48 protein-coding genes, 2 pseudogenes and 1 riboswitch are annotated in these 56,244 nt (G+C 70.4%); of the genes and pseudogenes, 20 read left to right on the top strand and 30 right to left on the bottom strand.

The window, feature by feature from the left end; all coding sequences use genetic code 11:
• Positions 1-254: 254 nt before the first annotated feature.
• A complete protein-coding gene (locus ABZV42_RS37700) occupies positions 255-917 on the top strand; it encodes a lysophospholipid acyltransferase family protein (RefSeq protein WP_355987271.1) in 663 nt (220 codons plus the stop codon).
• A 145-nt stretch (positions 918-1,062) separates the two neighbouring features.
• Here ABZV42_RS37700 and ABZV42_RS37705 read toward each other — a convergent pair whose 3' ends face one another.
• On the bottom strand, positions 1,063-1,374 hold the full coding sequence (locus ABZV42_RS37705; RefSeq protein WP_355987269.1) for a cold shock domain-containing protein: 312 nt from the start codon (positions 1,372-1,374) through the stop codon (positions 1,063-1,065).
• A 148-nt stretch (positions 1,375-1,522) separates the two neighbouring features.
• The gene (locus tag ABZV42_RS37710) at positions 1,523-2,167 is read right to left on the bottom strand and encodes a hypothetical protein (RefSeq protein ID WP_355987322.1); all 645 of its coding nucleotides are present in this window, start codon (positions 2,165-2,167) and stop codon (positions 1,523-1,525) included.
• 138 nt (positions 2,168-2,305) lie between these two features.
• Between ABZV42_RS37710 and ABZV42_RS37715 the strand changes: the two are divergent.
• The 3 genes and pseudogenes from ABZV42_RS37715 to ABZV42_RS37725 all read left to right on the top strand — a co-directional run.
• Positions 2,306-2,437: pseudogene (locus ABZV42_RS37715) on the top strand (transposase); the annotation flags it as partial.
• 73 nt (positions 2,438-2,510) lie between these two features.
• Positions 2,511-2,750: pseudogene (locus ABZV42_RS37720) on the top strand (dihydrofolate reductase); the annotation flags it as partial.
• 74 nt (positions 2,751-2,824) lie between these two features.
• Entirely contained in the window at positions 2,825-3,667 is an 843-nt protein-coding gene (locus tag ABZV42_RS37725) for an alpha/beta hydrolase (RefSeq protein WP_355987267.1), read from the top strand.
• Positions 3,668-4,091: 424 nt separating this feature from the next.
• Here the strand turns inward: ABZV42_RS37725 and ABZV42_RS37730 are convergent, their stop codons facing one another.
• On the bottom strand, positions 4,092-4,925 hold the full coding sequence (locus tag ABZV42_RS37730) for an alpha/beta fold hydrolase (protein WP_355987265.1): 834 nt from the start codon (positions 4,923-4,925) through the stop codon (positions 4,092-4,094).
• 264 nt (positions 4,926-5,189) lie between these two features.
• On the opposite strand from ABZV42_RS37730, the gene ABZV42_RS37735 reads away from it, so the two are divergent.
• Positions 5,190-5,591, top strand: coding sequence for a MarR family winged helix-turn-helix transcriptional regulator (locus ABZV42_RS37735; RefSeq protein WP_355987317.1), 402 nt, complete (start codon positions 5,190-5,192; stop codon positions 5,589-5,591).
• Positions 5,592-5,602: 11 nt separating this feature from the next.
• On the top strand, positions 5,603-5,881 hold the full coding sequence (locus ABZV42_RS37740) for a ribosomal protein L7/L12 (RefSeq protein ID WP_355987262.1): 279 nt from the start codon (positions 5,603-5,605) through the stop codon (positions 5,879-5,881).
• Positions 5,882-5,991: 110 nt separating this feature from the next.
• On the opposite strand, the gene ABZV42_RS37745 is transcribed toward ABZV42_RS37740, so the two are convergent.
• Both ABZV42_RS37745 and ABZV42_RS37750 read right to left on the bottom strand, forming a co-directional pair.
• Positions 5,992-6,729 (bottom strand): DUF2071 domain-containing protein, encoded by a 738-nt coding sequence (locus ABZV42_RS37745; protein ID WP_355987259.1) that lies wholly within the window; start codon positions 6,727-6,729, stop codon positions 5,992-5,994.
• Positions 6,730-6,913: 184 nt separating this feature from the next.
• Positions 6,914-7,816, bottom strand: a complete 903-nt coding sequence (locus ABZV42_RS37750; RefSeq protein WP_355987257.1) for a hypothetical protein — start codon at positions 7,814-7,816, stop codon at positions 6,914-6,916.
• Between the two features lie 510 nt (positions 7,817-8,326).
• On the opposite strand from ABZV42_RS37750, the gene ABZV42_RS37755 reads away from it, so the two are divergent.
• Entirely contained in the window at positions 8,327-8,773 is a 447-nt protein-coding gene (locus tag ABZV42_RS37755) for a MarR family transcriptional regulator (RefSeq protein ID WP_355987255.1), read from the top strand.
• A 95-nt stretch (positions 8,774-8,868) separates the two neighbouring features.
• On the top strand, positions 8,869-10,338 hold the full coding sequence (locus tag ABZV42_RS37760) for an MATE family efflux transporter (protein WP_355987253.1): 1,470 nt from the start codon (positions 8,869-8,871) through the stop codon (positions 10,336-10,338).
• Positions 10,339-10,795: 457 nt separating this feature from the next.
• On the opposite strand, the gene ABZV42_RS37765 is transcribed toward ABZV42_RS37760, so the two are convergent.
• A complete protein-coding gene (locus tag ABZV42_RS37765; protein ID WP_355987251.1) occupies positions 10,796-11,542 on the bottom strand; it encodes a phosphotransferase in 747 nt (248 codons plus the stop codon).
• Between the two features lie 288 nt (positions 11,543-11,830).
• Here ABZV42_RS37765 and ABZV42_RS37770 point away from each other — a divergent pair, with 288 nt between their 5' ends.
• Positions 11,831-12,898 (top strand): DUF6215 domain-containing protein, encoded by a 1,068-nt coding sequence (locus tag ABZV42_RS37770; RefSeq protein WP_356056035.1) that lies wholly within the window; start codon positions 11,831-11,833, stop codon positions 12,896-12,898.
• Positions 12,899-13,008: 110 nt separating this feature from the next.
• Here the strand turns inward: ABZV42_RS37770 and ABZV42_RS37775 are convergent, their stop codons facing one another.
• The 7 genes from ABZV42_RS37775 to ABZV42_RS37805 all read right to left on the bottom strand — a co-directional run bounded on the left by ABZV42_RS37775 (position 13,009) and on the right by ABZV42_RS37805 (position 22,710).
• Positions 13,009-13,173: a hypothetical protein gene (locus ABZV42_RS37775; protein ID WP_355987245.1), complete on the bottom strand. Its 165-nt coding sequence runs from the start codon at positions 13,171-13,173 to the stop codon at positions 13,009-13,011.
• A gap of 29 nt (positions 13,174-13,202) precedes the next feature.
• A complete protein-coding gene (locus tag ABZV42_RS37780; protein WP_355987242.1) occupies positions 13,203-15,809 on the bottom strand; it encodes a glycoside hydrolase family 78 protein in 2,607 nt (868 codons plus the stop codon).
• A complete protein-coding gene (locus ABZV42_RS37785; protein ID WP_355987240.1) occupies positions 15,802-17,037 on the bottom strand; it encodes a family 1 glycosylhydrolase in 1,236 nt (411 codons plus the stop codon). Before ABZV42_RS37785 ends, ABZV42_RS37780 begins: the two co-directional genes overlap by 8 nt.
• Before the next feature lie 122 nt (positions 17,038-17,159).
• The gene (locus ABZV42_RS37790; RefSeq protein WP_355987237.1) at positions 17,160-18,143 is read right to left on the bottom strand and encodes an ABC transporter ATP-binding protein; all 984 of its coding nucleotides are present in this window, start codon (positions 18,141-18,143) and stop codon (positions 17,160-17,162) included.
• Positions 18,140-20,125 (bottom strand): dipeptide/oligopeptide/nickel ABC transporter permease/ATP-binding protein, encoded by a 1,986-nt coding sequence (locus ABZV42_RS37795; protein ID WP_355987233.1) that lies wholly within the window; start codon positions 20,123-20,125, stop codon positions 18,140-18,142. The genes ABZV42_RS37790 and ABZV42_RS37795 overlap by 4 nt, the downstream gene beginning before the upstream one ends.
• Complete coding sequence (locus tag ABZV42_RS37800) at positions 20,122-21,063, bottom strand: ABC transporter permease (protein WP_355987231.1); 942 nt, start codon at positions 21,061-21,063, stop codon at positions 20,122-20,124. The genes ABZV42_RS37795 and ABZV42_RS37800 overlap by 4 nt, the downstream gene beginning before the upstream one ends.
• Positions 21,064-21,168: 105 nt before the next feature.
• The gene (locus ABZV42_RS37805) at positions 21,169-22,710 is read right to left on the bottom strand and encodes an ABC transporter substrate-binding protein (protein WP_355987230.1); all 1,542 of its coding nucleotides are present in this window, start codon (positions 22,708-22,710) and stop codon (positions 21,169-21,171) included.
• Between the two features lie 123 nt (positions 22,711-22,833).
• Here ABZV42_RS37805 and ABZV42_RS37810 point away from each other — a divergent pair, with 123 nt between their 5' ends.
• A complete protein-coding gene (locus ABZV42_RS37810; RefSeq protein WP_356056038.1) occupies positions 22,834-23,658 on the top strand; it encodes an IclR family transcriptional regulator in 825 nt (274 codons plus the stop codon).
• A 9-nt stretch (positions 23,659-23,667) separates the two neighbouring features.
• Here the strand turns inward: ABZV42_RS37810 and ABZV42_RS37815 are convergent, their stop codons facing one another.
• The 7 genes from ABZV42_RS37815 to ABZV42_RS37845 are packed head-to-tail and all read right to left on the bottom strand — an operon-like array spanning position 23,668 to position 32,377.
• Complete coding sequence (locus ABZV42_RS37815) at positions 23,668-26,283, bottom strand: family 78 glycoside hydrolase catalytic domain (RefSeq protein WP_356056040.1); 2,616 nt, start codon at positions 26,281-26,283, stop codon at positions 23,668-23,670.
• Entirely contained in the window at positions 26,280-27,242 is a 963-nt protein-coding gene (locus tag ABZV42_RS37820) for an alpha/beta hydrolase (RefSeq protein ID WP_355987224.1), read from the bottom strand. Before ABZV42_RS37820 ends, ABZV42_RS37815 begins: the two co-directional genes overlap by 4 nt.
• A gap of 60 nt (positions 27,243-27,302) precedes the next feature.
• A complete protein-coding gene (locus ABZV42_RS37825; protein ID WP_356056042.1) occupies positions 27,303-28,769 on the bottom strand; it encodes a family 43 glycosylhydrolase in 1,467 nt (488 codons plus the stop codon).
• The gene (locus tag ABZV42_RS37830; protein ID WP_355987219.1) at positions 28,766-29,542 is read right to left on the bottom strand and encodes an alpha/beta hydrolase; all 777 of its coding nucleotides are present in this window, start codon (positions 29,540-29,542) and stop codon (positions 28,766-28,768) included. The genes ABZV42_RS37825 and ABZV42_RS37830 overlap by 4 nt, the downstream gene beginning before the upstream one ends.
• Complete coding sequence (locus ABZV42_RS37835; protein ID WP_355987216.1) at positions 29,539-30,822, bottom strand: amidohydrolase family protein; 1,284 nt, start codon at positions 30,820-30,822, stop codon at positions 29,539-29,541. The genes ABZV42_RS37830 and ABZV42_RS37835 overlap by 4 nt, the downstream gene beginning before the upstream one ends.
• Position 30,823: 1 nt before the next feature.
• The gene (locus ABZV42_RS37840; protein ID WP_355987214.1) at positions 30,824-31,603 is read right to left on the bottom strand and encodes an SDR family oxidoreductase; all 780 of its coding nucleotides are present in this window, start codon (positions 31,601-31,603) and stop codon (positions 30,824-30,826) included.
• A gap of 15 nt (positions 31,604-31,618) precedes the next feature.
• The gene (locus ABZV42_RS37845) at positions 31,619-32,377 is read right to left on the bottom strand and encodes an SDR family oxidoreductase (protein ID WP_355987211.1); all 759 of its coding nucleotides are present in this window, start codon (positions 32,375-32,377) and stop codon (positions 31,619-31,621) included.
• Positions 32,378-32,506: 129 nt separating this feature from the next.
• Here ABZV42_RS37845 and ABZV42_RS37850 point away from each other — a divergent pair, with 129 nt between their 5' ends.
• From ABZV42_RS37850 to ABZV42_RS37875, 6 genes are all read left to right on the top strand, one after another.
• Positions 32,507-33,082, top strand: coding sequence for a carboxymuconolactone decarboxylase family protein (locus tag ABZV42_RS37850; RefSeq protein WP_356056044.1), 576 nt, complete (start codon positions 32,507-32,509; stop codon positions 33,080-33,082).
• Positions 33,079-33,960, top strand: a complete 882-nt coding sequence (locus tag ABZV42_RS37855; protein ID WP_355987205.1) for a fumarylacetoacetate hydrolase family protein — start codon at positions 33,079-33,081, stop codon at positions 33,958-33,960. The genes ABZV42_RS37850 and ABZV42_RS37855 overlap by 4 nt, the downstream gene beginning before the upstream one ends.
• A gap of 10 nt (positions 33,961-33,970) precedes the next feature.
• Positions 33,971-34,819 (top strand): fumarylacetoacetate hydrolase family protein, encoded by an 849-nt coding sequence (locus tag ABZV42_RS37860; RefSeq protein ID WP_355987203.1) that lies wholly within the window; start codon positions 33,971-33,973, stop codon positions 34,817-34,819.
• 517 nt (positions 34,820-35,336) lie between these two features.
• Positions 35,337-35,930, top strand: coding sequence for an MFS transporter (locus ABZV42_RS37865; protein ID WP_356056046.1), 594 nt, complete (start codon positions 35,337-35,339; stop codon positions 35,928-35,930).
• Positions 35,931-35,978: 48 nt separating this feature from the next.
• Positions 35,979-37,163 carry a TetR/AcrR family transcriptional regulator gene (locus tag ABZV42_RS37870; protein ID WP_355987198.1) on the top strand — a complete coding sequence of 395 codons (1,185 nt, stop codon included), beginning with the start codon at positions 35,979-35,981 and terminating at the stop codon, positions 37,161-37,163.
• A gap of 845 nt (positions 37,164-38,008) precedes the next feature.
• Positions 38,009-39,697, top strand: coding sequence for a class I adenylate-forming enzyme family protein (locus tag ABZV42_RS37875; protein WP_355987195.1), 1,689 nt, complete (start codon positions 38,009-38,011; stop codon positions 39,695-39,697).
• Between the two features lie 317 nt (positions 39,698-40,014).
• Here the strand turns inward: ABZV42_RS37875 and ABZV42_RS37880 are convergent, their stop codons facing one another.
• From ABZV42_RS37880 to ABZV42_RS37905, 6 genes are all read right to left on the bottom strand, one after another.
• Complete coding sequence (locus ABZV42_RS37880) at positions 40,015-41,148, bottom strand: CaiB/BaiF CoA-transferase family protein (protein ID WP_356056048.1); 1,134 nt, start codon at positions 41,146-41,148, stop codon at positions 40,015-40,017.
• Positions 41,145-42,302 carry an acyl-CoA dehydrogenase family protein gene (locus ABZV42_RS37885; RefSeq protein WP_356056050.1) on the bottom strand — a complete coding sequence of 386 codons (1,158 nt, stop codon included), beginning with the start codon at positions 42,300-42,302 and terminating at the stop codon, positions 41,145-41,147. Before ABZV42_RS37885 ends, ABZV42_RS37880 begins: the two co-directional genes overlap by 4 nt.
• A gap of 94 nt (positions 42,303-42,396) precedes the next feature.
• Positions 42,397-43,200 (bottom strand): SDR family oxidoreductase, encoded by an 804-nt coding sequence (locus ABZV42_RS37890; RefSeq protein ID WP_356056052.1) that lies wholly within the window; start codon positions 43,198-43,200, stop codon positions 42,397-42,399.
• A 58-nt stretch (positions 43,201-43,258) separates the two neighbouring features.
• Positions 43,259-43,657: a MaoC/PaaZ C-terminal domain-containing protein gene (locus tag ABZV42_RS37895; RefSeq protein ID WP_355987185.1), complete on the bottom strand. Its 399-nt coding sequence runs from the start codon at positions 43,655-43,657 to the stop codon at positions 43,259-43,261.
• Complete coding sequence (locus tag ABZV42_RS37900; RefSeq protein ID WP_356056054.1) at positions 43,654-44,139, bottom strand: MaoC family dehydratase N-terminal domain-containing protein; 486 nt, start codon at positions 44,137-44,139, stop codon at positions 43,654-43,656. Before ABZV42_RS37900 ends, ABZV42_RS37895 begins: the two co-directional genes overlap by 4 nt.
• A gap of 5 nt (positions 44,140-44,144) precedes the next feature.
• Positions 44,145-45,332 (bottom strand): lipid-transfer protein, encoded by a 1,188-nt coding sequence (locus ABZV42_RS37905; protein WP_356056056.1) that lies wholly within the window; start codon positions 45,330-45,332, stop codon positions 44,145-44,147.
• A 406-nt stretch (positions 45,333-45,738) separates the two neighbouring features.
• Between ABZV42_RS37905 and ABZV42_RS37910 the strand changes: the two genes are divergently transcribed.
• The 4 genes from ABZV42_RS37910 to ABZV42_RS37925 all read left to right on the top strand — a co-directional run bounded on the left by ABZV42_RS37910 (position 45,739) and on the right by ABZV42_RS37925 (position 50,253).
• Positions 45,739-46,905: a 4-hydroxybenzoate 3-monooxygenase gene (locus tag ABZV42_RS37910; protein ID WP_356056071.1), complete on the top strand. Its 1,167-nt coding sequence runs from the start codon at positions 45,739-45,741 to the stop codon at positions 46,903-46,905.
• 104 nt (positions 46,906-47,009) lie between these two features.
• Positions 47,010-48,716: a methyltransferase gene (locus tag ABZV42_RS37915; RefSeq protein ID WP_356056058.1), complete on the top strand. Its 1,707-nt coding sequence runs from the start codon at positions 47,010-47,012 to the stop codon at positions 48,714-48,716.
• A gap of 160 nt (positions 48,717-48,876) precedes the next feature.
• Positions 48,877-48,963: riboswitch (ZMP/ZTP riboswitch) on the top strand.
• A gap of 21 nt (positions 48,964-48,984) precedes the next feature.
• The gene (locus ABZV42_RS37920) at positions 48,985-49,851 is read left to right on the top strand and encodes a bifunctional 5,10-methylenetetrahydrofolate dehydrogenase/5,10-methenyltetrahydrofolate cyclohydrolase (protein ID WP_356056060.1); all 867 of its coding nucleotides are present in this window, start codon (positions 48,985-48,987) and stop codon (positions 49,849-49,851) included.
• A 222-nt stretch (positions 49,852-50,073) separates the two neighbouring features.
• Positions 50,074-50,253: a hypothetical protein gene (locus tag ABZV42_RS37925; RefSeq protein WP_355987175.1), complete on the top strand. Its 180-nt coding sequence runs from the start codon at positions 50,074-50,076 to the stop codon at positions 50,251-50,253.
• Positions 50,254-50,427: 174 nt separating this feature from the next.
• Here the strand turns inward: ABZV42_RS37925 and ABZV42_RS37930 are convergent, their stop codons facing one another.
• From ABZV42_RS37930 to ABZV42_RS37945, 4 genes are all read right to left on the bottom strand, one after another.
• Positions 50,428-51,624: an FAD-dependent oxidoreductase gene (locus tag ABZV42_RS37930; protein ID WP_356056062.1), complete on the bottom strand. Its 1,197-nt coding sequence runs from the start codon at positions 51,622-51,624 to the stop codon at positions 50,428-50,430.
• 122 nt (positions 51,625-51,746) lie between these two features.
• Positions 51,747-52,691 (bottom strand): RNA polymerase sigma factor SigJ, encoded by a 945-nt coding sequence (gene sigJ, locus ABZV42_RS37935; RefSeq protein WP_356056063.1) that lies wholly within the window; start codon positions 52,689-52,691, stop codon positions 51,747-51,749.
• 201 nt (positions 52,692-52,892) lie between these two features.
• Positions 52,893-54,683 carry an ABC transporter ATP-binding protein gene (locus ABZV42_RS37940; protein WP_356056073.1) on the bottom strand — a complete coding sequence of 597 codons (1,791 nt, stop codon included), beginning with the start codon at positions 54,681-54,683 and terminating at the stop codon, positions 52,893-52,895.
• A 158-nt stretch (positions 54,684-54,841) separates the two neighbouring features.
• The gene (locus tag ABZV42_RS37945; protein WP_356056065.1) at positions 54,842-55,804 is read right to left on the bottom strand and encodes a phosphotransferase; all 963 of its coding nucleotides are present in this window, start codon (positions 55,802-55,804) and stop codon (positions 54,842-54,844) included.
• Between the last annotated feature and the right edge of the window lie 440 nt (positions 55,805-56,244).

The following is a 56,244-nucleotide window of genomic DNA, read 5'->3' on the forward strand; positions in this document are numbered from 1 at the left end:
TCCAGTCACTCTGGCGGCGAGCCCACCAAGCACGCGCACAACGCTGCCACTACGCCACCCGCGACAAGCGAGATCGCGAGCCACGGCTGTAGTACTGGCGAGGAACTTACTAGAACATAAAGGGCAATTGATCTAGATCAAACGCCCTCTCAGAGATGAGTCCGAAAGCCTTGAAGATGAGTACGAGGACTCACGCGGCGGCGACGACGAGGAGCGACGATTTAGATCAACGCCGTCCAGCCGGGAGACCTTTCATGCTCAGCCGCACCGCCGATTTGCTGATGCCCGCCTTCGGGAGGCTGTCGGTGACCACGGACGCATCCGCCGAAGTCGAGCCCGGCAGCATCATCGCCGCCAATCACACCTCGCTCGCGGACCCCGCCATCGTGGCCGCCGCTCTGCACCGCCTCGGCATCGAACCGGTCATCATGGCGGCAGCAGGACTGTGGCGTATCCCCGTGCTCGGCCGGATCCTCGTCCGCGAAGGACACATCCCTGTGCACCGGGGCGGCCCGCGCGCCGCGGCCGCCCTGGATCTGGCGGCGCAAGCCCTCCAGCAGGGCCGCCATCTCCTCATCTACGCCGAAGGGGGCCTGCCCCGCCGCAAGGATTCCACGGAGGGCGCGCCCGGCGAGTTCCGCAGCGGCCTGGCCCGGCTCGCCGAGCTCACCGGCGCTCGTGTCGTACCGGTTGGCCAGGCCGGCGCCCGGCGGATGGTCTCGGGCGGTGTGGTCAAGCAGCTCGCCGGTCTTGCGACGGCACCGGTGCGCCGTCCTCATCTGCATGTCCATGTGGGCGCGCCGCTGGCGCTGTCCGGCGACCAAGCCGCGCGCACGGCAGGTGCCCGAGCAGCGGTGACGGCAGCCTGGCGGACGGCCACCGCACACCTCGGCGAGCCGGCCGGGCTTGCCGCATAGCTCTCGGCGGCTCGCTGAGCATCCTTCCAAGGCGTGGAGGTGGAGACGCGCTCGACGCGAGACTCCCGTTCGGAACGCGCGGCAGAAAGACCATGAATCTGTTGCGCGTGCCGCCAGCCAGAGTCGGTCGCTTACTGATGCTGCGTCACGAGTCGAACGTGATGTTCAGACTGGACGAAAAGCCCAGCCCCTGCTGCCTGTTCGGCGAGCGCGGGGCTTCGCCTTCAGGCCAGATGGACACCGCACGCCAGTCGTACGCATCCTGCTCGCCCCGCTCCACCGAGAAAGCAACAGCCTGACCAGCGGTCAGTTCACGGAAACCTTCGGCCTTGACGGCCGAGAAGTGTGCCCACACCGGGTCCGGGAGATCATCTGAAGCGAGAACTCCCCACCCCTCCTCGCTGTGCCACTCAAGGACACGGCCGACGAAAACCCCTGCGGACGTGTTGTCAGACATGCCTGCTCCCCTTGCAGTATCAGCAATTCGCCGCTTCGGTGCGCACTGTGGTCTGCCGGCACCAGTCGAAGCCCAATACTCCGGCCGTAGATCATGATCTTGTCGGAGGGTGAGCGGCGAGTACCGCAGTCGGCGTGAGCGGGCGTCGTCACAGGCGAGGATGCCGTCCGGCCTTCCGACGTCGGAGCCGGAAGGCGATCATGGAGGCGAGAGTGACGGCCAGGCTCGCGCCGGCGACCGCGTTGTCCGCCTTCGGCGCCAGGCCCGTGCAGTGCCAGATCAAGGCTCCGATGAGCGTGACGCCTCCCGTGAAGAAGCCGCAGGCCGTGCCCAGCAGCAGGCGCGTGTCCCGGTCCACGGGGGTCTTGGCCATGACGATCGGTTCCGGCGTCTGCCGCAAGGTGATGTAGGCGCCGCTGCCGGCGCTGACTGCGTTGAGCGCCTCGGATGCGTCGCCGCCCGGAGAGCAGGCGAAGTAGACCGTCCTGCCCTCTTCGGACAGGACAGTGAGGGGCCGGCTGGTACACCAGTCGATCTTCAGCTGGAGTTGATGTGTTCCGGGCGGCAACTCGAAGCGGAGCGTCTGACCTCGGCGGATGCTGCCCACTTGGGCGTCGTCGATGAGCACGGCATAGCCGCGGAGCGCGTCGCGGTAGCTCCCGCGCACACGTGACAGCACGATTGTTCCGTGACCGGGCGAGTCCGCGGACGGTCCGCTCTCGGCGTCGGGCTCGGCGCCCTCGGCCGACGCACCGGATTCCCGGACGGGTACGGCTGGCGCCTCGTCGTCCATCGCTGCCCCCTCGACACGAACACCGTGTCTCCCGCGAGCGTACTCACACGTCAGGCACAGCGAAACACATGGCCGCTCGTCGCTGGGCTGATACGGGGATGGCTGCGGCCACCAGTGGTCATCGGTCCCGACGGGTCGCAGCATCTACTCGGCCGGGCGAGATGGGACGCCGACGCGGTACGGCATCACCTGCCCGCTTTGTTGGTCGAGCACCTGGCCGACGACCACGCAGTACATGTGGTGGACGAGACCGGCGACCTGAAGAAGGGCCGGCGGACCGCACACCGCCACACGCTTCATGCGTGAGCGATGAGTTTGGGCGGCGGATCGGGTCTGCCCTGGCATGACTCGAATCATCGCTGACATCGCGGTCTCTTTCGACGGCTTCGTCACCGGGCCCACCCCCAGCCCGGACACCGGTCTGGGCATCGCGGGCGAGGCCCTGCGTGCGTGGGCGCCTTCCGACGGTCCCGACGACCGCCGGATCCTGCGAGACCTGCGCGAGGGGGCCACCCGGTCGGGTGCCGCCGTCCTCGGCCGTCACCTGTTCGAGGTGGTCGGCGGGCCGAAGGGCTGGGACGACACGTCCGGCTCCGGCAGCGTGATCTCGGCAACGACCGCGACGCACCTGACCTACGACGTCTTTCAGGAGATCCGATGACCACTGTCAACGCCAATGGGATCACCTTGGGCATCGAGTCGTTCGGTGACGACGGCGCGCCGCTCGTCCTGCTCGCGGGCGGGACGACGATGCTCTCCTGGCCGGACGCGCTGTGCGAGCGTCTCGCCGCGGGCGGGCGCCGTGTGGTGCGCTACGACCTGCGCGACAGCGGGGAGTCGACGATGGCGGACCCGGAAGCGCCCGCCTACACCCTGCGCGGCCTCGCAGCCGACGCGGCGGCCCTCGCCGACGCGCTCGGCGGGGCGCCTGCGCACCTCGCGGGGATCGGCGTCGGCGGGATGGTCGCCCAGGTGGCCGCGCTCGACCATCCGGGCGCGTTCTCGGCGCTCACCCTCGTCGGCACCCGTGCGGTTGCCCCCGGCCCGCCCGACGGTGACCTCCCCGACCATGACCGGTCGACGATGAGCCGGCTGTTCGCGCGTCAGATGCCCGATTGGACCGACCGCGAGGCGGTTGCGGAGTTCGCCGCCGCAGGCGCGGGGATCCTTGGCGACGACCCCGTCGCCGCGCGCGCGACCGCTGCGCGCGTCTGGGACCGCACCCCCGGCACCGAACCTCCGGTCCAGCTGGCCAACCAGTTGGGCATGGTGTTCTCCAGGCTCGACTGCGAACCCCGCTGGCGCGAACGCCTGCCCGAGATCGAGGTTCCCACGCTCGTCGTCCACGGCCTCCGTAACCGGTTCTTCCCCGTCGGCAACGGCGAGGCGATCGCGCGCGAGATCCCCGGGGCACGGCTGCTCGTCCTCAAGGAGGCCGCCACGGCGATCCCCGACGCGTCGGTCGGCGAGGTCACCGAGGCGATGCTCATGCTCGGATAGAGGACGGCGGGTGCCGCGCGGGTCTGGCCTCGCGGCGGGTGCCGCGCCGGTTTGACCTCCACGGGGCAGTGGATGCCGGAGGTTCGTTCCCGTCGCACGCCCGAGAACGACCGGCCACCATGCGGGTCACCTGACCCCATCGGACAGGCCCTGGACGGGACAGCCGCACCTCGTCCAGTTCCGGCGCGGGAGTGAGGGAAGGCAATAGCGCCGCCCGAGTCGGCCGGTACGGGGTGAGGAGCGGTGGTGGTCCGCGAGGTGACTGGAGAGCGGCTGCCCGGCGATGGCCCCGTCGAGGTGGTCGTTGAGGAAACGCACCCGGGGCACGGCGGCGGACGGGCCAGAGCCCTGTCACGGGCACGAGCCCGGTCACCGGTACGAGCCCCGTCACCAGCAGGGGCCCGACCTCGGGAACGCCGGGCGGTTAGCTCCGCCCGGCGAGAGCACTCCCCGTACCGGCGTGGGCGTCGATGTGCGCGTCCAGCGCGGCGAATGTCGCTTCGGGGCGCTCGATGTGCGGCAGATGACCGGCCCCGGCGATCGGCTCGAACCGCCCTCGCGCGAAAGCTCCCGCGTAGGCCCGCCCGTACGCGGGTGTGACGATGCGGTCGCTCTCCCCCCACAGCACGAGGGCCGGGATCCGCACCCGGCCGAGCCGGTTCAGGAGTTTCGGGTCGTGCATGTACGGGTCACCCGCCAGGACGCGCAGGGCGGCCATGTTGGCCTGCTGGACCGCGATCCGCTCCTTGGTGAGGGTGGCCGGGTCCACGGCGAAACGGGCCGGATCGTGGAACGAGTACGCGGCGATCTCGTCCGGCCGGAGCCCGAAGATCTCGCGGACCGGCTCTCCCGGGACGGCCACGCCCGCCGCGTTCACCAGCACCAGTGAGCTGATGACCGCGCCGTCGTCGCGAAAGGCCATCTCGGCCGCGGTCCAGCCGCCGAGCGAGGAGCCGACGACGAGGACGTCACGGTGGCCCTCGTCCCGGAGCCAGTGCAGATAGGCGATCGCCAGGTCGTCGACTCCGGTGAACCAGCCGGGGCGTTCGGTCCCGTTCCAGCCCGGGTGCGTGGGAACCACGGCACGCATACCGTGCCGGTCGGCCAGGTGGGCGGCGATGTTCTGGACGGTGGCGGGCCCGCCACCGCCGTGCAGGACGAGCGCGACTCGGCCGTCGGCGGGTCCGGTCTCGGTGAGAGTGAGGGGAAGGTCGGGGCGCGGGTGGACGGTACGGGTACGCATCTCGGTGTCGGTCATGCACGCCACGCTATCTACGTATACGTATATACGCAAGCTTAGATTCTGGATTAGGATGCGGCCATGATCGCGAACCATGAGGAACCCGGAGCCCGGACCGCAGCCGGCAAGGCCAGGACCAGGGCCGGGACAACTGCCGGCACTGGGATCGGGCCCGCCGGCAGCACCGCGCCCGGCCCCGCCCCCGCGACCGCCGTGAACCCGGGCTCGCCTCCCGTTCCCGTCGCTCCCTCCGCCCTCCCGGCTTCCGTCGACCTCGAAGAGCTGGGGCGCGCCGTGAAGGAAGCGCAGTACCGGCACCACCGCGCACTCGACACCCGTCTCGCGGCGGTCGGCACGACACTGGCGCAGTGGGACGCGCTGCGGGCGATCGCCCGTACGCCCGGAGCGTCCGCGCACGAACTGGCGGTCGCGACCTTCCAGGGCGATCAGTCCTTCGGCACCCTGGCCTCCCGGCTCGCGGCCCAGCACCTCATCGAGCGCCGGCCCGGTCGCGGCCGGCGTATCGAGCACCACCTGACGGAGGCCGGCGAGCACGTTCTGACGGCCGGGCGCGCCGTCGCCCGCGATGTCCTCGCCACGTCCTTCGGCCCGCTCGACGAAATTGAACGAGGCGCGCTGCTCGGCCTGTTGCGCCGCATCGGCGCTCCGGGTGAAGGGCCCTAGTATCAGCACCCATGGAAACGACAGGACTCATAGCCCTCGCCGGTCTCATCATCGCGAGCTTCGCCGCCCTGGAAGGCAAGCTCGCCCGCACCGACCGCAGGATCGCCCACGTCGAGCAGCAGCTCGGTCTGATACTCGACCGGCTCAGCATCCGCGAGGAGCCCCCGCACCTGCCCGAGGTCATCGCCCTCGTACGCGACGGCAAGAAGATCCAGGCGATCAAGGCCTACCGGGATGCCACGGGGGCGGGCCTGAAGGAAGCGAAGGACGCGGTGGACGGCATGGCCTGAGGCGGCCTGCCGCTCCTGGCAATTGCCCTCGATCATGCGACTGTCGGCTTGTCCGCCCGGGGGTCCGGCCAGGGTCAGGGCTCCTTCGGCTCCGTCGGCGGGACATGGTTCTACGCAGTCGGGCCGGTGGGTCTGCCGAGGCGTACCGGGACTCCGGGCGAGTACAGGACGCTGACCGGTGGCCCGTCCAGGGCCGGGAGTCCGGCCGCCGCGAGGAGGTTCTCCTCGCAGGTGATCAGCTCCGCGCGGTGGAGCGGCCAGCGCGGATGATCGTTGGCGAGGTAGCCGGTTCCGCCGGAGAAGGCGTTGTGCATGCCCCAGCGGGCCGTGAGGAAATGCTCCAGCTCCGTCGGCTCCGGGATGGGCCGGCCGACCCTGACGACGATTCGGCTCTGCGCCGGGGTGGTTTTGGGCCGGCGCCGAGAACTCCTGTACGAGACGGTGTCGCCGTCCGCTCGTACGTCCATGCGCGACCACACGTACGGCAGCCGGAAGCCGAGGCGTCCCAGGAGCACCGGCACGAGCCGCGACGCGTCCATGGACCGGAAGACGACCCCGCGGCGGCCATGCGCGTCGACCGAGTAGAGGCGCACGTTGGTCTCCGGGAAGGAGCCGAAATACGGCACCCCCGGGAGCCGTAGCCAGCCCACCTTCTCCATCCGGAACGCGACGAGGCCTACGTAGGTGGCCCCGTCGTACGTGTCCGCGGTGAGCCCGTGCGGCAGCAGCGGGGCGACGACCGCGGGATCGGCGGCCCAGTGGATGAAGGTGAGGTCGAGCCACCGCTGGGTCAGGAGCGGACTGCGCACTGCGGCCGGCGCCTCGGGCGTGATGGGCGTGGGGTGCACCCCACCAGAGTGCCAGACGGCCTACGGGAGGCGGGTGGGTCGGCCGGAGCAGTGGTGGCGGTGGCGGTGGCCATGGCCGGAGCGGTGGCGGTGGGTGGCATCCGCCGGGTGGGCGTGGTGGCCACCAGCCTGGTGGCCGCCATCAGCCTCGTACGCGCCTTCCGGTGCACCACGCGAACGGGCTTCAGCCGTGCAGCGGGACCTTTGGGCGGCGGGCCGGTGACGGCGGCCACCGCAGATGTACGCCCGTCATGCGGGCGATGAGCCGCAGATGGGCGCCCGTGTTGCCGACGTACCACAGCGAGCGCTCCTCCTTGGTCCAGACGTACGCCGGCACGCCCGCGTCCAGGAGGTTCATCAGCCGGGGTTCTTCGAGCGTGGCGGCCGCGACCGCGTACAGCGCCGGCAGTCTGGGGGCGATGACGCCGTAGTCGAGCATCCGGGCGAGGGCGTGTTCGTCGAGAATGGTGTCCTCGGTGGGGAGCGTGACGGGGTACACCGCCGGGAAGGACCGCCCGAGGTCGAGGAACCACTTCACGGTCCGGTAGCGGGGGTCCACCAGCCGGGGCCCGAGCGGGGCCAGCCGCCCCAGCGTGAGTCGCGGCCGCACGAGCATGGCGTGGGTGAACAGCACGCGGAGCAGGGCGACATTCATCATGAACCGCTCCACCTGCGATTCCGTCGCGGCCAGGTCCTCGTGGCGCAGATAGCCGGCGACGATGCTGGCGTTGTGGGCGCGGTACCAGGCGGCGGGCGACGGCTTCCGGATGCAGTCCACCCAGTACTCGACACTTCTGGCGCCGGCCTCCCCCGGGACACCGGCGCACAGCAGGCCCGCCTCCACCTTGTCCCTGAGGAGCCCCTCGTTCACGGAACGCCACCATGCGCTGCCCGGGCGCGCGCCGGACTCCGTGGCGAGCACTCCGCGTGCGGCGGACCACCGCAGAAAGCTCAGCTCGGCGTGACCGTAGCGGCACAGGGGCTCGGAGGACTGCGCGTAGAACTCCTGGGCCAGCGCGAGGCGTGCGGCGACATCGTCCCGGACCAGCGCGATCCGTCGCTCGGCTCGGGAGGCTGCATCGGACATGAGGATCCCATCGGACTGCTGCCGCACGGGGAACGGAGGAACCCGGAGCCTTCCCGGGCAGACCACCGGCGGAGGCCCTTCCCGGACGGGTCACCGGCAGAGGCCCTGCCCGGGCCGATCGGCGCGTCGGCAGCGCTCACGTCCGGGGTGGCGTTCCTTGCGTACGCCTCCCTCCGCGGGGAGTGAGGCAGCCGCCGCTCCCCTCCACTCAGGATCCGTGGTGGCGGCGCATTCTGCTAGTCATTCATCCCGGACAGGTTGCCTCCCGAGGTGCCGCAAAGCCGACCTGCACTCACAAGTAGCCCTAATGTCACGGAACTTGGCCCGGTCAAGGTCCGTCGACCACCGCTGCGGGCAAGGCTCGGGCGGCTGGCATGCCGGCCAGGTCCAGCGATCTCCAAAGCGACGGCCAGGGCATGTCCAGCGACGGCCAGGCTCGTGAGTCAGCGGCGCCGAGCGCGATCTCTTAGATGTTTGACAGTTAGGTCTCTAACTGTCATGGTTCTAAGCATGAGCACACCGGAGAACGCCCCCGCCAGCCCCCTCGATCTCGTCCGCTGGATCGGATGGGCTCAGATGAAGGCCGGCGAGGACTGGATCCGGGAGCGGGAGCTCAGCCACGCCCAGGGCTTCGTGCTGGGTTACCTGGTCCAGAACCCCGGCACGATCCAACGCGACATCGCGCAGGTCAGCCGCACGAGCGCCGCGAGCGTCTCGAGTCTCCTACAGGGGCTGGAGCGTCGCGGCCTGGTCGAGCGGCGTACGGAGGACGGCAACGAGCGCAGCAAGCGGGTCTACGCGACCCCGGCCGGCCGCGAACTCATCGACGGCTTCGACGCCGCGATGGCCGCCGCCAACGAGACGATCCTCGCCCCACTGGACCAGAACGAGCGGGCCGCCCTTACCGCGCTGCTCTTGAAGATCACCGCGGAACTGCCGCAGCCGACCCGGTCATAGCCGCAGCCGCGCAGCTCGGCCGCACCTGACCAGCATTGCCCCGCCGCGTCGGTGTCCGCCGACGCGAGCTCGAACCTGCCCACGAGGGAGCAGCCATGAGCACGACGAACCTCGAGTCCTACACCGAGGCGGACGCCACCGGTTCCGGTGCCGATACCGATACCGGCACCAATCGCTGGTACCTGTCGGCCGCACCGGTCATCCGCGCTCTGGTGCACCTGTGTGTGCCCATGGCCGCCGCGATGATCATCGGCGCCGTCTACAACGTCATCAACGCCGGCTTCATCGGCTCGCTGCACGACACCGCGCTTCTGGCCGCGGTCACATTCGGCTCTCCCGTTCTCGCCCTGGTCATGGCGATAGGCGGTGTCTTCGGCACCGGGGGCGGTGCTCTCATCTCACGGCTGCTCGGCGCCGCGGAGCACGAGCCCGCGAAGGCCGCCGAGATCAAGCACGTCTCGTCGTTCGCCGTGTGGGGCTCCGTGATCGTCGGGGCCGTGCTCGGCGGCGTAGGTCTGCTCCTGCTCCATCCGCTGGTCTCGCTGCTCGGCGCCGACGCCGCCGCAGCCGCGCCGACGAGGTCCTTTGTCGGCGTCATGCTCGCCTTCGTCCCGGTGCTCGCCGCGGCGTTCTGTCTGGAGCAGCTGGTACGGGCGGAGGGTGCCGCGCGGCAGGCGATGATCGGGCTGATCGCTTCCACCGTCGCGAACGTCGTGTTCGACGTCGTTTTCATCCTGGTGCTCCACTGGGGCGTCGCCGGAGCGGCACTGGCCACCGGGCTCGCGAACGTCGTCGTGATCGCCTATTTCGCGACCTGGCTGACGCGCCACAGCGCACAACTGAGCCTCGCGCCGCGTTGGTTCACGGTGTCGCGGGCCGTGCTGAAGCCGGTCTTCGGCGTGGGGATCGGCGAACTCTTCCAGGCTGCCTTTCTGATCGTCACCGCTCTTGTCCTCAACAACCTCGCAGCCGGCTACGGCGACGGTCCGCTCGCGGCGATGGGTGTCGCCGTCCGCATCGCGCAAGTGCCGGAGTTCCTGGTGATGGGCCTCACGCTCGGCGTACTTCCGCTGCTCGCGTACTCCTACGGCAAAGGTGACCGGCGCCGGCTCATGGCGGCGCTGCGCGCGTCGGCGATCGCCGTCGGAGCCATCACCGTCGTCTCCGCGGTGACGCTGATCGCGCTGCGGGAGCAGGTCGTCTCCACCTTCTCCGCCGACCGCTCCATCCTCGGGATCGGCGCCACGATTCTCACTGCCCAGCTCGTGGCGATGATCGCGAACGGCTTCACGGGGCTGCTCACCTCACTGTTCCAGGCCGCGGGGCGGGCGGGTGCCGCGACCGTGATGTCGTTGACGCAGGGCGTGCTGTTCATCCCGGTCGTGATCCTCGGCAACCTCTGGTTCGGGCTGTCCGGCATCATCTGGGCGCTGACCGTCACCGAGGGCGCAGCGCTCCTGGTCGGCCTGGCGGTGTGGCTCGCCACCCGGAGCGCGATCGAGCGGGGCCTCGCCGAGGGCAGCCAGGAACGTGCCGAGGCGGTGCTCGAAGAGGCCGCGGCTTGACCCCGCCCCGGACGGGCGGTGCGGAGAGGTCTCGACGGCTGTTCATGAGTTGCTGCGGCCCGGCCCCGCGCTGCCGGCACCGAAATGGCGCAAGCACCCCGACGTACGCGTGGGTGCCTGTCTCGCCGCTCACGCACGCAGACAGGCATCACGGGGACCGCGATGGGCACTGCTGCTTCGCGCGTGGGTTCAGCTCAGCGAAATGGCGAACTCGACGTACGGCCCGGCTCCCCCGTTGGCAGGGTCGGGGACCAGCACTCCGCGCACGCCTCCGGACGGCCGGCGCTGCTGCTGGGAGGCCCAGGCGAACAAGGCACCGACGGCGACCTCGACCTGTGCGCCGCCGGCCCACCGTCCGGGTGTCTCCTGGCGGACGAAGGCTTCCGCGCATCCGCTGGGCGATCCGCGACGACGTCCACCACGCGTTCATCACCCTCGACTGCGCCGTCGTCCGCCGTCACAGCCGGGACCTCAGCACGTCGACCTCGCAGCCCGGCGCGAACGGGTCGAAGCCGTGCTCGATCAGCCAGCGAACCACCAACAGGCTTCGCAACGACCACCACGCGCGGATCACGTCGAGGTCGACGTCGGTGCCATAGCCGGCGATGACGTCCCCGAGGCGCTCCTCGTGTCCGAGCGTCAAGGTGGCGAGGTCGAACAGGGCATCACCCTGACCGGCCTCGGACCAGTCGATGATCCCGGTGATCTCGTCAGCGTCGTCGACGAACACGTGAGTGATCTGGAGGTCTCCGTGCGTGAACACCGGAGTCCACGGCCTGAGCGCGACCTCGGCGACCTGACGGTTGCGGGTGACCAGGTCGGCGGGCAGGACGCCTTTCGTCACGAGCCACTCGCACTCGCCGTCGAGATCCGCCGCCAACTCGTCGAGGCCCCTTCCCCGGCCGGGCCACGGCGGCAACGGCGCGTCGTGCAACTTCCGGATGGCGGCACCCGCCGCGGCCCACGCCGCCGACGACGCGGTCGACGGCTCGCCGAGGCGGCCGAGCGCCGTCCCCGGGACCGCGGCGATCGCGAGCACGGGCGGCTTGCGCCACAGCACTTCCGGGGTCGGAACCGGCACCAGGGCCATCGCCTCGAACTCGACGTCGATACGCGCCTGATCGGCGTCCACCTTCAGGAACACGTCGCCGACGCGCAGGGTCGCGCGCTCGGAATGGGCCACGACGACTTCGACCTCATCCATGGGCGACCAGTATCCCGGGGACGATCGTCGACGTCACCGGGTTTGTCGCGTGCGACTGTGCGGCTGACCGCGTCCCGCCACAAGGCGGCCTCGTGCACGACACCGACCGCTGACCAGGTCCAGCCCACCACATTTGTCAGAAGTCCCAAGCCCTTGCGCCTTCTGCCGTCCCGACAGCCGCTCTCGGGATCGTCGGCCCGGCGTCTCCTCCGTCGAGAAGCACTACACGTGCCCGGAACTGTGGCTTCCGTCATGGCGAATGTGATCTTGTCCTGATGAGATCGCCTGATGCTCGGTTTTCTCCTCCGTCTTCTGCCGTTCTGGGTCCGCGAGCCCGTGCTCATCGCGATCGGCTCCGTTCTCGGCGTACGCCTCATGTATTTCGCCGTCCGCGACCACCGTCTGGTCCCGGCCGGTCTCGGCGTGGTGTTCCTCGTGTTCACGGCAATACACGTCCACACGGTCGTGCGGGCTCTGCGCGCGCGCCGGAACCCGAGTCCGGCAAGCACGGCAAGCGAGGCGGCAGTTCATGCTGCCGTCCAGCCCCAGCCCCAGCCAGGGAACCAACCCCAACCCCAACCGCAGCCGCAGCCGCAGCCGCAGCCAGGAACTCAAGCGGGATTCGGGCCGCCTCCCGGCCCGGGCGCTCCGAAGAAGGATCACAACGCATGGGCCCAGGCCGTCGCGGCCGTGGCCCTGTTCGGAGTTATCGGCGCCGTGCTGTGGGCGGGCCCGCGCTTCATGCCGTCCGGCGACAACACCCCCCATCCCGCCTCGTGTTCGGACGGGACACACGAGGAACTGCCGAAGGCCTTCAAGCAGACGCCTCAGCCTGTGACCGGTGAGGAGCTGTGCAAGGCGCTCAACCGTCCAGACCTGGCCAAGCTCCTCGGAACACCGGGAGAGACCGCGAGCTCTGCTTCCGGCAACAACAACACCGCTCTCCTGACTGACGGAAAGGTCGCCCAGCCGGATGCGGAGGTCGCGTTCGACACGTACACCGTGCACGTCTCCGCCACTTACGACGACCTGTCGACCGCGCAGTACGTGAAACTGATGAAGTTCGGGAATGAGACGGACATCAAGACGCTCTCGGTACTCGGCCGGCCCGCGGTCCTCTCCTCGGATCACACCATGAAGCTCGAGATCAATCTCGCAACTGACGGCGGTTCCGGCGGCCCCGTTCAGCAAGGGCCCCTGGCGAGGACGCTGTCCGTGGCACTGGACCGGCACGACCGGGGCGGCTACTGCGACATCACCGTGTGGAGCGCGTCCGGAGCCCTCCCGAACGACGCCGTTCTCCTCGACATCGCTCGGAAGGTTCTTCCGAGCATCCCCGAACGGCCGGCCCGATGAGACGCCGTCAGCCTGGCGTCGTGTGACCTGCTCGAGCCGACCGGTCCGCCGCACTGTCGAAGCTGTCAAAGACCGGGGCCGGGTGAGCACATCCCGGCGGTCCGGCAGCATCACAGCTCCTGCCCTTGCCCCGGCCCCCGCCCCCGCCAGTCAGTGGTGTTGCTGGCCAGGGTGCCGCCGGCCTTGCGAGGAGTCTCGCGCTGGGCGGCGTTCTCCGCCAACCGCACCCGCATCGGCATCGGCATCGAGGGCGGGAGTGTCGGTGGTCCCGTCACTGGCCGGACGGGACCGCCCTCACTCCGGTTCAGCCCCTCGTCGGGTCGTCGACAGCGTACGGCGGCGCCGGGTGCCACTCGGGGTCGTCTCCCGGGTCTCCGTACGGCACGGCGAAGCGATGGTCCCCGCAGCCGACCTCTTGTGGTTCGACCCCGGGCAGTACGACGACAGCGGTGGAGCCGGTCGGTACGGACACCTTGACGCGCAGCTCGCCGGCCACGCGTTCCCAGGCGACCTCGGCGAGTCCGTACGGTGTGCGGTGCGCGGAACGAGCCCAGGTGAGCCCGCCGCCGGGACGTGGTTCGACGCGCAGGGTCCGATAGCCCGGCGAGTCCGGCGCGAGCCCCGCCACCACGCGGTGCATCCAGTCGGCCACCGCACCGAGGGCGTAGTGGTTGAACGACGTCATCTCACCGGGGTTGATCGACCCGTCCGGGAGCATCGAGTCCCAGCGCTCCCAGACCGTCGTGGCCCCCATGGTCACCGGGTACAGCCATGACGGGTATTCGGTCTGGAGCAACATCTGGTAGGCGTCGTCGACGGCTCCCGCGGACGTGAGCGCGTCGCAGATCACCGGTGTTCCGAGGAAACCGGTGGCGACCTTGTGGCCCTTCTCCCGCACCAGCCGCACGAGTTGTTCGGCGGCATGGACACGCTGATCGACGTCCGACAGAAGGCCGAACCGCAGGGCGAGTGCGTAGCCGGTCTGTCCCGAACTGGCGATCCGGCCGTTCTGGGTGACGAACTCGTCGTGGAACGCCTGGCGTACGCCTTCGGCGAGTTCGGTGTACTTCGCCGCGTCCGCCTCCTCCCCGATCACCTCGGCGATACGGGCCATCGTGTCGGCGACATGGGCCCGGTAGGCGGTGGCCACCAGATGGGCGTCCGTTTCGGCACGCCACGGCGCGTCCGGCGGCGCGGCCGGGTCCAGCCAGTCCCCGAGTTGCATGGCCGGCTTGTCGAAGAGGCTGGCGGGCCCGAGCAGGGCGGTCAGACCATCGACCCATGCCTTCATGCTCGCGTACTGACGGCGCAACAGGCCCGTGTCACCGAAGCGTTGGAAGAGGACCCAGGGCACGATCACCGCGGCGTCGCTCCAGCCGGCCGTCGGCGCCGGATCGGCGAAGGGACCGGGGAAATCGACCCGCGGCACGAACAGCGGTACGACGCCGGCCTCGGTCTGGTCCGCAGAGAGATCCGCCAGCCACGAACTGAGCAGTCCGGCACAGTCGTAGAGGTAGGAGGACGTCGGAGCGAAGACCTGGATGTCGCCGGTCCATCCCAACCGCTCGTCGCGCTGCGGGCAGTCCGTCGGAATGTCCACGAAGTTCCCGCGCATGCCCCAGACGACGTTCTCGTGGAGTCGGTTCAGCAGGGGTTCGGAGCACTCGAACCATCCGGTGCGGCGCATGTCGGAGTGGTACACGACCGCGACGACGTCCAGTTCGTCGTAGGTGCCGCTGACCTCGGCGTAGCGGAAGCCGTGCAGGGTGAAGGCCGGTTCCCAGCACTCGCCCTCCAAGTCACCACGCAGGACGTAGCGGTCGGTCGCCTCGGCGGTGCGCAATGGCCGCACTCCGAGTTCGCCGTGCTCGAGCACCTCCGCATGACGCATCGTGACCCTCGAGCCGCGGCGGCCCCGTACCGAGATACGAAGACGCCCGACCATGTTCTGCCCGAAGTCCAGCACCGTACGGCCCGACGGCGTGATGATCGTCTCCACCGCGGTGCGCTCCTCAACTGCGCGCACCGGCGGCCCGGTCGGCGCCACGAGGGTGGCGAGGTCCCGCTCACCGCGACGGACCCCGGCCCACTCACGCTCGTCGAACCCGGGAGTGGACCATCCGGGCACCTCCATCGTGGCGTCGTACGTCTCGCCCTCGTAGAGATCCGCGTCGCGGACCGGCCCGGTGGCCGACCGCCAGCTCTCGTCGGTGGCGATCACCTGGCGGCGCCCGTCGACGTATTCGATCTCCAACTGCGCCAGCAGTCCGAGTGAGTTGCCGTACGTGTCCCGCCACTCGGGTACGAACCCCACGCGTCCGCGCCACCATCCATCGGCGACCTGGACCCCGATGGCGTTCTCGCCGGATCGGATCAACCGTGTGACGTCGTAGGTCTGGTGACGCAGCCGGTGCCGATAGCTGGTCCAGCCCGGCGTCAGGGTGTGGTCCCCGACCCGCTCACCGTTGAGTTCGGCCTCGTAGACGCCATGAGCGGTGATGTGGAGCCTCGCGCGGACGACTTCACCCTCTGCGGTGAACGAGCGGCGCAGCAGGGCCGCGGGACCACGCTCATCGCGAACGGGTTCGATGAGCGCCGCCTGCCACTCGCTCGCCGTGAGCCCGCGTTCGACGGCCACGGGGTCGCTCCAGTCGGAGGCCTCCCCGTCCGCGCCGATCACACGGACCCGGACCTCGCGGGCCTCCCGGGGTGCCAGCGGCGCGGCCGGCCAGGGCACCAGCACCGAGTCGGCCGACTCGACGTGGAAGTACTCCTCGCCGATCGTGAGCTCGTAGGCCGCCTGCCGCCGGCCGGGCCGGCCTGCGACCTGCCAGGAAAGCCGCGGGCACTCCTCGCCGATACCCAGCGGATCGTCACGGTGCTCGAACCGCACCGCCGAGATCTCATCCATGGCGCAGGCCCGCGACGAGCGTGCCGTAGACCCCCGCGCTGGGCTTCGGCGTACGGTCGAAGGTCACCCGGTCGACGCTGTGCAGGCCGAACTTGGGGCCGAAGCCGAAGATCCACTCGAAGTTGTCCATCAGCGTCCAGTGGAAGTAGCCGAGCACCGGGACGCCGTCGGTCATCGCCTCCTGGAGCCCTTCCAGCGACGGCTCGATGAAAGCCGCCCGCTCGCTGTCGTCGTCGGCCTGCATGCCGTGCTCGGTCACCATCACCGGAACGCCGCTCACGGCGTGAGCGTAGCGGGCACAACTGCCCAGCGACGCCGGGTCGGTCCGGTTCATCACGCCGCCCTTCGCCGGCGTGCCGTCCGTGTTCACGGCGCCCTCGGCGTCGTAGTAGTGCCGCTCATAGTTCTGGACTCCTACGAAGTCGTCCTCGCGGGCGATCTCCAGCCACGGCTGATAGACCTCGGCCCGCTTGCGATCACGCAGCGTGGCGTCGGTGCCGTGGACCAGGTCGTCGACCATGGCGATCGACAGGCCGACCGGCAGTTCCGGGCGGCGGGTCTTGATCGCGGCCCGGGCAGTCCGGTGGCCCGCCGCCTGCCCGGCGAAGAGTGCCTCGGCCTCTTCGGCGACGGTGACATTGGTGAGCCGGTACCTGTCGACGCCCGCGGCCCGCGCGCACGCTTCGAGCGTGGTGCGCTCGAGGTCACGTACGAAGTCGGGCAGACCCGCCCAGGACAGCATCGGCGGCAGATTGGGCTCGTTCATGGTCACGGCCGCGGCGATCCGGTCACCGAACGCGGACATCACCCGGTCGCAGAACCGCGCGAACCGCTCCGGCGCCAGTTCGTCCAGCCATCCGCCCCGCATCGCGAACCAGTGCGGAGCCACGAAGTGGTGGAAGGTCACCACCGGAGCCAGACCACGGGCGAGGCAGTGGTCGACGATCGCCTCGTAGTGAGCGAGCGCCTCGGTGGAGAACTCGCCCTCCACCGGCTCGACGCGTGCCCACTCCACCGAGAACCGGTAGGAGTTGAGGTTCATCGCGGCCGCGAGGTCGACGTCCTCGCGCCACCGCTCCCATCCGTCGCAGGCCTTGCCGGACCGCTCCTGGAAGACGGTGGGCGTCACGTTCTCGGCGAACCAGCAGTCACTGGTGACGTTGTCACCCTCGCTCTGGTGGCCGGCGCTCGCCACACCCCAGAGGAAGCCTGCGGGGAACTGGTGCATGAGTCTCTCCAACATGTCTGGTCGTCAACGTGTCTGGTCAGAAACGCGATTGGTTGTCGACGTGCTTGGTCGTCGACGTGCTTGGTCGTCGACGTGCTTGGTCGTCACAATGTCGGTCGTCTTCAGCGGGTGGTGAGCAGAGCGGGGACCTCACCGACGCGGTGGCAGGCGGCGAGCGAGTCACCCGCCCTGGCGAGGGGTGGGCGTGACGTCCGGCACTGATCCACCGCGAGCGGACACCGGCTCGCGAACGGGCAGCCGGCCGGCGCCGCGGCCGCCGTGCCCGCCGCGCCGATGCCGAGCGCCTCCCGAGCGGCGCGGCGCAGTTCCTGTTCGGCCGGGTGCGGCACGGGCGCGGCGGCGGTGAGAGCCACCGTGTACGGGTGCCGCGGTTCCTGGGTGACCGCCTCGACGCCGCCCTCCTCCATGGCCTGGCCGCGGTAGAGCACCACGACGCGCTGCGAGAGGAACCGCACCACCCCGAGGTCGTGCGCGATGAAGAGCAGCGCGAGTTGACGCCGGTCGCGCAGATCGGCCAGCAGGTTCAGCACCTGGGCCTGGGTCGAGAGATCGAGGGCGCTGACCGGCTCGTCGAGCACGATCACCTTCGGGTCGCAGACCAGCGCTCGCGCGATGGCCACCCGCTGCCGCTGGCCGCCGGAGAACTGTGCCGGGTGGCGATCGATCGCGTCTCCGGGCAGACCGACGGCCTCCAGTGCCTCACGCGCCCGCTGCCACTGCTCCTGCTTGGGGACACGCAGCACACGCAGCGGCTCGACCAGGGTCTGGCCGATGGTCTGGGCCGGGTTGAGCGAGGAGTACGGATCCTGGAAGACGACCCGCAGGTCGATCGCGCTGACCCGGCGCTGCCGCGGCGATGCCTTGGTGATGTCCACGCCGTGGAGAAGGACCGAGCCGGAGGTGGCCGGCTGGAGGCCCAGGATGGCTTTGCCGATGGTGGACTTGCCCGAGCCGGACTCTCCGACCAGGCCGAGGGTCTCGCCCGGGGCGATGTCGAAGCTGACGTTGTCGATCGCCGGAGGGTTCTTGCGGCGTCGGCCGTAGTGGACGACGAGGTCGCGAACGGAAAGGGCGGGCTGGTTCATCGGGCGGCTCCGGATTCGCTCGTGGTGGCAGTCGTCGCCGTCGACAGCGGGTGGACGCACCGCACGGTTCCGCCGTCGTGTGCCGGTGCCGCCGCGACCGGCTCGTGGCACCGGGACGTGGCCAGGGCGCAGCGGCTCGCGAACCGGCAGCCGTGCGGCCAGTCCTCGGGCGGCGGCACCGTGCCCCGGATGGAGGGCAGTCGGCCCGGCACCGCGGCACCGTTAGGAATGTGGGGGTTCGCGCCCAGCAGCGCGCCGGTGTAGGGGTGCGCGGCGTTGTCGAGGACCTCGGCGACGGTGCCGGACTCGACCACCTGGCCCGCGTACATCACCGCGACGTCGTCGCACAGGTCGGCCACCACACCGAGGTCGTGGCTGACGAGCACCACGGAGAGGTCCGCGGTGCGCACCAGTGACCGCAGCAGGCTGAGGATCTCGGCCTGCACGGTGACGTCGAGCGCGGTGGTGGGCTCGTCGGCGATCAGCAGTTTCGGCGAGCCGGTGAGGGCCAGCGCGATGCAGACGCGCTGTGCCATGCCGCCCGAGAGCTGGTGGGGGTAGCCGCGCAGGATCCGCTCCGGGTCGACGATGCCCACCTGGGCGAGCAGATCGAGGGCGATGCGGCGGGCCTCGCCACGACCGACGCCGCGGAACCGGCGTATCGGCTGCGTCAGTTGGTGTCCGACGGAGAACATCGGGTCCAGGGCGACCATCGGCTCCTGCGAGATCATCGCGATCTCACGGCCGCGAACGGCTTGCAGTTCCCTCTCGGTCAGGGCGGCCAAGTCCCTTCCGCCGAAACGGATCGAGCCCCCGGTCACGGTGACGCCGTCGGGCAGCAGCCCCAGCAGGGACCGGGCCGTCATCGTCTTGCCGCAGCCCGACTCGCCGACCAGGCCCAGCACCGTGCCGGGCCGGATGCGGACCGAGACGCCGGTCACCAGCTCGGGTCCTTCGACGACGCCGACATGCAGGTCGCGCACCTCGAACAGCGCGCCGCTCGTCTCCGTATCCGACTGTGTCTCCGATTCCGTATGTGCCTTCGCCGCGTTGTCGCGTGCGGGCGTCGGGACGGCGCGGCTCGGTCGGCGGGCGGGCTTTCGGGCGGGCGCGGTGCGGTCGCGCTCCTCGGCCAGCGAGTCGGCGATCTGGTTGGCCGCGATCACGGTGAGGGCGAGGACGACGCCGGTCGGCACCATCATCCACGGGTCGTCGTAGATGTGCTGCTGGGCGTCCCCGATCAGCCCGCCCCAGCTGGGCGTCGGTACGGCCGGTCCGTAGCCCATGAAGGCGAGCCCGGCCTCGATCAGGATGCCGAGGGCGAAGAGCTGGGCGGCCTGGACGGCGATGGTGGTGGCCATGCCCGGCAGGACGTGGCGCAGGTTGACCTGGAACGAACCGACCCCGTCGGCCTTGGCCGCGTCGACGTAGAGCCGCGTACGCAGCGACTGGGCCAGCGCGAGCAGAATCCGGTAGACGGGCGCGGAGAGCAGCAGACCGAGGACGGCCATGATCGCCCAGACGTGGATGCCGACCGAGCCGACGAACGCGAGCAGGATGACCGTGGTGGGAAGGGCCAGGAGCAACTCGGCCACCCGGCTGTAACCCCATTCGACCCGCCGGCCGTGCTCCGCCGCGTGCAGGGCCATCGGTACCCCGACGCCGAACGCGACGACCACGGCGAGCAACGCCGGACCGATCGAGATCCAGCCGCCGGCGACCATGCGCGAGAAGATGTCGCGGCCCAGTTCGTCGGTGCCGAGCAAGTGCCTTGCGGAGGGACCGCCGAGCACCTGGCCGAGGTCCTGGTGGTCTCCCGGGAACGGAACCCACCAGCGAGCGGTGGCCGAGGCGAGAACGACCAGCACCAGCCATGCGGAGGCGACGATCGTGCCCGGACCGCGCAGCCCGCGTGGCAGGCGCCTGCGGGTGAACGGATCGGCGGGGGGCGGGAGTTGGACCGGCTCGGTCGAGACGCTCATGCGGTACGCACCTTCGGGTCGAGGGTGGCGAGGACGAGGTCGAGGACCAGGTTGGTGACGACCACCACCACGGTCGCGATGACGACGACGCCCTGAACCGCCGGGAAGTCATGGGTGTTGATCGCGTTCTGCGCGGCCTGTCCGAGGCCCGGCAGTGCGAAGAGCTGCTCGATGATCACCGAGCCGCCGAAGAGGGCGATGAACTGGATGCCGAGAACGGCGACCACCGGGGCCCCGGTGAACCGGAGAGCGTGGAGGTAGCGGATCCGCCAGACCGGTGTGCCGAGGGCTCGCAGGGTGCGGATGTGCTCCTGCCGCAGGGCGTTGACCATGCCGGTTCGCGTGGTGCGCGCGATGATCGCCGCGCCCGTCAGACCGAGTGCCAGAACGGGAAGGGTCAGACTCTGGAAGTACTGCGAAGGCGAGGTGGTGAACTCGACGTAGCCGGTGGCCGGCAGGAGCTGTCCCTTCACCGCGATCACATAGACGAGGACGATCCCCACCCAGAACTGCGGGAGCGAGAGCGTGATCCCGCTCAGCATGGTGATCACGCGGTCGAGGCGGCCGCCGCGGACCGCCGCGAGCACTCCCGCCAGGATCCCGAGGATCCCGCTGAGGAGCGTCGCGAAGACGGCCATCGAGGCGGTGACGGGCAGCCGTTGGGTCAGATCCGGCCAGATGGTGTGGCCGTCGATCAGCGAGGTGCCGAGGTCACCGCGGACCGCGTCGCCGAGCCAGCTCACGTACTGCGCGACCAGTGGCCGGTCCCAGCCGAGCCGGACGTTCTCGGCGGCGATCTGGGCCTTGGTCGCCCCCTCCCCCGCGGTGATGGCGCCGGGACTTCCTCCGGAGGCGTGTACCAGGAGAAAGCTCAGGATCGACGCCACCAGCACAGTGACGACTCCGAGCCCGAAGCGTCGGGCGAGGTAGGTGAACATGAGGGGTCCTCTTCGCATCTTTATCGGTGTTCGGCCCGGGGTGGGCGGGCGAAGGACGCCGGCCCACCCCGGGGCTGTCGAGCCACCGGCCGGGGGGAGAGAGCGTCAGGCGACGGGCTGGAAGGAGCTGAGCAGCGGGTAGCCGTCGGTGCCGGGGAAGGCCGGGGCCTTGAGGGTCTTGGCCTTGTAGCCGACGTACGCGTACTGCTCGGCGACGGGAATCAGCCAGCCTTCGTCGACGAGCGCCTTGTTCAGCCTCTGAAGAGCGGCCGGGTAGTCCGACGAGCCGGCGTTCGCCGCGGCGCCCAGGGCGGCGCCGATGGCCGGGTCCTGCGTCTTGTGCGGGTTGGCGAAGCCGCCCACGAGAACACCGGCCGTGATGCCGATCTCGTTGCTCATCGTCAGCGGGATGAATCCCAGCGGCTGTGTGTTGACCGCGGCGAAGACCTGGTCGGTCGAGCTCGTGACATCGACCTTCATGTTGACGCCGACAGCCTTGAACTGGTTCTGAAGGAACTCCAGGTCGGCCTTGTCGGTGGGGCTCGCCGTGATGGTGAACGAGAAGCCGTTCGGGTATCCGGCCTTGGCGAGGAGCTGCTTCGCCTTGCCGGTGTCGTGGGCGTACTGCGTGTTGAGACCGGGAACGTAACCCGGCGACGACTTCGGGAAGGCGTTGGCCGAGGGCTCGGCTCCCTTGGCCACCGTGTCGACGAAGGCCTGGCGGTCGATCGCGTAGCTCAGGGCGAGACGGACGTCGGATTTGGCGAACGGCTTCGAGGTCGCGCCGCTCTTGTCGAAGACCAGGACGTCCAGCATCGTGCCGCCGTTCTTGACGAGCGCGACATTGTTGGACGCCGCCGTCTTCGCGGTCGACGTGTCGATGATCGACGCGTCCGTCTGGCCCGATATCTGGGCGTTCAGACGGGCGTTCTTGTCGAGGTAGTCCTTGTATACGACCGTCTGGAACGGATAGGTGCTCGCGCCGGCCCCCGCCTTCCGGGCCATCGTGTAGCTGTTGCCCTTGACCGCGGTCGTCATCCTGTACGGCCCGGAGCCGTCGGGACCCTGGTTCAGCGTGCTCGGCTCGTCGATCGCCCGCTGCCCGACGATCATGCCGGGCACGCCCGCCAGGACGGTCTGGAACTTGGCCTGCGGCGCCGCGAAGGTGAGCACCACCGTGTCGGCGCTCGGGGCCCGCACGTCCTTGATCTCCGTGGCGCCACCCTTCGCGAAGCCCGAGTACGACTGGAGCTTCGCGTTGCTGCGGCGGTCGAGGTTCTGCTTGACCAGCGACGCGGTGAGCTTGGAGCCGTCGGTGAAGGTGACGCCCGGCTTGAGCTTCAGCGTCATCTGCGTGTTGGCCTTGTTGTAGCTGAAGCTGGTGGCGAGTTGCGGGACGGCCTGTCCGTCGGCGCCCTCGGCGAAGAGCGACTGGTACACCGATTCGTAGAAGAGGCGCTGGCCGGCGCCGTAGAGCAGCGGGTCGTAGCCCTGGGGGGCCGGATCCGAGTCGTATCCCAGGGTGAGCGTGCTGCTCGGGGAACCTCCGGCACCGCTCGTCGAGTTGCCACAAGCCGCCGTGGAGAGGGCGACCAGAGCCAGAGTCAGCGCGCTGACCCCCAGGCGCTTGAAGTTGAAGCCAGTCATCGAAGCCTCTTGGGATGTCCAGGTCGGGGCCTTCGCCCAACTTGCCGAGAAGAATGGGTGGCGCACCTCACAACCGTCAGCAATGATTGCCATTGAATGAAATGTGTTTCCGAAAGGTGTCCTGTGAGCGACGACGCCACCTCCACCGCCGCAACCGTCCCCACCGCCACCCGGCCCCGGGGCAAGCGGCCACCCCAGGGCGAACCGGTCGTCGACCGGGCCCTTGCACTGCTGGCGACGTTCGACGCGACCCGGCGCCGGCTCAGCCTGCGCGAGTTGAGCCGGCTGAGCGGCATCCCGACCAGCACCACCCTGCGGCTGGCCGGCCGCCTGCTGGAATGGGGCGCCCTCGAACGCGACGAAGCGGGCTACTACACGATCGGCCTGCGTCTGCTGGAGATCGCCTCGCTGGCTCCCCGCGGGCACGGGCTGCGCCAGACCGCGCTGCCGTTCATGAGCGACCTCGGCGCCGTCACACGGCAGCACGTACAGCTCGCGGTTCGCGAGGGTTTGCAGGCGACTCTGGTCGAGCGCCTGTCGGCCCACAGCGCGGTCAAGGTGCACTACCGGGTCGGCGGCAAGATGCCGTTGCATGCGACCGGCATGGGCCTGGCGCTCCTCGCGTTCGCGCCGCTCGACGTCCAGGAAGAGATCCTCTCCCGGCCGCTGCACAGTGAGCCCGACAAGCGGCTGATCCCGGCCGCGGCGATGCGCCGGACCCTGGCGGAACTGCGCAGGGAACGGGTCGCCATCTTCCGCCGCACCGAACTGGAGACGCTGGTGGCTGTGGCCGCTCCGATCTTCGACGAGACCGACGAGGCGGTGGCCGCGATCGGCGTGCTGCTTCCCGAACGCGAAGCGCAGCCGCGCCGGCTCAGCTACGCGGTGCGCACCGCCGCCCAGGGCATCTCACGTGCCCTGGGCGCGCCGAGCGCGACGATGAGCTGAACCGTTTCCTCAGGCGGTGACGACGTGCCGGCCGGGACCGAGGAGCCGAACCGCCCCGCCCGGCACGACGACCTCCGCCGAGGTTCCTGGCGGCACGGTGACCTCGAGCCGGAATCCCTCCGTCTCGATCCGCCATGCCACCTCGATGCGCCCGTACGGCGACTCCAGCGCGGCCGAGGCGGACGTCAGGCGGCCACCCGGTACCGGCGCCACGCGGAAGCGCCGGTACGCGGGTTCCAGCGGTTGCAGACCTGCCGTACAGCGATGCAGGAAGCTGATCACCGCGCCCTTCGAGTAGTGGTTCAGGGACTCGTGCGGTGTTCCGTCGTCGGCGATGCCGTCCCACCGCTCCCAGACCGTGGACGCGCCGCGCTCGATCATGTGCAGCCAGGAGGGCGGGCTTTCCTGGAACAGCAGCTCGTACGCCAGGCCGGCCTGACCGTGCTCGACCAGCGTGGGCAGGAGGAGGGGCGTCGCCAGGAAGCCGGTGGCGAGACGGGTCCCGGCCGCCCGGATCAGTTCCACCAACTGCTCGACGACGGTCGCCCGATGTTCCGCGGGCACCAGGCCGAAGGCGAGTGCGCGCACAAGGTTGGCCTGGGTGGCAGGGCGCAGCGTGCCGTCCGCCGTGACGAACTCGGTGCGCCAGGCGGACCTGACGCGCTCCGCGAGTTCGCCGTAGCGAACCGCGTCGGCGGGTCGGCCGAGCACGTCCGCGATCCGTGCCATCAACCGCGCGGAGTGGGCGAAGTACGCGGTGGCGACATCGCTCTTGTCGCGGGCCAGGAAGGCACCGAAGTCATCGACGTCGTTGCCCGGTTCGAGCCATTCGCCCCAGTGGAATCCCGTGTCCCACAGGTATCGCTCGTGCGGTGCCTCGGGCCCGGTGCGGGCCGGGTGCCTGCCCGATGCGGCCATCCGCTCGGTCCGGTCGAGCCAGCGCACCATGCCGGGCCACAGTTCGGCCAGGATCCGCTCGTCGCCGTAGGCGCGGTAGAGCTCCCACGGCACGATCACGACGGCGTCACCCCAGCCGGCCGAGCCCTGCAACGGCGCCGTCGGACCCTGCCGCCCCTCCATCGGACCATGGGGTGAGATGTTGGCGACGGTGCCGTCCTCCGCCTGCTCGACGGCGACGTCGCCGAGCCACTTGGCCGAGAAGCCCGCGACGTCGTAGAGGAAGGCCGCCGTGGGCACGTAGAGCTGCCAGTCACCGGTCCACCCCGCGCGCTCACGGTGCGGGCAGTCGGTGGGAATCTCACAGGCGTTGTCGCGGAAGCTCCACACCGCCGCCTCGTGCAGGCGGTTGATCCGCTCGTCGCTGCACGAGAACCAGCCCGTGCGGCGCAGGTCGGTGTGGACCACCACGCCCGTCAGATCCGCGGGACTCAGTTCCTCGGGGTGTCCCTCGATCCGTACGTACTGGAAGCCGTGGGTGGTGTGGTGCGGCTCGAAGGAATCGCCGGCCCGTCCGGCGGAGACCACCTTGTCGACCTGACCGGCCGGAAGCGGCTCGGGCAGGAACGGCACGGCCGGCTTCAGATGCTCGGTCGTGACATCGCCGTCCGGGCCGAGCGCCTCACCGTGCGTCAGGGTCAGTTCGGTGCCCTCGGGGCCGAGCCGGTCGAGCCGCACCCAGCCGTTGATGTTCTGCCCCAGGTCGACGACCTGACGGTCCCCGACCCGGGCCACCGACCTCGGGCGCAGCTCCTCGATCCGGCGGACCGGTGGGGCGGGGGACCAGATGAGCGTCTCGTAGCCGAGTGCCGCAACCTCTACCGGGTCCCATTCGGCGTCCGGATCGGTCGACCCACGAGCTCCACGCCGGTCCTCGGTGACGCCGTCGATGAGGTCGGCTCGGGTCACGGTCGAGACCCGTGATTCCCACCCGGCGTCCGTGCCGAACACGGCCGTGGTGCCGTCGGCGTACTCGACCTCCAACTGCGCCAGGAACGCCGTGTGTTCGCCCCACTGGTCCGCGGCCCGGAAGATGCCGAGCCGGCCGCGGAACCAGCCGTCGCTGAGCAGTGCGCCGAGCGCGACCTCTCCGGGAACGAGCAGGGCGGTGACGTCGTAGGCCTGGACGGGGAGGCGTCGGGTGTAGTTGGTGTAGCCGGGTGCGAGCTCGACGTCGCCGACGCGGGTGCCGTCGAGGAACGTCTCGTAGACACCGTGCGCGGTCGCGTAGAGGCGGGCCCGGCGCACGGGCCGGTCGACGACGAACCGGCGGCGCAACTCGTAGGCGGGGCGTTGGCCGGGTGCGGCGACCTCGGGCTCGTAGGGCCGGATCCAGTCGGCGGACCAGTCGCTCGCGTCGAGCAGCCCGGTCTCGAAGACGGCCCGCTCCGACCACGCGGACTCGCCGCGATCGGTCCGCAGCCGCACCTGCCAGGCGACGGCGGCCGCCGAGCCCAGCGGCGCGAAGGGCCAGGCGACCAGCACGCTCGCGGCACCCTCGACCCAGCCCGTGTCGTGCTCGACTGCGTTGATCCCGGCGCGGATCCGGTAGGCCTGCTGGGCCGCCGTTCCGGCCGGAAGCCGCCACGAGAGCCGCGGTGAGCGTTCGCCGAGGCCGAGCGGGGAGTCTCCGAGATGTTCGACGGCGAGGGAACCCGGAACGCTCATGCCGCGGTCCGTTCGGCCTGACGGACGGTGGAGGCGATGAGATCCAGCGCCATCGCGGTGGGCTCCAAGGTGGCCGCCCAGTTCAAGAAGCCGTGCGGCATGGTGCGCACCATCACCTGGCGGACATCGGCTCCCGCACCGGCGAGTGCCGCCGCGAACCCCTCGCCGGAGACCCGCAGGTCGTCGTACTCCCCGTTGAGCACCAGCGTCGGACACAGGCCGCGCAGGTCGCCGAGTATCGGGAAGGCATAGCCGTCGGCCTTGCTGAGCGGGCCGCCGAGGTAGTTGTGGTTGAAGAACCGGTGCATCGCGGGCGGCATCCGCATCTCCGCAGGCAGTTCGTCCAGCAGCCCGAGATGCTCCGGCGGCAGAGCCGGGAGGACCGCGTGGGCCACTCCGTAGGCGAAGATCAGGCAGGCCGGGGGACGCTGGTCCTCGTCGCGGAGCTTCAGGGCCGCCCCGGCCGCCAGATTGGCTCCGGCGCTCGCTCCCCCGACCGACACCAGGTCCGGATCGACCCCGAGTTCGGCGGCGCTCTCCCGGACCCAGCGCACCGCCGCGACCACGTCGTCGTGCGGCACCGGGTGGTGGACCCCGTCCTGACACAGCCGATAGTCCACCGATACGACGATCACGTCACCGCGGACGGCCACCTCACGCGCGACCCAGTCGGCCTCGGGCATGTCGAGATCGCCCATCATGAACGCCCCACCGTGCATCCACACCAGGCACGGCCGCGGGCCGGCGCCGGGACGCTCCCCGTAGACCCGTACCGGCACCGGGCCGTGCGGGCCCGGTGCCGTGGTGTCGCGTACCGACAGGTCGGGCACCTCGTAGTCCGGCCAGGACTGGTAGGCCGCACGACGCTCGGCGTACTGCGGATCCTCGAAGAAGGACCGCATGTCGGGCACGCCCTCGATGAGTTTCAACCGCTTGAGAACTTCACGATGAATCGGCATGGATCGCAGAGTTCCGGAAGCCGTGCGCCCGGTCACGCCACGGTGCCATTCAATGGAATGTCAGCCGTGTCCCGAGTAGTGCAGCCGGCGCACGATCACGTGGCCCTCGCTCGCGAACGGCCCGATCACGCGGCCGGTGAACGCCTTGGCCGTCTCGAAGCACCAGTGCCGGCCGTCGAGTTCCGTCAGGGTGACCTCGGTGTCGGCCGACCTGGCGGTCAGGCGGATCCGGTCGCCGCCGACCGCTCCCGCGGAGAAGTCGGCGGGCGGCGGTGTCATCGTGACGGTCAGTTCCACCTCGCCGGCCGGCAGGGTCGCGTGCCAGCTCCGGTCGAAACCGGCCACGACGGCGCGCGCCGTGATCTCCACTCCCCCGGCGCTCGTCCGCGCCTCCAGCGCGATGCTGTTGTCCTCCGCGTTGCGTACGGCCAGGCCGCCGGCCCCCGCGCTCACGTCGAACACCGCGCCGACGGTGGCCGTCAAGTGCCGTTGCCTGCGGCCGAGGAACGCCGGGTGCGTCCCGTCGAGCCCGGTGCTTCCGGCACTGGAGATCAGCAGTCCGCCGGAGACGGTCCGGGCGAACTCCGTCGCCGGCCGGCGCACCGCGATCCACACGGGATCGGAGAACGCCGACGCCTCGGTGAAGTCGTAGTCGGCCTCTTCCATCGACGGCGGCAGGTCGGCCAACCGCGGTCGTGGCCAGCCGTCCACCCAGTCGACGGTCCCCAGGAAGGTCTCCCTCCCCAGCGGGGAGAACGACTGGGCCAGTCCTACGGGCCGAACGCCGAGGCAGACCAGCGCCGTACCCTCATCGGTCTCGACCAAGTCCGCGTGACCGAGGTTCTGCACCGGCGAACCGGTGCCGGAAGCCGTCAGAACGGGGTTGGCCGGGCAGCTCTCGAACGGGCCCTCAGGACGTGGTGCGCGGGCGACCGTCACCGCGTGACCTCGATCGGTGCCGCCTTCGGCGACCACGAGGTACCACCACTCGCCCCGGTGGTAGAGGTGCGGCCCCTCCGGGGAGTACAGCCCGCTGCCCGGCCAGATCGCCCGCGGCACCTCCAGTGCCTCCCCGGTGGAGAGATCGACCCGCACCTGCTGGATCGGATCGGGGTGGCGCGCGAAGGTGACGATCGCCGTGCCGTCCTCGTCCCACTCGAGGTCGGGGTCGATGCCGTCGACCGCCGGAATCGTCACGCCGTCGCTCCACGGACCGGCCGGGTCCGTCGCGGTGAAGACGACACAGCCGCGCCCGCCGAGGAAGACGGTCACGATCAGATGGAAGACACCGTGCCGGTAGCGCAGTGTCGGCGCCCAGACTCCGCCCGGAGTCGGCACCCGATCGAGTTGGACCTGTCCGGGACGGGTCGCCACATGCCCGATCTGACGCCAGGTGCGCAGGTCGGTGCTGTGATGGACCGGAAGCCCGGGAAGGTATTCGAACGATGAGGTGACGAGGTAGTAGTCGGTACCCACCCGCACCACGCTGGGATCCGGGTTGAAGCCCGGCAACAACGGATGACTCATGTCTTCGCCAGGTCGCGAAGGAACCGGATCGCCTGCTGGTGGAGTGCGGCCGGGTCCTCGGCACCGTCCCAGAAATGGCCGGCGCCGGGTACGAGGACGAGTTCGGCCGTGCCACCGGCGGCGGTCAGCGCCGTGACGAAGCTCGTGCTCTGGGTGTTCGGCACCATCGTGTCGCTGTCTCCGTGCATGACCAGCATGGGCGGCGCGTCGGCGCGGACATGGGCGATCGGGCTCGCCTCGCGCGCCAGGTCCGGCACCGAGCCGGTGGGAGCGCCGAGGAAGAGGGCTTCGCGTGTCTCCGGGTCGGACGATCCGGGCATGGCGGCCAGGCCGGTCACCGGGAACCAGGCCACCACGCCGGCCACCTCCGTGCCGGTGAGCGCCGCCAGCAGGGCGAGATGGCCGCCCGCCGAATCACCCCACAGGAAGACCGGTCCTGCGCTCACCCCACGCTCGGCCAGCAGAGCGCCGACCGCCGACACCGCGGCTCGGACGTCATCAAGAGCCGCCGGATAGATCGCCTCGCCACTGAGCCGGTAGTCGATCGCGGCGACCGCGAACCCGGCCCGCACCATCGCGGCGTAGAACTCCTCACGAAGGCACGGCAGCGGGTGGCGGCGCGAGCCGCGTCGCCAGCCGCCGCCATGCACGTGAACGATGACCGCCGCCCGGCGCTCCACGTCATCCGAGGAGAACTCGGGCACATGCAGGTCGAGTTCCAGCGGGCGGAAGCCGGGGACCGCGCCGTATTCGACGCCGAGGTGACTCCTCATGCCACGGAGAGCGCGAGACGGTCTGCCCGCTTGTGGAAGCGGCCGCCCTGCATGATGGCGGCGAGGTTGTCGGCGTCCTGGAGCACCGTGACATCCCGGGTCGGGTCGCCGTCCACGACGAGGACGTCCGCCAGGTGGCCCGGGACGAGGTGGCCCACCGGCATGTCGAGCACCTGACCGCCGTAGAAGGTGGCGGCCTTGAGCGCTTCGAGCGGGGTGTAGCCGAAGAGCGTCACGAACAGTTCGAGGTCGCGGGCGTTGCGGCCGATCGGATTGTTCGGGAAGCCGTAGTCGCCGCCGGGCAGCACCCGCAGACCGCGCCTGCGCAGCTCGGGGTAGAGCTCTGTCATCGCCTGGAGCGACGTCACCGAGCCCATCTTCTCCGCCATCGCGGTGTCGATACCGAACTCCTCGCCCTCGTGGACATTGGCCCACATGATGCCGACCGCCGGCGACAGGAAGATCGAGTCCTTCGCCTCGTCGAGCAGATCGATGGCCTCCTCGTCCGCGTACGAGCAGTGGTAGATCGAGCGGAAGCCGCTGCCGACAGCCAGCTTGATCGACTCGGGGTTCTGGGCATGGCAGTTGAGCCACACCCCGGACTCGCGGGCCTGCTCACCGGCGGCACGCGCCTCCTCGGCGCTGTACTGCGTGACCATCGAGCCGCCCGCGAAGAAGACATCGTCATTGCTCATCAGGAGCTTGACGCTGTCGAAGCCCAGATCCGCCTGTTCGCGGATGAACTCACGTACGGCGTCCGGGCCGGTCTTCTTCTCGCGCGGACCGTCGGGACCCATCTGCACCGGGTTGTTGTCCCGCTCGAAGGAGGCCGCGCGCAGGCGCGGTCCGACGGCGGCACCGGCCTTGATCTGCTCCCGCAGGATGATCTCGGTCGGTACGGGAGTGAGCGAGCCCGCCGAGTAGGCGCTGGTGAAGCCCTGGTCGAGCAGGATGCGGGCGTTGCGCCTGGCGATCTCCAGGTGCTCGTCCGGCGTCGGCATGTGATGGAAGAAGCTGACGTCCAGCGGCGGGTTGAACGACGGATCGATGTGTCCGATGGCCGAGGGGAACGTCAGGTGGCAGTGGGACTCGATCATGCCGGGCATGACCGTCCTGCCGGCACAGTCGACGACCTGGTCTCCCGGCTCCGCCACCACGCCGCCGCCGGCGACCACGGCTTCGACCGTGTCGCCCCGTACCACCAGGTCGGCGCGGAACGCCGGCTCTCCGGATCCGTCGAAAACAGCCCCGTTGACGAAGAGGACGCGCTGGGCAGTCATGTCAGGCTCCGATCATGTTGTAGCCGCCATCGGCCACAAAATAGCTGCCGGTGATGTGATTGGCGTCGGGCGTCGCGAGGAAGAGCGCCGCTCCGGCGACCTCCTCGGGCTTGGGGATGTGGTGCATCGGGGTCATCTCCCGCAACTTGTCTCCCCGGCCGTTCCTGTAGTCCTCGCGGCCCAGCATCCGCTCCGTCTCCATGAAGCCCGGCGCGAAGGTGTTCACCCGGACCTTCGGCGCGAATGCCTGTGCGTAGGACTTGGTGATGCCGAGAATTCCGTACTTGGCGGCCGCGTACTGCGGGGCACGGGCGCTGCCCCGCACCACCACGGTCGAACCCACGTTGACGATCGCGCCCCCGTCGGGCTGTTCGAGCATGCGCGAACCGAACTCGTGGGTGCACATCAGGGTGCCCTTGAGGTCGACGGCCAGCGTGTGATCGACCGCCTCCTCCGTGATCTCGCGCCAGGACATCTGGTCACTGGCCATGTCGCCCACATTGTTGACCGCGACATCGAGGCGGCCGAAACGGTTCCACACCTCGTCGGCCATGCGCTTGATCTGGGCCCACTCGACGATGTCGGCCTGGACCAGGAATGCCTTGCGGCCCTCCGCCTCGACCCGTTCCGCGGTGCGGCGGGCCCCGGCCTCGGAGCTGCGGTAGTGGATCGCGACGTCGGCGCCCTCTTGGGCGGCACGGACGGCGATCTCGGCACCGAGACCCGTGCCGGCGCCGGTGACCAGTACGACCTTGTCGGTGAACCGCTGCGGGGAAGTCATGGGGGGTGCTGCCTTTCAGACGAGGGTACGACCGCCGTCGACGTACATGACGTGGCCTGTCACGAACGCGGACTGGGCGGAACTGAGGAACAGGAGCGGACCGAGAAGGTCATCGGTCGTTCCGAGACGGCCGGCCGGCACCAGGCCGACCATGGATTCCCGCATGCCGGGCTTCTCCAGGTAGGCCTGTGTCAGCTCGGTCTCGGTGTAGCCGGGGGCGATCGCGTTGACCGTGACGCCATGGGGCGCCCACTCACGGGCCATGACCCGGCAGAGTTGGTTGACCCCGCCCTTGGTCGCGGCGTACGGCGCGTGATGGGCGTGGGCGAGCAGCCCGGAGACGGACGAGAGGAACACGATCCGGCCGTGACCGGCGGCGACCATCAGCGCGCCGGCCGCCTGAGCCGTCCACACCGCGCTCTTGAGGTTCACATCGATGATCCGCTCCCAGACATCGTCGGGGGTCTCCAGAGCGGGCCGCCGGTCGTTCATCCCGACGGCGTGCAGGAAGACGTCAAGACCGCCCAGCGATTCGGCGGCATCGGCGACAGCCGCGCGAGCCTCTTCGGCATCGGTGAGGTCCGCGACCCGCGTCCCGACGCGAACGCCGAGTTCGGCCGCCTCCTTCACCAGTGCGGACAACCGTCCTTCGTCGACATCTGCCACCACCACCCGCGCACCCTGCCGGGCGAGAGCCAGCGCGGCCGCCGCGCCGATGCCCCCGGCACCTGCGACGAGCGCCGCGCGGTTGTGAAGTCCTAGCCAATCCGTCATGCCGAGCATCCAAGGCGGCCCATGTGACCCGGACTACGGCTGTTTCATTCATCGGCACACCTCAGGACACGCCTGCCATTGCCCGGCACGCGCATCGCCTCGGCCCCGCGTCGGCCGCAGAGTGAAGTCATGACTCGCCTCCCGCGCCCCACACCTCACGAACTCGACGCCGCACAACGTGTCCTGTACCACGCGATCGCTGACGGACCACGAGCGAACGGGCCGCGGCTCTTCTCTCTCACGGACGGCGAGGGTCGGCTGAACGGCCCGTTCAACGCGATGCTGCACGCGCCGGCGGTGGGGTCCGCGCTGCAAGAACTCGGGTCGGCCATCAGGTACCGCACCACACTGAGCGACCGGGTTCGCGAGATGGCCATCCTGATCGTCGCGGCTCACTGGGACTCCGCCTTCGAGCGCTACGCCCACGAGCCGATCGGCAGGGCGGCGGGCCTCACCGAGGCCGAGCTCACCGCCATCCGCTCCGGCGGAGTACCGGAGCTGAGCGACCCGGCGGAAGCGGCAGCGGTCGACCTCGTGGCAGCGATGGTCGCCACCGGCGATGCCGGCGACGCGCTCTTCGATCATGCCGTTTCATTGAACGGAACGGAGGCGGTGGTGGAGCTCACCACCCTGGTGGGCTACTACGCGACGCTCGCGCTTCAGTTGCGCGTCTTCCGCGTCGGACAACCAGGAGACCCCTCATGAAACTCGTGACTTTCGACAACGGCCAGGTCGGCTACCTGGACGGTGACGACGTGGTGCAACTCGATGTTCCTTCGATGCGCGACTATTTCGAGCGTGACGGCCAGGTCGACGAGACCGGCCACCGCTTCGCCCTCACCGACGTGCGTCTCCAGGCGCCGATCGTGCCGAAGAAGTTCTTCCACACGGCCGGGAACTTCACCGACCATCACGACGAGCTGACCGCCGTCGACTGGTCGCACCCGGTGCACAAGGGCATCGTCTTCTTCCAGAACGTCGACGCGATCATCGGACCCGACGAGGCGATCGTCTATCCCGAGGGACTCACCAAGGAGCTCGACTACGAGCTCGAGCTGGCGATCGTGATCGGCAAGAGCGGCAAGTTCTTCGGCCCGGAGGAGGCCGAGGAGTACATCGCCGGCTACACCGTGTTCAACGACATCACCGCCCGCGACATCCAGCGCCGCGAGATGCAGTCCGGCGTCTTCTCGTTCTCCAAGTCGATCGACACCTTCTGTCCCATCGGCCCGTGGATCGTCACCAAGGACGAACTGCCGAACCCGCAGGCCCTCGCCATGGAACTCCGCGTCAACGGCGAGCGCCGGCAACGCGGCAACACCGAGCAGATGGTGATCTCGATCCCGCACCTGGTGGCCTACCACTCGGCGCAGGGCTACAGCGCCGGCGACATCATCACCACCGGAACGATCTCGGGCGTCGCGGCCGTGCAGCCCAACCCTTTCGACTTCTACCTCCAGCCGGGCGACCGGATCGAGGCCGAGATCGAGGGGATCGGCACCCTGCGCAATCCGGTCGTCGCGTGGAAGGACGCGCACGACACCGAGCCCTACTCGACCGACCTCTACGGTCCGGCGAACTGAGGAGGCGGAGATGCGCATCGCCACACTGGCCGACCGCGCCGTGCTCCTCGTCGAGGACGGGGCGGTCGACATCGCGACCGCCTCGAACGGCCGTTTCGGCTCCGACCCGATGGAACTCCTGGACCGCTGGGCCGAGTTCGAGACCTGGGCCGCGCAGGCGGAACTCCCCGCCGCCACGCCGTACCGCGAAGCCGACCTGAACGCGCCTGTTCCCCGCCCCCGGCAGGTGTTCGCGGTCGCGCTGAACTACCGTCCGCACGCCGCCGAGGCGGGCTACGTCGCTCCCGAGATCCCGCTGGTCTTCACCAAGTTCCCCAGCTGTATCGCGGGACCTCAGGCCGAGGTCGAGCTGCCCGACGGCAACGTCGACTGGGAGCTGGAGATGGTGGCCGTGATCGGCCGGGCCTGCCACCGCGTCCCGGCCGAGGAGGCGTGGGATGTCGTCGCCGGCCTGACCGTGGGCCAGGACCTGTCCGAGCGACGGCTCCAACTGACCGGCACCCCGGCCCAGTTCTCCCTGGGCAAGTCCTACCCGGGCTTCGGCCCGACCGGCCCCGCGCTGGTCACCCCGGACGAGCTCGCCGACCGGGACGACATGGCCATCGAGTGCCTGCTCAACGGCGAGAGCGTCCAGGCCGCGCGGACCAGCGAGATGATCTTCTCGGTTCCCCGGCTGATCGAGTTCATCAGCACCGTCTGCCGGCTGCACCCGGGCGACCTGATCTTCACGGGTACGCCCGCGGGCGTCGGCAACCGCCGGGTGCCGCAACGCTTCCTCGGCCCGAAGGACGTCCTGGTCAGCCGCATCGAGGGCCTGGGCGAGCTGCGCCAGACCTTCCGCTCGGACCGGGAGGACTGAGGGGCGCTACCGGCACGGGTTGGTTCGACCGGGCAGGCCGGGTGGGCCGGTTTCCGTCGGACGTGCCGGATACGGAGTGCGCACTGCCGTGCGGGCGTACTGCCGTCCGGGCCTACTGTCGTGCGGGCGCACTGCCGTATGGGCGCACTGCCCTTGCTACGGGTGTCGGCTCGGCCGCCAGGGGGGCGGCCGAGCCGGCATCCACTGCCGCCTTCGGACCCTGGACGCGATAACCAGTCCCCCACTGCGTGAACTGACCTTCCGAGCAGACAGTCCTCAAGGCGCGGGGGTACGTGCTACCTCTCTGGCGTTCTCCCTGGTTGCCGCGTCCAGAAAGGTAGTTGAGCGTTCGATCCGACGCGGGGCTGTCCCCCTGCGTCGCTTCACGGGGAGGGCGACACCGACCGGCTCGGATCCTGCGTGGTGTCACAGCCCGGACGTCGGCGAGATGTGTTCCGGCTCCGGGCCATGCCCACGGCATGTCAATGCGCGAAACTCTTGCCAGCAATGGTGAGCGATGATTCACTTCGGGCCACTCCCCCCACCCCGCGACGCGCCTCGGCGAGCACGGAGGTTCACCCATGGATCCGCTGACCGCATCCGGACCTGTGCCCGCCGACGGCGCCGGTCGCTGCGCGCGACGCGCGGCCTCCTGCCCGGCGCCCTGGTGATCGCGGGCGGGGTCTGCGGGATGCTCTTCCCGTCGGTGGGCAAAGGTCCCCTGCTCCTTCTGCTGGTCGCACTGAGCGGAGGCTTCGTGGCGGCCGGCTACGGCATCGCCTTCGCGGGTCTGTCCGACGTGGTGCCGCCGTCCCAGCGCGGGCCGGCCTTCGGCTTCGTCACCGCCGTGTACTCGCTCGGCGGGATCGCCGGCCCGGCGGTCGCGGGGGCGCTGGTCGCCGGCAGTGCGACGCGAGCGGGCGGTTACACCGAGACATTCGTCGGTCTCGGTGCCGTCGTACTCGTCGGCGGCCTGCTGGCCCTGGCCCTGGTTCACCCGGAGCGCGACGTCGCGCTCCTCCACAAAGCCGCCGCGGATGAGGTTGGTTATCAAAGATTCACTCTGACGGTCGCCGGACATGAGACCCGGACCGGATCACCGCCCCACTAAGATGGCCGCACACAAGAACGCATCGGGCGAGCAGGGAGAACAAGGCGCGTGGCAACCCGCAGACCGCCGGACCGCAAGCGGCGTATCGCCGACGCCGCCGCTGTGCTGTTCCGCGAGCGGGGCTTCCGCAACGTCTCGGTGTCGGACGTCGCCGAGGCGGTGGGCATCACCGCTCCCGCGCTGTACCGGCACTTCCGCAACAAGCAGGCGCTGCTGGCCTACGTGGTGGCCGCGGGCATGGACACCATGGACGCGGTCGGGCGGCGCGAGGGCGAACGGACCGATGTCGACACGCTGATCGACGACGCCATCGCCATGATGAGCGAGCGGCGCGGCCTGGCCACCCTTTGGCAGCGCGAGCTCCGGCACCTGCACGACACCGAGCGCGAGGAGCTGCGCCACCGCCTGTCCTCGATCGCCTCCGGCTACGCCGGACTGATCCGCGCCGAACGACCCGGGCTCGCCCCGGGCGACGAGGACCTGCTGACCTGGGCGATGCTGGGCGTCTGGGCCAGCATGGCGGCCCATCGTTTCACCCTGCCGAAGCGCCGTCAGGACGCGCTGCTGCACCGACTGTGCCGTACCGTCGTCGACTGCCCGCTCGGCACCTCGGGGTCGGCGGACGCCCCGGCGCCCACCGAGGTGGCGGCCGACGGGGCAGCGGCCACGGCGGCCTTCACCGGATCGCGCCGCGAACAGATGCTGACCGAGGCGATCCGCCTGTTCGACGAACGCGGCTTCCAGTCCGTCTCCACGGACGACATCGGCGAGGCGGTCGGGACCTCCGGGCCGAACGTCTACAAGCACTTCCCCAGCAAGCTGGACCTGCTGTCCGCGGGTGTCACCCGTGGAGGCGAGCGGCGTGAGGCGGGCACCGCCCAGGCCCTCGCACGGGCGACGACCCCGCAGCAGGCGCTGGACAACCTGCTGCACGCGTACGTCGAATTCGGCATGGAGAACCGTCACTTGCTCGGCCTGCTGGTCAGCGAGCTCGACCAGTTGCCCGAGCAGCAGCGCAAGCGCAGCACGCAGGTGCAGCGAGATTTCCTCGCGCTCTGGGTCAAGATCCTCGACGCGGCCGCGCCCGGCCTGGAGCAGACCGAGGCCAAGATCGTGGTCTGCGCCGTCTTCTCCGTGGTCGACACGATCTGCCGCAACCGTCGTCTGTTGCAGCGCCCCGACCTCGGCGACCGCCTCGTCGAGATCGGCCAGGCCCTGCTGCTCGCCCGCTGAGGAACGCCGGGCTCAGGCCCAGACCCGGACCCGGACCCGGACTCGGACCCGGGCTCGGACTGCGGACTCGGGCTCGGGCTCGGGCTCGGGCTCGGATTGCGCCGGCCGGGAGTCAGCCGTCCGACCGTGTCGCCGGCGAAGGCCGGGCCGCAGACGTTCAGGACGACCGCGAGCTGAATCGGCGCTCCGAGGCCGGATATCGCCGGCAGGCCGCACTCCGTCGCGAGGCCGCCTCCGGGCGGCGGGCCGCCCTCCGCCGGGAAGGCGCCGTCACGAGAAACAGGCCGTCGCGGAGGACCAGACCGTCGCGTTCGTAGAGGCCGCCCCGGCAACCGGCGACGAAGCCCAGTCAACATCCTAAAGGTCGCCTCGGCCGTCCATGGCGGAGCGGCGAACCGTGCCGAGGCCGCCCGTGTCGGAGCCCCGGACCGGGCCCAGGTCGCCCAGGGAGGAGCCTCGCCCCCCGGCAAGGCCGTTCCATGGCAGAGCCCCGCTCCGCACCAAGGTCGCCCCATCGCAGAGCCTCGCTCCGCGCCAAAGCCGTCCATGGCAGAGCCCCGCAGACCGCCTCGCGGTTGATCCGGGCCCGATCCGGGCCGATACCGGTGTCGCCCGATCGCGCTGCCGCTCAGCCACCCAGGTGCTCCCTCCGGGCCGTCGAACCCCTTCACACCCGGACGCCCGACTTCCGCCTTCTCAACTCGACGTACGCAGACTATAGACATCCGAGTTAGCTGAAATTAACTTGATGCTACGCAGTCCAATGGATCACGGGGATTCAACTTCCCCATGCGTGTACGCCTGTCAGGCAGCAAGACTTCACTTACTTCGGGACTGGAGAACTCGTGCCGTCCGTCCTGCCCAAGAACATGCCGCCCACATTCGACCTGCCCCGCGTCGGTGCCGACGCCCTCCTCGCGGGCGCCGCCCGCGCCTACCCGGACCGCGTCGCCCTGCGCGACGGCGAGGAGACGCTCACCTTCCCCGAGCTGTACGACGCCGCCCTCCGGGTCGCCGGCGGACTGCGCCGTCGCGGCCTGGAGCCCGGCGACGTACTGGCGCTGCACATGCCGAACAGCCATTGGTACCTCGCCGTCTACTACGGCGCCCTGTGCGCCGGGATCGCCGTCGCGCCGATCAATCCCGGGCAGCCCGTCGGCGCGCTCCGCGACCAACTGCGCGACTGCGGTGCGAAGGCCGTCGTCACGCACCCGGCCAACGCGGCACCGCTGGCCGAGGCGACCGGGCCCGGCGTCGGGTTCGTCGTACAGATTCCCGGTACGGCCGCGAGTCCGGCCCCCGAAGGCACCGGACCGCTCGCCCCGGGATTCATCTCCCTCGACGACCTGCTGGCCGAGGCGCCGCTGGAGGGTTACCGGCCCGACCCCGAGCTGGTGGCCCATCTACAGTTCACCGGAGGCACCACCGGCCGGTCCAAGGCGGTCCGGGTGCTGCACCGCAACCTGGTCGCCAACGTGCTGCAAACCGGCTGCTGGCGCTCCGCCACGCTGCCGAGCCTCGACGAACCGGGTGGCGTCCGGGTGACCCGGATCGAGGACCCCGCTCCGAAGACGATCACACCGGGCGAGGGCACGCACATCGCGATCGCCCCGCTCTTCCACGGGCTCGGGCTCGTCGGCCACAACCTCAACACCCTGCTCGGCACCACCTCCGTCATCACCGGCGGCCGCTTCGACCCGGACGGTTTCCTGCGGGACATCGAGACCTACCGGGTCACCCACATGACCGGCTCACCGGCCATGTACTACGGGATGCTGCGCAGCAAGGAACTCGGCAGGCGGGACCTCTCCTCGGTCCGGATGATCACCTCCGGCGCCGCGCCCATCGACACCTCCGCGCTGTTGGCCCTGCGCGAGGCGATCCCCTCTGCGAGCGTGACCGAGGGCTACGGGCTCAGCGAGGCCACCATGGGCCTGACCATGTCCCCGCACGGCGCCGACACTCCGACGCCGCTGGGCAGTGTCGGCGTCGCCATCCCCCACACCGAGATCGAGATACGTCACCCGGTCGGCGAGCGGGCGCTGCCCGTGGGTGAGGTGGGTGAGGTCTGGGCCCGGGGCCCGCAGGTCACCGACGGCTACCAGGACGAACCCGAACTCACCGCCATCCAGTTCGTGAACGGCTGGCTCCGCACCGGCGACCTCGGCCACCTCGACGACAACGGCTACCTGTATCTCGTCGGCCGAGCAAAAGACATGCTCATCTACAAGGGCTACAACATCTACCCCCAGCCCCTGGAAGAGCTCCTCTGCTCCCACCCCGCCATCGCCCAGGCAGCCGTCATCGGACGACCACGACCCGACGTCGGCGAAATACCCGTCGGCATCGTGGTCCTGCGACCGGGCGCCGCCCGCGAGGGCCTCGCGCTGGAGCTGATGGACTACGTCGCCGAGCGCGTCGCCCCCTACCAGCGGGTGCGCGAGGTACAGGTCGTCGACGTCCTGCCGCTCACGCCGACCGGCAAGGTGCTCAAGACCGCGCTGCGCGACCGTCTGGACGCGCCGCGCGGCTGAGCCCCTGAATGTCCGGGGCGGCGCCGCTATGGGACACCGCGCCGTCTCCGGTGTTCCGTCGGTTTGAGGGAACCGCCGGAACTCGCGAAGGCCCCTCGTCCGGTGCGGACGAGGGGCCTTCGCCGCGTCACCGTGCCCTGCCGCACCACAGCAAGGTCCTCCGCCCGGACCGGGCGGAGGACCTTGGTGGAAGCAGTCGTCCCTCAGGTCGAGGGGATGCTCACGACCTTGCGGTGCGGCGGTGCGATCTCGTGGCCGAAGCGGCGCCCCGAGCCGGAGACGAGCGCCACGTTGCCCTCCAGGGTTCCCATGGTGTGTCAGCTCCCCTCTCGTGCCGGCAGGCCGACCTCGGCCAGTACCTCGGCCGTATGTGCACCGATGGCCGGCGCGGGAAGCGGTGTCCCGGCCGGGGTGCCCGCGAAGCGCGGCGCCGGGGCGGGCTGGAGCAGGCCGTTCTCGGTGTAGTAGGTGCCGCGGGCGACGTTGTGCGGGTGCGCGGCGGCGTCCGTCAGGCCGTGGACTGGCGTGACGCAGGCCTCGCGGCCCTCGAACGCGGCCGTCCACTCGGCGCGGGTCCGGCCCGCGAAGACCGTGGCCAGCACGTCGGCCATGCGCGGCCAGGCGTCGCGGTCGTGCTGCCGGGCGAAGAGGGGGTCCTCGCTCAGACCCAGCACGTCCAGCAACTCGGCGTAGAACGGCGGCTCCACGCTGCCGACGGCCATGTGGCCGCCGTCGGCGGTGCGGTAGCAGCGGTAGAACGGAGCGCCGCCGTCGAAGAGGTTGGCCCCGCGGCGGCCGGCCCACCGGCCGGTCGCCAGCAGGCCGTGGATCAGGGCGAGTTGGACGGCGGTGCCGTCGGTCATGGCTGCGTCCACGACCTGGCCCAGGCCGGTGCGGGAGGCGTGGGTGAGAGCGGTGGTGATGCCGAAGGCGAGCAGCAGACCGCCGCCGCCCATGTCGCCGAAGAGGTTCAACGGGACCGGCGGGATCTCGCCCTCCGCGCCGAGCATGCCGAGCGCGCCGGCCACCGCGATGTAGTTGATGTCGTGTCCGGGTGCCTGGGCGAGCGGGCCGTCCTGGCCCCAGCCGGTCATCCGGCCGTAGACCAGCCGGGGGTTGCGGATCAGGCAGTCCTCGGGGCCGAGACCGAGCCGCTCGACGACGCCGGGGCGGAAGCCCTCGATGAGGGCGTCGGCCCTGTCGACGATCCGGAGCACGGCCTCGACGTCGGCCGGGTCCTTCAGGTCGAGCACCACCGAGCGGCGGCCCCGGTGCAGCACCGGGTGTGCGGAGGCGCGGCCCGCCTCGGCGGGCCGGTCGACGCGGATCACGTCCGCGCCCTGGTCGGCCAGCAGCATGCCCGCGAAGGGCCCCGGTCCGATCCCGCCGAGCTCGACGACGCGGAGCCCGGCGAGCGGACCGGTCTTGGCGGCGGCGGGCGACGACGTCACAGTCCGAGGTCCTTGGCGATGATGGTCTTCATGACCTCGCTGGTGCCGCCGTAGATGCGGGACACCCGGGTGTCCGCGTACAGGCGGGCGATCGGGTACTCCAGCATGTAGCCGTAACCGCCGTGGAGCTGAAGGCACTTGTCGATGACGCGGGCGGCCGTCTCGGTGCAGAACAGCTTGATCTTCGCGGCGTCGGCCGGGCTCAGCTCGTGCGTGTCGTCCAGCTCGATGCCCTTGTCGACCAGTGCCTGTCCGGCCTCGACCTCGGTGGCGCACTCGGCCAGCACGAACTTGGTGTTCTGGAAGGCGGCCACGGGCTTGCCGAAGACCTGGCGCTGCTGGGTGTACTCCTTGGCGAAGCCGATCGCGGCCGTCGCCGTGGCCACCGCGCCGACACCGATGGACAGGCGCTCGCGGGCGAGGTTCTGGCCGAGGTGGCGGAAGCCCTGGCCGACCTCGCCCAGGACGTTCTCCACCGGAACGCGAACGTCGGTGAAGGACAGTTCGGAGGTGTCCGAGGCGCGCAGGCCGATCTTCTCCAGCTTGCGGCCGTACGCGAAGCCCTCGGAGTCGGTGGGGACGACCAGCAGGGTCAGCCCGAGGCGCCGGTCCTCGGCCGGAGCCGGGGAGGTACGGGCGACGACCACGCACAGTTCGGAGTTGAGCGCACCCGTGATGAAGGTCTTGGCGCCGTTGACGACGTAGTGCGTGCCGTCCTCGGAGAGCTTCGCGGTGGTGCGGATGCCGGCCAGGTCGGAGCCGGTGCCGGGCTCGGTCATGGCGATGCACAGGCAGGTCTCGCCGGAGGCGATGCCGGGCAGCCAGCGGCGCTTCTGCTCCTCGTCGGCGATGTTCAGCAGGTAGGGCAGCACGATGCCGGTGGTGACCGTGTAGTGGCCGAAGGAGACGGCGGCGCGGGCCACCTCCTCGGAGATGACGGTCTGGTACTTGTAGCTGGTCTCGCCCGGGCCGCCGAACTCCTCGGGGATGCCGAAGCCCATCACGCCCAACTCGCCGAGCTGGTGGAACAGTTCGCGCGGGACACGGTTGTCGTGCTCCCACTGCTCGTAGTGCGGCGAGACCTCCTTGGCGATGAAGTCCCGGATGACGGACCGGAAGGCCTCGTGGTCCTCGTTGTAGACGGTGCGCTTCATGGCACGTACCTGCTCGCTCTTGGGTGACGGGTGAGGAAGAGGACCCCGTCGGCGCCTGTGGCCGCCGACGGGGTGGTTCGGCGCGGGGCGCGGGTCAGCGCGATCCGCCGTCGACGGTCACGACCTGGGCGCTGATGTAGTTGGCCTCCTGCGTGCACAGCAGGTAGATCGCGCCGGCGGCCTCCTCCGGGGTGCCCGGGCGGCCGAAGGGGTTGGTGCGCTTGACGGCCTCGGCGATCTGGGGGGCGACGCCGACCTTGATGCGGCGGCCCTCGATCTCGACGAACGTGTCGTCCGCGGCGGTGGCCTCGGTCATGCGGGTCAGGATGAAGCCGTAGGCGACCGCGTTGACGTTGACCTTGTAGCGGCCCCACTCCTTGGCCATGGTCTTGGTCAGGCCTATGACACCGGCCTTGGCGGAGGAGTAGTTGGCCTGGCCCGGGTTGCCGTACTGGCCGGAGACGGAGGAGACGTTGACGACCTTGCGGTGGTACGAGGTCGGGTTGGCCTTGATGTACGGCTGGGCGGCGCGCAGGATCCGGAACGGGGCCTTGAGGTGGACGTCGAGGATCGCGTCCCACTGTTCGTCGGTCATCTTCTGGATGACGGTGTCCCAGGTGTAGCCGGCGTTGTTCACGATGATGTCCAGCCCGCCGAAGGAGTCGACGGCGGCGTTGACGAAGCGCTCGGCGAAGTCGTCGTCGACGACGGAGCCGACGCAGGCGACGGCACGGCCGCCGGCGGCCACGATGTCCGCGACGGTCTCCTCGGCGGGCTCCTTGTCCAGGTCGTTGATGACGACCGCCGCGCCTTCGCGGGCGAGCTTGAGCGCGACCTCGCGGCCGATGCCGCGGCCCGAGCCGGAGACGATGGCGACCTTGCCGTCCAGGGTTCCCATGATGCGTGATGTCCTTGCTGTGAGGGCCGGTTGGCCCGGGGGTCAGTCGGCCCGGGGGTCAGTTGCAGGAGACGACGGCGGAGCCCTGGAGGGTCACCGTGCCGTCGGGGAGCGTGACCGTGAGGTCCAGGTGCGCGAGGCCGTCCTCGACCTTGGTCACGGTGCCGGTGCACGTCGGCGTCGTGTTGACCGGCGTGATGGCCGAGAAACGCACCTGGTAGCCGCGCAGCCGCCGCTGCGGCACCCAGTCGGTGAGCAGGCGGCCGAGGTAGGCCATCGAGAGCATGCCGTGGGCGAAGACGTCGGGGATGCCGACGGCGTGGCAGGCGTCGGTGTCGATGTGGACCGGGTTGTGGTCACCCGAGGCGCCCGCGTAGAGGGCGAGCGCGGTCCGGGTGATCTTCGGGCACACCAGCGTGAGGCTGTCGCCCGCGAAGAGGGTCTTCGACGTGGTCACGTGGCCGCCTTCGGGTCGTGTACGACGGTCGTACTGGCAAGCTCGGCGCGTACGACGGTCGTGCTGGTGAGCGTGGCGACGGGCTCCCCGTCACGGGTGACGTGGGTGGCGCGGACGATGAACTCCAGCGCCCCGCCCTTCTTGCTGTAGACGTCCGTCACCTCGGTCTCGAACGTCAGCGTGTCGCCCGCGTAGGCCTGTGCGTGGTACTCGAAGGTCTGGCCGCCGTGCAGGATGGTGCGGAGGTCGATGCCGAGATCGGCGAGGAAGCGGCCTCGGTTCGGGTTGTCCATCTCCAGGCAGAAGTAGAAGGTGGGCGGGACCGGCAGGTCGCGGTGCCCGGCGGCCCCGGCCGCGTCGGGGTCCGTGTAGAGGGGGTCCTGCTGGCCGGTGGCCTGGGCGAAGAAGCGCAGGCGGCCGCGTTCCACCTCGACGGAGTGCGGCGCGGTCCGGCTGCCGATGATGCCGGTGTCGACGGGCACGGGGATCAGCCGACCTTCTCGAACAGGGTGACGACGCCGGCGGTGCCCAGGCCGAGGTTGTGCTGGAGGCCGAGCGTCGCGCCCTCGACCTGGCGGGGTCCGGCCTCGCCACGCAGTTGCCAGGTGATCTCGGCGGTCTGGGCGAGACCGGTGGCCCCCAGCGGGTGGCCCTTGGAGAGCAGGCCGCCGGAGGGGTTGGTGACGACCCGTCCGCCGTAGGTGTTGTCGCCGTCGAGGATGAACTTCTCGGCGCCGCCTTCCTCGCAGAGGCCGAGGCCCTCGTAGGTGAGCACCTCGTTGACGGTGAAGCAGTCGTGCAGCTCCACGACCTTGATGTCGCGCGGGTCCACGCCGGCCTTCTCGTACACCTCGCGGGCGGCGGCGCGCGTGACGTCCGAGCCGACCAGGGACATGGCGCTCCGCTTGTCGAAGAGGTCCGCCGCGTCGGACTGGAGCGTCTGGGCGGCGATGGCGACCTTGGGGTCGAGGCCGTGGGCGCGCGCGTAGTCCTCGGAACAGACGATCGCCGCGGCGGCGCCGCAGGTGGGCGGGCAGCACTGGAGGCGGGTGAGCGGGCCCGCGACGACCGGGCCCGCGAGCACGTCGTCCAGGGTGATCGGGTCGCGGAAGACGGCATAGGGGTTGTTCGCGGCGTGCGTACGGGCCTTGACCGAGACCTGGGCGAAGGTCTCCGCGGCCATGCCGTACTTGGCCATGTACTCGACACCGGCGGCGGCGAAGTACTGCGGGGTCATCGGAAGGCCCGGGTCGACGTCGTAGACGTTCTTCAGCGCGGAGATGAAGTCCGTCAGCGGCAGCGGTCGGTCCTGCCACTTGGCGCTGAGCGCGCCCGGCGGCATCTGTTCGAAGCCGACGGCCAGCGCGCAGTCGACGGCGCCGCTCTCGACGGCCTGCCGGGCGAGCCACAGGGCGGAGGAACCGGAGGCGCAGTTGTTGTTGACGTTGATCACCGGCACGCGGGTCTTGCCGAAGCGGTAGACCACGCGCTGGCCGCAGGTCGAGTCGCCGTACACGTAGCCCGCGTAGACCTGCTGGATCCTCTCGTAAGCCAGCCCGGCGTCGTCGAGGACGGCGCGTACGGCTCCCGCGCCGAGCTCGTCGTACGTCTTCGCGGCACTCGGCTTGGCGAACGGGACCATCCCGACCCCCGCCACCAGCACTCTGCGACTCATCGAACCTCCAAAGATTGGTTAGCGCATCTTCACTTTTATGGGAGACAGGCCTTCTGTCAAGGGATTGATCGCTCACAGTGGAGGTTTGCGACGTCAAGCACATCGGGCAAGGGCAGGCCGGCACCACCACTGAAGGGCGCCACCGGTCGCCACGGCACGGGAGATCCACTCGGATGGCGAGACGGCTCAGCGCCCGCAGGCATTCACGGTGCCGGTACCGCCATGACGTCGGAGCCCGTGTCGTAATCGCGCCCACGGGGCCCCAGGCACGCACGGATCGGGGACATGGAGGCTATGGGCGTCTCGGAATGGGTCCGCCATTCGAGTGACCCTTGTCCAGTAAGTAACTGTTCGTCACCTAGTATCCCGTCTCGTGATCGAATGGCAGAACGAGAGGGCGGCCGACGTGGTCGTCCTCGGCGCCGGACCGGCCGGGCTGGTGCTCGGCAACCTTCTTCAGGACAGCGGGATCGACTGCGTCATCCTCGAACGTGCCGAGCGCTCACACCTCAGGACGCGGGCCCGCGCCGGGTTCTTGGCCGCCGGCACCGTACGGATCCTTGAGCGGCACGGGCTGGCCGATGGACTGCGCAGGCGCGGACAGGCCCACAGCACCTGCGAGTTCCGTACCGCGGACGGCCGGTTCCGGCTGGACTACAGCGGGCTCGGGCGCGGTGAGTCGCACACCGTCTATCCCCAACAGGAGCTGGTCACCGACCTGTTGGCGCGGTTCCTGGACCGCGGCGGACGTATCGAGTTCGGCACCGAGGCGCTGGCCGTCCTCGACCCCGACACCGGTCGGCCCTCGGTGACCGTGTGCGAGGCGGACGGACGGCCCGGCCTCCTGCGGGCGCGATATGTGGCCGGGTGCGACGGGCGGCGGGGCGCGGCGCGGCGATCGCTGCCGGCCGGTTCCGTGCGCCGGCACCACCGCGACCACGGCGTGACCTGGCTCGGGCTGCTCGCCGAGGCGCCACCCAGCCTCGACGCCGTCGGATACGCCGTGCACGAGCGTGGTTTCGCCGGGCACATGGCCCGTACGAGCGAGATCACCCGCTACTACTTGCAGTGTGAGCGCGGCACTCCGGCCGCCGCCTGGTCCGAGGACCGGATCTGGGACGAGCTGGATCTGCGGATGCGAGCGAAGGAGTACGGCCCGCTGCGTCGCGGCAGCGTCGTACAGCGAGACATCGTCGATCTTGAGTCCGACGTGCTCGAACCACTGCGCCACGGTTCGCTGTTCCTGGTGGGCGACGCCGCCGGCCTCATCAGCCCGTCCGCCGCGAAGGGCGCCAATCTCGCGGTCCTGGAGGCGGAGATCCTCGCCCGCGCCCTCGTCGACGACCTCCTCCACGCGGACGCCGAGGGGCTCGACGCCTACTCCGCGCGATGCCTGGAGTACATCTGGCGGGCGCAGGAGTTCTCGCACTGGATGATCGAACTGCTGCACGGCCCCTCTGGTTCGGACGGCGAGTCGTTGTTCCACAACTCCCTCCGCCGCTCCCGCCTCACCTCGCTGCGCACCTCACGCACCCGGCAGGACTGGTTCGCCGAGCACTACGTCGGCCTCTGAGGTCCCCTCCTCCTCCCGCCAACCTCCCCGTAGCCCTCCCCCTCCCACCAACCTGCCCATAGCCCTCCCCGTCACCCGGACACCGGAATGAGGATCCCCCCGTAATGATTGCGACGTTGTCGGGCGACACGTCCCGCCTGCGCACGACGGTCGACTTCGTCAAGGAGCAGGACACGGCCACGCTGCTGCCACGCCTGCTGCCCGGGCTCGACGGCCCTGAGCTGCGGGCGCTGACGGAGCACTGCCGCTTCTCCCACGCCGCGCTCCTCGTCTTCCCCGCGGACGAGGCCGAGTTGAGCGCAATGCTGACCGACTGCGGCCTCGTCGCCGTCGCCCCGCCGCGGCCGAGTGTCGTCGTACGTGAGCGGCTGGCCGCGCGGCATCGGCGGCCGGCCGCGGAACTGGACGTCGGTATCCTGCGCCCGCCTGTGGTCGGCGCGGACGGGGCACATCGGATGGTCGAGGTGTTCGCGCTGACCGTGCCCGCCGGATCCGGCCTGGACGCGATCGCCGCGCACGAGCGACGGCAACAGCACGAAGCGCACGTCGCCTTCGAGGTCGCGGCGCCCGACCCGCTGGTGCTGCGTGGCCTGTGCGCGTCCTTCGCGCGCTACGGCGCCGCCCCCGACGGAGGCGGCTACAACCCGCACGAGAACGGCACCGTCTTCTACTTCGAGGCGCCGCCCGAGACCAAGGCCGGGTACCGACGCGTGGAGTTGTACGTTCCCGGCGACCACCGCGACGAGCTCGCCGCCCATCTCGCCGAGCACCGTGCCCGACAGCCCGCCGAAACGCTACTGCGCCTGCTGACCGGGGCGTGGACGACACAGGCACTGGCCGTGTTCGCCGAGCTTCGGGTGCCGGACGCCATGGACACCGAGCGCGGGGCCGATGTCGAGGTGCTGGCGCGGGAGGTCGGCGCCGAGGCACCGAATCTGGCGACACTGCTGCGCTATGTCGCGATGCTGGGAGCGGTGACGGAGTGCCGGGACGGCTATCGGCTCACCGAGTTGGGCGCGCTGCTGCGCTCGAACACCCCGGGATCGCTGAAGCCGCTGGCGCTGATGTACGGCGGCCCGTTCTACCAGTCCTTCGCCGGGCTCGGGCACACCGTGCGCACCGGGCAGGTCGCCTTCGACTTCCTCTTCGGTGAGAACCACTTCGACCACTTCGCGCGTGACCCCGAACTCGCGGAGCTGTTCGACCAGTCCATGGCCGCCGGGTCCGCCATGTTCGACCCGGTCCCCGCCCATCCGGTGCTCACCGCCGCGGCCGAGACGTCCGCCGGGGCCACGGTGGTCGACGTCGCGGGCGGCAACGGAGAACTACTCGGCCGCATCCTCGCCGCGCACCCGCGGCTGAACGGTGTCCTGCTGGAGCGCCCGCACGCCGTCGAAGCCGCCCGGCGCCGGCTCGCGGAAGCAGGTCACGGCACGCGATGCGCCTTCGTGGCGGGCGACTTCGCGGACGTACCCGCGAACGGTGACGTCTACGTCCTGTCCCGCGTCCTGCACGACTGGGACGACGAACGCTGCCGCGAGATCCTGCGCCACTGTGCCGACGCGATGCAGGACCACGCCGACCTGCTCGTCGTCGAACGGGTACTGCCCGCCGACGGCTCGGTCTCGCTGGCCACCGCCTGGGACCTCCACATGATGTGCAACGTCGGTGGCCGCGAACGCCGTGCCGCCCACTACGACCGGCTGTTCGCCGACGCCGGTCTCACCCTGGTGAACCAGTCACCGCTGCCCCTGGACGGTCACGTCCTTCACGTCCGGAAGGCGCCGGGGCCCCGGCCGGCCACTGAGTGACCCTCTCGTGATCCGCTGCGTGGCCGGCGACGACGTGACGGCGGTTGTCGTGGACCGGTGGGGAGAAGTGCGCGTCTTCACACCTGCCCCGCCGGCCGGCAACACGGCCGGGCGCGGTGGCTGACAGCAGCCCCTCGGCCCTCGGCAGGCAGTAGGGTGGTGCGTGGGCCGTGACTGGCGCTGAGGTGGAGCACCACCGGGGAGCGGTCTGACGAATCGGTCGATGCCGTGCGCCTGGGCGAGTGGTCAATGACGCCTGGAGGCGACCATGTCCCAGTCACAGACAGCCCGGCCCATGGATGGTGTCGGCCCCGCCCGACGCATCGTCGAGGAGACATCGGGCAAGGCGGCGGAGCTGGCACGACGTACCGGTGCAACTCCTTGCCTGGCAACGGTACTTGTGGGTGAAGATCCGGCTTCGGTCACCTACGTTCGTATGAAGCGGGCCCGCTGCGCGAAGGCCGGCATCGAGTCCAGGCTGGTCAGCCTGCCGGCCACCACGACGACCGCCGAGCTCGTGGAGACTCTTCAGTCACTCTCGCGAGACGCCGGGGTGCACGGCATCCTGCTTCAGCACCCCTGCGGCCCTCACATCGACGAGCGGGCAGCGTTCGAGGCCATCGCTCCGGAGAAGGACGTCGACGGGGTCACGATGAGTTCCTTCGCGGCGATGAGCTTCGGACTGCCCGGTTTCGCGTCGTGCACCCCGGGCGGGATCATGCGGCTCCTGGACGAGTACGACGTCGACCTGACGGGCCGGCACGCCGTTGTCGTGGGCCGCAGCGCGATCCTCGGCAAGCCCGTCGGAATGCTCTTGCTCGCCCGGGACGCCACCGTCACCTACTGCCACTCCCGCACGACCGATCTGGCCGCGGCCGTACGGGAGGCGGACATCGTCGTGGCGGCCGTGGGACGGCCCCGGCTCGTCCGGGGCGAAGACATCAAGCCGGGGGCCGTCGTGATCGACGCCGGATACAACCCGGGCAACGTCGGCGACGTCGACTTCGACACCGCCCGCACCCGCGCCCGCCTGATCACGCCGGTCCCCGGTGGGGTCGGGCCCATGACCATCGCGGTCCTGCTGGCTCAGACGGTCGAGGCGGCAGCCGTCCAGCTCGGGGCCGCCGTCCGGTGAGTGCGGACGATCCGTCGTACGCCACGCGCGACTACGACGAGGGGCGGCTGGTGGAGTGACCGCCTGTCACCCGCACCGCGTGCCGTGACCGGAAGCACCTGCCGGGGACCGAGAATCGGTCTCCGGCAGGCCCCGGAAAACGGAACGACCGCCTACGGATACCGGCGACTGGGCCCCACCCTGGCATCGCACACGAAAGCGGCCTGGTGCGCGGGGTGCTGGGTGATCGCGCTGGAGTGCACGTTCCCCTTCGTCCTCATGGGTGTCCCGCGGGTGACCTACGTGGTACTGGCCCTCGCGCTCTCGCTGCATCTCGGAGCCCTGGTGTTCATGCGACTGAACACCTTCATCCGGGCATTCGCCGCAACGTATCCGAGCATCGTCTTCTGCACGCTCCGGTAGGTCCGGTCCGCGTGCCGGCGCCTCAGCCCCATTTGAACCGTTCCTTGGAGAAGCTTTCGGCACCGCGGACACAGGGTTCGTTGACCGACATGAAGCCGCGCTCCAACTCCCGTGCCACCAGAGCCACCCTGGGTGGCCGGCCCGGGGCTTCGGCGGGTTCGCTGCGGGGCCGGGTCAGGCGGACACCTCGGCGCGCGTACGGTCCTCGGTCTCCGGGCGTACGACCCGTCGGCGCCTCGACGGCAGGCCCACCGTCGGGTTGGCGACGCCCCAGGCCGCGCCCTTGCAGATCAGCTCCTTGTAGAGGGCGGCAGTTCGGCCCGTCAGGGCGCGGTCGACGGCTCGGTCGTCGGCGGTGACGAACTGGATGAGACCCTCGTTGCGGCCGAGGGAGACGCACTGCTGGAAGTAGCGGATGGAGACCTGCGGGACCTTGGTGCCGGCGAGGCGGGCGGCGATGGCGTCGGCGGCCTGCCAGGCCATGGGAACGCCCGAGGCGCAGGACATGCGCAGGGGCTTGCCCTGGGGGCCGATCGCCAGCGCGGCGTCGCCGACGGCGTACACGTCGGGGTGGGAGACCGAGCGCATCGTGGAGTCGACCACGATCCGGCCGTGCTGGGTGGTCTCCAGGGTGGCGGCGCCGGCGATGGGGTGGACGGCGAAGCCCGCGGTCCAGACAGTGACTGCGGCGGGGATGTTCGGGCCGTCGGCTGTGGTCACGCCGTCCGCCGTCACCGCGGTGACCGTCACATGCTCGTGGACCTCGATGCCGAGCCGGCCGGTCACCTTCCGCAGGTGGGCGCGGCCCTTGGCCGAGAGCCAGTCGCCGAGGGCGCCATGCGCGGCCAGGGCGACATCGAGGTCGGGGCGGGCCTCGGCGATCTCGGTCGCGGCCTCCACGCCGGTCAGCCCGCCGCCCACGACGACCACGGGCCTGCCCGCGTCCAGGGCGGCGAGGCGCTCGCGCAGGCGGCGGGCGCCCTGACGGCCGGCGACCTCGTCGGCGTGCTCGGCGGCGCCGGGGACGTCCCCGCCGTTCCAGCCGCTGCCGAGGGCGTAGACCAGGGTGTCGTAGGCGAGGTCGGCGGGGCCGTCCGCGCCGGTGACGGAGACGGTCCTGCGGTCCGCGTCGACGGCGGTGACCTTCGCGAGCTTCAGCTCCACGCCCGTACCGGCGAACATCTCGCGGAACGGCCGGGGCTTGAGGTCCTGACCCGTGGCGAGCTGGTGCAGCCGGACGCGCTCGATGAAGTCGGGCTCGGGGTTGACGAGGGTGATGCTGACGTCCTCGCTGTGGAGCCGCTTGGCGAGGCGGCCGGCGGCGGTGGCTCCGGTGTAGCCGGCGCCGAGGACGACGATGCGGTGCTGCATGTCCGTGCTCCTGTCTGGGCGGGTCCGCCGTTGTCCGGCGTGGTGTCGCCCCTTGAACCGGGCAGCCCGGCGTTTCCTGACAGGATCGGAATGTGGCCTGCGTCACATCGGACGGGAGGGTGTCAGAGGGTGCAGATCGGACCCTCCCGGTGGTCCGCGGCGGCCCACTGCTCGGTCGCGCGGACGAGTTTGTCGGGGTTGACCTGGCTGCGGACCGCCACGATGCCCTCCTTGGTGACCTCCAGGCAGCTGATCCCGACGACCCTGCCGTCCACGACCGCGACGAAGGCGGGCCCGCCGTTGGCGATGGCGGCGTACATCCCGGCCGCGCCGCCGACGTACTTCCGCTTGGCCTCGCTCGGCTTGAACAGGCCGCGCAGGAAGGTGGCGACCGCGCGCGCCCCCTCGAAGGCCTTCGCGCGGGCCGGGATCTTGCCGCCGCCGTCGCCGACCGCGACGGCGTCCTGGGTGAGCAGACGGATCAGGGGCTCGGTACGGCCGCTGGTCGCCGCCTCCAGGAACTCCTCGACGATCCGCCGGGCGGCGGCCTCGTCGACGTCGGTGCGCGCCCTGCCTGCGGCGACGTGCTTCTTGGCCCGGTGGTAGATCTGCTGGCCGGCCGCCTCCGTGATGTCCAGGATCTCGGCGATCTCCCGGTGCGGGTAGTCGAATGCCTCCCGCAGGACGTACACCGCCCGCTCCTTGGGCGACAGTCGCTCCAGCAGGACGAGGACGGCGTACGAGACCGACTCGCGCTGTTCGGCGGTGTCGGCGGGGCCGAGCATCGCGTCCCCGGCGAGCAGCGGCTCGGGGAGCCACTGGCCCACGTACGTCTCGCGCCGCGCGCGGGCCGAGGTGAGCTGGTTGAGGCAGAGGTTGGTGAGGACCCTGGTCAGCCAGGCCTCGGGCACATCGATCCGGCCGATGTCGGCCGCCTGCCAGCGCAGGTACGTCTCCTGCACGGCGTCCTCCGCCTCGCCCGCCGAGCCGAGCAGCCGGTAGGCGATGGCCGCCAGCCGGGACCTTGCGGCTTCGAACCGGTCCACGTCGCTCGTGATCAGGGCCATGCCTGTGATCCTAGGCGCACCCCGCACCGGAACGGAGGGCGAGGCGGCCCCGCGCCCGGCGACGGCGCGGCCCCGGGTCTGTGACCTGGGGCCGCGTCCCATGACGGGGTGGGGCGGGGCCGCGTCGGAACGCGGCCCCGTCGGTGGCGGGTGAGGCGCTGGGCAGTGGTCGGGAGGCTGGTCAGGACTGGGTGAGGAAGGTCAGCGGTCCTGGGCGAGGGCGTACAGCTCGCCCAGGAGGCTTCCCTCGGTGGCGACGAGGGCGTCGAAGGTGCCCTCCTCGCGGATGCGTCCTCGATCGAGGACGATGACGCGGTCGGCCATCCTCACGTTGTCCAAGCGGTGCGTGACGACCACGGTGATCCGGTCCGAAGCCGTTTCGCGAAGCTCGCGGAAGATCAGATGCTCGCCGCGGGCGTCCATCTCGCTGGTCGGCTCGTCCAGGACGAGCACGGCCGGCTCCCGGTACATCGCCCGAGCGCACGCCAGACGCTGCCACTGGCCGCCTGACAATTCGTGCCCGCCCCACACCGAGCGGGCCAGCAGGGTGTCCAGCCGGTCCGGGAGCCCCTGGAGTGCCTCGGTCATGCCGACACGATCCGCGGCGTCCCAGACGCGTTCGTCGCCGTGTTCGCGGGGCTGGCCGAGGGTGATGTTCTCCCGGACGCGCAGCGGCCAGTGCCCGTTCTTCTGGGGAACGAGACCGACGTGCCGCCAGGCCGATTCGGCGTCGGTGGTGGCGAGGTCGGTGTCGTCCCAGCGGACGGTTCCGCCGGTGGGCACGGTCAGGCCGGTGAGAAGGCGGATCAGGGTCGATTTGCCGGCTCCGTTCTCGCCGACCAGGGCGACGACCTCGCCGCGGTTGAGGGTGAGGGTGATCGGGTGCAGGGCGGGGGTGTCCTTGCCCGGATAGGTGAACTCGGCGTCGCACAGGCGGACCTGGTGCGGCGCCTTGGCCTGGGTGGTGCCGCGGGCGGTGGCCATGGAGCGGACTTCTTCGACGAAGATGTAGTAGTCGCTGAGGTAGAGGCCGTGGTGGAACATCACCGCGCCGTACCGCACGATCGAGTTGAGGGCGCGGCCGGCTGTCTGCGAGGCGACGATGGCGGTGCCGGCGATCGCCGTGGACATCGCTCCGGAGAGGGCGAGAACGGCCAGGGCCACCCACATGCCGAGCGTGAACAGGCCTGCCAGGGAGGCCGCGAGGAGCGTCACGAGCAAGTACGGGCGCGCGCCCTCGAGTTCGCGTCCTTCGACCCGGTCGCACATCGCCCGGTACCAGGAGTGCAGGTAGGGGCGCATGGTGTTGGCGCGCAGTTCGTCGGCCAGCTCGGAGGTGGTGAGCCACCAGCGCATCATGCCGCGCACGTTGCGGGCCGAGAGGGTGCGGTCGTGGACGCGGTAGTCGATGCGCGCGGCGATCACTCCGCCCAGTCCTCTGGGAATGACCGACAGCAGCAGTACGCCCAGGAGCAGGGGGTGGAGTGAGGTGAGGACGGTCGCGGCGGACACCAGCTGGACGAACCCGTTGGTGAGTGTCTTGGCGTCGTCAGCGAGGTCGACCGCGCGCAGGGCGCCGATCTCCGCGGCCTGGCTGCGGTCGGTGAACCCTTCGGTGTCATAGGCGGACAGCTCGGCCTTCATGTGGAGGTCGACCAGGGTGAGATCGGCGGCGGAGGCGATCTTCGGGTTCAGGCGGCGGGTGGCCCAGTCGGCGAGGATCCACATCCCGGCGCCCACGGCCATCGCGAGGACCGCGACGCTCAGCGCCGGCCATGCCTGCCGGAGTCCGGAGCGGGCGTCGGAGGTGGCGAGGTGGGGCAACGCCTTGGAGACCGCGGTGAGCATGACGGCGGTGCCGAGGCCGGACAGCACCTGGCACAGGAGGATCGTGATCGTCATGCGCCGGTCGACGGACCAGGCCAGCCGGGCCGACTGGGCGAGCGCCATCGGGATCCGGCGGGCCATCTCCCACAGGGTGGCGTCGTCCATGGCCCGGCGGTGTTTGCGCCCGTTGTAGTCGAGCTCGGGGGGAGCGGAGGGCTGTGGACCCGCCGAGCGTGCGGCGGGGACGGGTGGTGTGTCCCCGGCCGCGGACGGGATCCGCGGGAACGCCGGTGCCGGCCGCCTGAGGGTGATACGGAGCCGCTTCACGCGAACACCCCCGTCATCAGCCGGTGCAGGGTGCGGCGCCCGCGCGCGGCGGCGTACGAATCCTCGTGCGCCTCGGGGTCGCGCGCCTCGGCGTCACGCGTATCGGCGTCACGCGTATCGGCGTCACGCACGTTGGTGTCGTGCGTCGCGCCCCGGGTGAGGGCGAGGGCGCGCACCGCGTCCAGGCCGGCAAGGCACTTCAGCACACGGAGCTCCTGCGGTGTCAGTTCGCGTCCGTATCCGCTGAGGCAGGCGGTGCGCAGACGTGGTCTGTCGGCCCACACTCCGCAGGCCAGAGCGACGAAGTCCTGGACGACGGGGGCGAATCGGGACCGCGCGAAGTCGATCCAGGCCGCGTGCCCCGACCAGAGCAGGTTCCTCGGCCGGGCGTCGCCGTGGATGAACCCGAGGGGCAGCGGTCCCGCCCAGCGCAGCTGATCGGCCAGGTGTCGTACGAGCCTGTGCTCCGCCTCGGTCAGCCGGTCCCCGGCCTCTTCCAGGTGCCTGTCCACGTCGTACGCCGCGACGTGCAGCGCGCCTTCGGCCTCGGCACGCCAGTGGCCGGTGAGGTCGCCGGCGGTGTGAAGCCGGGCCAGGAGCAGACCGCCCTGCCGGTGAGCCTCGTACTCCTCGGCGGCCGTGAGGGGGAGTTCCTCGGCCGGGCGGCCGGGCACGGCGGTCGTCAGCAGCGCCAGGTGCTCGGCGCTGGACGCGCGGAGCTGCGGTGCCCGGCCGGCTCCGAGCGCGGGCACGGCGTGCCGCAGGGCGAACGTCTCCCGCTCGTATATCCGCGCCGTGGCGGAGACCTTCAGGTAGAACCGGCAGCCGTCGGCGCGCACGAGCTCCCACACGCGGGAGTTCTCCCGCGTGTGGGAGGCGTCCCGGGCTTCGGCGACGCCCGCGATCTCTCGTTCGGCCCAGCGTCGCAGAGCCGTGGGAAGTGTCTTCGCGTCGCTCATGCCCCCCACCTCGGTGACGGTCGTGATGCGGATGCGAACGGGGCGCGGCGCGCGTCCGCGGGGCGCCGGAGCGCTACGGGCAGGACGGACAGGGCGGGAGGATTTTCGAACGCGGGGTGAACGGCGGGAAGGGGGCGTACGGGATTCACGGTCTTCTCCTCGGTAGGCATCGGGTGGAGCACCCCGGACAACGCGGCTGATCACGGGGCCGATACGGGGTGGACCGGGCGACGCGTCGAGCACAGGTTCGAGGTTCGGTGCGGTGGGCAAGTGCGGTCGGCGCCGCTGCCCGTTCGATTCACTCGGCCAGGCGACAGCGGCGAAGGCGTGACCCGAGCGGGGGATTGCGTGAGGGCGTCGAGAGCACCGGTCTCCTCGGTGGGGCGTGATGGGGCTGCGGGAGGGAACCCTCGGCCACGCCACTGACAATCCGGCGGGTA

Origin of the sequence: Streptomyces sp. NPDC005281, assembly GCF_040607495.1 — a bacterium.
In the GTDB taxonomy this organism is placed as follows: domain Bacteria; phylum Actinomycetota; class Actinomycetes; order Streptomycetales; family Streptomycetaceae; genus Streptomyces.

What these genes read in the sequence shown, in the direction of transcription:
- ABZV42_RS37920 (WP_356056060.1), top strand. Translation starts at nt 48,985, where the DNA reads ATGTCCCAGTCACAGACAGCCCGGCCCATGGATGGTGTCGGCCCCGCC.
- ABZV42_RS37760 (WP_355987253.1), top strand. Translation starts at nt 8,869, where the DNA reads ATGAGCACGACGAACCTCGAGTCCTACACCGAGGCGGACGCCACCGGT.
- ABZV42_RS37725 (WP_355987267.1), top strand. Translation starts at nt 2,825, where the DNA reads ATGACCACTGTCAACGCCAATGGGATCACCTTGGGCATCGAGTCGTTC.
- ABZV42_RS37795 (WP_355987233.1), bottom strand. Translation starts at nt 20,125, where the DNA reads ATGAGCGTCTCGACCGAGCCGGTCCAACTCCCGCCCCCCGCCGATCCG.
- ABZV42_RS37850 (WP_356056044.1), top strand. Translation starts at nt 32,507, where the DNA reads ATGACTCGCCTCCCGCGCCCCACACCTCACGAACTCGACGCCGCACAA.
- ABZV42_RS37730 (WP_355987265.1), bottom strand. Translation starts at nt 4,925, where the DNA reads ATGACCGACACCGAGATGCGTACCCGTACCGTCCACCCGCGCCCCGAC.
- ABZV42_RS37865 (WP_356056046.1), top strand. Translation starts at nt 35,337, where the DNA reads ATGATTCACTTCGGGCCACTCCCCCCACCCCGCGACGCGCCTCGGCGA.
- ABZV42_RS37740 (WP_355987262.1), top strand. Translation starts at nt 5,603, where the DNA reads ATGGAAACGACAGGACTCATAGCCCTCGCCGGTCTCATCATCGCGAGC.
- ABZV42_RS37785 (WP_355987240.1), bottom strand. Translation starts at nt 17,037, where the DNA reads ATGCACCAGTTCCCCGCAGGCTTCCTCTGGGGTGTGGCGAGCGCCGGC.
- ABZV42_RS37905 (WP_356056056.1), bottom strand. Translation starts at nt 45,332, where the DNA reads ATGAGTCGCAGAGTGCTGGTGGCGGGGGTCGGGATGGTCCCGTTCGCC.
- ABZV42_RS37750 (WP_355987257.1), bottom strand. Translation starts at nt 7,816, where the DNA reads ATGTCCGATGCAGCCTCCCGAGCCGAGCGACGGATCGCGCTGGTCCGG.
- ABZV42_RS37945 (WP_356056065.1), bottom strand. Translation starts at nt 55,804, where the DNA reads ATGAGCGACGCGAAGACACTTCCCACGGCTCTGCGACGCTGGGCCGAA.
- ABZV42_RS37710 (WP_355987322.1), bottom strand. Translation starts at nt 2,167, where the DNA reads ATGGACGACGAGGCGCCAGCCGTACCCGTCCGGGAATCCGGTGCGTCG.
- ABZV42_RS37830 (WP_355987219.1), bottom strand. Translation starts at nt 29,542, where the DNA reads ATGAGGAGTCACCTCGGCGTCGAATACGGCGCGGTCCCCGGCTTCCGC.
- ABZV42_RS37815 (WP_356056040.1), bottom strand. Translation starts at nt 26,283, where the DNA reads ATGAGCGTTCCGGGTTCCCTCGCCGTCGAACATCTCGGAGACTCCCCG.
- ABZV42_RS37820 (WP_355987224.1), bottom strand. Translation starts at nt 27,242, where the DNA reads ATGCCGATTCATCGTGAAGTTCTCAAGCGGTTGAAACTCATCGAGGGC.
- ABZV42_RS37805 (WP_355987230.1), bottom strand. Translation starts at nt 22,710, where the DNA reads ATGACTGGCTTCAACTTCAAGCGCCTGGGGGTCAGCGCGCTGACTCTG.
- ABZV42_RS37700 (WP_355987271.1), top strand. Translation starts at nt 255, where the DNA reads ATGCTCAGCCGCACCGCCGATTTGCTGATGCCCGCCTTCGGGAGGCTG.
- ABZV42_RS37755 (WP_355987255.1), top strand. Translation starts at nt 8,327, where the DNA reads ATGAGCACACCGGAGAACGCCCCCGCCAGCCCCCTCGATCTCGTCCGC.
- ABZV42_RS37860 (WP_355987203.1), top strand. Translation starts at nt 33,971, where the DNA reads ATGCGCATCGCCACACTGGCCGACCGCGCCGTGCTCCTCGTCGAGGAC.
- ABZV42_RS37770 (WP_356056035.1), top strand. Translation starts at nt 11,831, where the DNA reads ATGCTCGGTTTTCTCCTCCGTCTTCTGCCGTTCTGGGTCCGCGAGCCC.
- ABZV42_RS37705 (WP_355987269.1), bottom strand. Translation starts at nt 1,374, where the DNA reads ATGTCTGACAACACGTCCGCAGGGGTTTTCGTCGGCCGTGTCCTTGAG.
- ABZV42_RS37765 (WP_355987251.1), bottom strand. Translation starts at nt 11,542, where the DNA reads ATGGATGAGGTCGAAGTCGTCGTGGCCCATTCCGAGCGCGCGACCCTG.
- ABZV42_RS37940 (WP_356056073.1), bottom strand. Translation starts at nt 54,683, where the DNA reads ATGGACGACGCCACCCTGTGGGAGATGGCCCGCCGGATCCCGATGGCG.
- ABZV42_RS37930 (WP_356056062.1), bottom strand. Translation starts at nt 51,624, where the DNA reads ATGCAGCACCGCATCGTCGTCCTCGGCGCCGGCTACACCGGAGCCACC.
- ABZV42_RS37890 (WP_356056052.1), bottom strand. Translation starts at nt 43,200, where the DNA reads ATGGGAACCCTGGACGGCAAGGTCGCCATCGTCTCCGGCTCGGGCCGC.
- ABZV42_RS37800 (WP_355987231.1), bottom strand. Translation starts at nt 21,063, where the DNA reads ATGTTCACCTACCTCGCCCGACGCTTCGGGCTCGGAGTCGTCACTGTG.
- ABZV42_RS37825 (WP_356056042.1), bottom strand. Translation starts at nt 28,769, where the DNA reads ATGAGTCATCCGTTGTTGCCGGGCTTCAACCCGGATCCCAGCGTGGTG.
- ABZV42_RS37840 (WP_355987214.1), bottom strand. Translation starts at nt 31,603, where the DNA reads ATGACTTCCCCGCAGCGGTTCACCGACAAGGTCGTACTGGTCACCGGC.
- sigJ (WP_356056063.1), bottom strand. Translation starts at nt 52,691, where the DNA reads ATGGCCCTGATCACGAGCGACGTGGACCGGTTCGAAGCCGCAAGGTCC.
- ABZV42_RS37790 (WP_355987237.1), bottom strand. Translation starts at nt 18,143, where the DNA reads ATGAACCAGCCCGCCCTTTCCGTTCGCGACCTCGTCGTCCACTACGGC.
- ABZV42_RS37915 (WP_356056058.1), top strand. Translation starts at nt 47,010, where the DNA reads ATGATTGCGACGTTGTCGGGCGACACGTCCCGCCTGCGCACGACGGTC.
- ABZV42_RS37855 (WP_355987205.1), top strand. Translation starts at nt 33,079, where the DNA reads ATGAAACTCGTGACTTTCGACAACGGCCAGGTCGGCTACCTGGACGGT.
- ABZV42_RS37835 (WP_355987216.1), bottom strand. Translation starts at nt 30,822, where the DNA reads ATGACTGCCCAGCGCGTCCTCTTCGTCAACGGGGCTGTTTTCGACGGA.
- ABZV42_RS37780 (WP_355987242.1), bottom strand. Translation starts at nt 15,809, where the DNA reads ATGGATGAGATCTCGGCGGTGCGGTTCGAGCACCGTGACGATCCGCTG.
- ABZV42_RS37885 (WP_356056050.1), bottom strand. Translation starts at nt 42,302, where the DNA reads ATGAAGCGCACCGTCTACAACGAGGACCACGAGGCCTTCCGGTCCGTC.
- ABZV42_RS37845 (WP_355987211.1), bottom strand. Translation starts at nt 32,377, where the DNA reads ATGACGGATTGGCTAGGACTTCACAACCGCGCGGCGCTCGTCGCAGGT.